Raw genomic sequence first — 57,671 nt, forward strand, 5'->3', positions numbered from 1 at the left:
CGTGCACGGGAGAGACGTGGATGGCCGGGTCAAGCCCGGCCATGACGGAGGAGAGGATTGCGCGAATGCGTCCCCCTATCATTCCGGGGCGTCCGAAGGACGAGCTTCGCGCGCCCCGGAATGACGGAGAGAGCCGACTGCGATCTCAACCTGCCTGCATCGCGTGGGCGGCGGCGGTGTGGCGGCGGATCAGGTCGGTGACATCGAGACCGGGGATGGCGCCGTCGATCACAGCCCAGTTGCCACCGACCATCACGCGGTCGGCGCGGTGCGCGCCGCACAGCACCAGCGCGGCGAGCGGGTCGCCATGGCCGGAGAAGCGGAGTTCGTCGAGCTTGAACAGAGCGAGATCGGCGGCCTTGCCGACGGCGATCTCACCAAGCTCAGGACGGCCGACGCAGGCGGCGGAGCCTTTGGTGGCCCAGCGCAGCGCGTCCTTGTGGCTGACGCGATCGACACCATAGCGCGCCCGCTGCACCAGGAAGGCCGCGCGCACCTCCTGCATCAGATTGGAGCCGTCGTTGGAAGCCGAGCCGTCGACGCCAAGGCCAATTCCGACGCCGGCCTCCTCCATCTCGCAGACCGGGCAGCAGCCTGACGCCAGCACCTGATTGCTGCAGGCGCAATGGCTGATGCTGGTCCCCGCCTTGCTCAGTCGCTTCATTTCGCCGGCGTTGAAGTGGATGCCGTGTGCGAGCCAGGTGCGCCTATTGAGCCAGCCGCATTGCTCGAGATAATCGAGCGGCCGGCAGCGATGCATCTGTTCACAGAACCGGTTCTCGTCCTCGGTCTCGGCGAGATGAGTGTGCAGGCGCACATCGAGCTTGTCGGCGAGCTCTGCGGTCTTCTGCATTAGCGAGGTCGTCACCGAGAACGGCGAGCATGGCGCGAGCGCGATCTGCACCATCGCATCCTCGCCGCGTTCGTGATGCTTTGCGACCACGCGCGCGCTGTCGGCCAGAATAATATCCTCATCCTGCACGACGCTATCGGGCGGCAGGCCGCCGTCGCGCACCGACAGATTCATCGAGCCGCGCGTCAGCAGCACGCGCAAGCCGAGCCGTTTTGCGACGGCCACCTCGATATCGACGGCTTCCTCGAGCCCGGCGGGAAACACATAGTGGTGATCGGTCGTCGTGGTGCAGCCCGACAGCAGCAGTTCCGACATTGCAACGGTAACACCGAGCTGAAGCGATTCCGGCGTCAGCTTCGCCCACACCGGATAAAGCGCCTTGAGCCAGGGGAACAGCTCGCGATCGAGTGCGGCCGGAAGTGCCCTCGTGAGCGTCTGGTAGAAGTGATGATGAGTATTGATCAATCCCGGCAGGACAACGTGTTCGCCTGCGTCGAACACCAGCGGCGAAATGGCGGTCGGCTCCTTGCCGCGGCCGACCAATTCGACGATCTTGCCACCCTGAACCACGACGCCGCGTTCGGCGCCTTCGGCTAAGATGGATAGCGGATCCTTGATCCAGGTCGGCTGCGTTTGGTCCATGATCCCACCATCTATCGAGAAGCACCGGCATTTGGCTTCAATGCAAGGACCGTCCCAATTGTGGCCAACGATTGGCGCCGGTCTTGCAAGGCTTCTTAAGTGAGCAAGACTCTTAAGCTAGGATGCATCCTGTTGAAAGCGTCGGCGTATCGATGGACTTGAACACGATTGCGGAAGTCGCCCATCCGAAATCCCGGGCGCAACTGCCTGTTTGGACAGCAGGCGATGCTTGGCTGGCGGGCGGCACGTGGCTGTTCTCGGAGCCGCAGGCGCACTTAAGGCGGCTGATCGATCTCACCGACCTGAAATGGCCGGCGCTGACGATCGGCAACAGCGACTTCACCATCGCCGCCACCTGCACCGTGGCGCAGCTCGACGGCTTTGCCGGCCCGCCGGACTGGATCGCCGCACCGCTGATCAACCAGTGCTGCCGCTCGTTCCTCGCCTCCTTCAAGATCTGGAAGACCGCGACCGTCGGCGGCAATATCTGCATGTCGCTGCCGGCGGGCCCGATGATCTCGCTGACGTCGGCACTCGACGGCATCGCCACGATCTGGCAGGCCGATGGCGGCGAGCGGAAGACTCCCGTCATGGAGTTCGTCACCGGCAATCAGCAGAACCTGCTGCTGCCCGGCGACCTGCTGCGGCAGATCGATATTCCGCTCGCAGCGCTGCGGCGACGGTCGGCGTTTCGCCAGATCTCACTGACGCCGGTCGGCCGCTCGGCGGCGCTCCTGATCGGAAGCATCGACAGCGAGGATGGCTTTGCGCTGACTGTGACCGCCTCGACGATACGGCCGATCAGGCTTTCCTTTGCCACCATCCCGGAGCAGGAGGAATTGCGCGAGACGATCCTGCAGCGCATCCCGGACAATCTGTATCACACCGACATCCACGGCAAACCGATCTGGCGCAAGCACATGACGCTGCGGCTCGCGGAAGAGATCCGCGCTGAACTCAGGGCGCAGCCATGACCTTCGACATCAACGGCAAGATATTCTCGGAAACGCCGCGGACCGGACAATGCCTGCGCACCTTCCTGCGCGACCTCGGGCACTTCGGCGTCAAGAAAGGCTGCGACGCCGGCGATTGCGGCGCCTGCACCGTGCTGCTCGACGGCGAGCCGGTGCATAGCTGCCTGATCCCGGCGTTCCGCGCCGAAGGGCATGCGGTCACCACCATCGAAGGATTTGCGCCTGACGGCGGCACCCATCCGCTGCAGCAGGCCTTCCTCGACGCGCAGGGATTCCAGTGCGGTTTCTGCACCGCCGGCATGATCCTGACCTGCGCGTCGCTGAACCAGGCGCAGCGGCAGGACCTCGGCGCCTCGCTCAAAGGCAATATCTGCCGCTGCACCGGCTATCGCTCGATCGAGGACGCGCTCGACGGCAAGACAAACATAGAGGACGCGGACGCCGGCACGGCTTTCGGCCGTAGCCTTCCGGCGCCGGCCGGACCGCTCGTGGTGCGCGGAGCGGCGCGCTATACGTTCGATACCAAGTTGGAAGGCCTGCTGCACGTCAAGCTGCTGCGCTCGCCGCATCCGCACGCGAAGATCGTCAGGATCGACAAGAGCGCGGCGCTCGCGGTGCCCGGCGTGCACGCCGTGCTGACCCATGAGGATGCGCCAAAGCTTCTGTTCTCGACCGCGCGGCATGAGAAGGACTGGATGGACCCCGAGGACACCCGCGTCCTCGACGACGTCGTCCGCTTCATCGGCCAGAAGGTCGCCGCCGTCGTGGCGGAGACCGAGGCCGCGGCGGAAGAAGGCTGCCGCTGCCTCAAGGTCGACTACGAGCTGCTGCCCGCGGTGTTCGATCCGGCGCAGGCGATTGCGCCGGGGGCTCCGGTCCTCCATGGCGACAAGACAGTCGAACATCGCATCACCAACCCCACGCGCAACCTCGTCGCGGAGACGCATGGCGAATATGGCGACGTTGCGAAGGGCCTCGCCGAGGCCGCCGTCACCTATGAGGGGACGTTCACGACCCAGCGCGTCCAGCATGCCGCGCTGGAGACCCATGGCGGGCTCGCCTGGATCGACACTGAGGGCATCCTCAATGTCCGCTCCAGCACGCAGGTGCCGTTCCTGACACGGCGCGGGCTGTCGCAGATCTTCGCTCTGCCGCCCGATAAGATCAGGGTGTTCTGCGAACGCGTCGGTGGCGGCTTCGGCGGCAAGCAGGAGATGTTCGTCGAGGACATCCTTGCGCTCGCCGCGCTCAAGACCGGACGCCCGGTCAAGCTGGAATTCACCCGCGAGGAGCAGTTCATCGGCACCTCGACGCGGCATCCGATGCGCGTCACGGTCAGGGCCGGCGCCGACAAGGACGGCAAGCTGACCGCACTGCAGCTCGATGTGCTCTCCAACACCGGCGCCTACGGTAACCATGCAGGGCCGGTGCTGTTCCATGCGGTCGCCGAATGCATCAGCGTCTACAACTGCCCGAACAAGAAGGTCGACGCCGCCGTCGCCTACACCAACACGCTGCCGGCCGGCGCCTTCCGCGGCTACGGCCTGCCGCAAAGCCTGTTCGCCGTGGAAGCGGCGATCGACGAACTGGCAAAACAGCTCGGCATCAACCCGTTCGACTTCCGCCGCCGCAACGTCGTCAAGCCCGGCGATCCCATGCTGTCGCCGCCGCCGTCCGAATATCATGACGTGCTCTATGGCTCGTATGGCCTCGATCAGTGCCTCGACCTGGTCGAGCGCGCGATGGCCGAGGACACGCCGCGATATGGATTGTCGGCGGAGTGGCTGGTCGGCGACGGCATGGCGCTGACGATGATCGACACCGTCCCGCCGGCCGGGCACCTCTCCGATTCCAAAATCGCGCTACGCGAGGATGGTGGCTTCGAGCTGACGGTCGGCACCGCCGAGTTCGGCAACGGCACCAGCACGGTGCATCGCCAGATCGCGGCCAGCGCGCTGGCGACGACGGTCGATCGCATCGTCCTGAAGCAATCCGACACCGCGCATGGCGGCCACGACACCGGCGCCTATGGCAGCGCCGGCATCTTCGTCGCCGGGCGCGCGACGCAGCATGCAGCCGAAAATCTCGCGGCCGCGATCAAGGCGTTCGCGGCCGAGATGACTGAAGGCGACGCTGGCTCATGCCTGCTGGACAATGAAACGGTTGTCTGCGGCAAGCGGCGCCTATCCTTTGCCGACCTCGCAAAAGCCGCGAAAGCGCGTGGCAGCATGCTGGAAGCCAGCGGCAGCGCGCATGGCACGCCGCGCTCGGTCGCCTTCAACGTGCAGGGCTTTCGCGTCGCCGTGAACAAGGGCACCGGCGAAGTCAGGATCTTGAAGAGCGTGCAGGCGGCCGACGCCGGCCGCGTCGCCAACCCGATGCAATGCCGCGGCCAGATCGAAGGCGGCGTCGCGCAAGCGCTGGGCGCCACACTTTACGAAGAGCTCGTGATCGACGACGGCGGACGGGTGATCAATCCGAGGTTCCGTGACTATCATTTGCCCTCTTATGCCGACGTGCCGCGCACGGAAGTATTCTTTGCGGAGACGTCGGATGCGGTTGGGCCGATGGGCGCGAAGTCGATGAGCGAGAGTCCATACAACCCCGTCGCCGCCGCACTCGGCAACGCCATCGCCAACGCCACCGGCATCCGCTTCACCAGCGCGCCCTTCAAGCCGGACCGTTTGTTTCCGGCGCTGCATGAGAAGTATGGCGCCGCGTAGGGTGGGCAAAGCGTAGCGTGCCCACCATCACGCGCACCGCTCGCGATGGTGGGCACGCTTACGCCGACGCTCGTGGACGGGTCGCGGCAAGTGAGTCGCTTTGCCCACCCTACGGGAGAGAGCCCCTACCCCCGCCCCACCGTGCACTCGATCTGGCCGTGCGGCTCGTCAGTCGGCAGGACCACCTGGTTGTTGTTGTCGAGCCCGAACGCGGAGAGATTCATCGGGATGAAATGCATGTTCGGGCAGGCCATGCTGATCTCGGAAATCTCCGGCACCGCCGCGAGCGCCGCCTCGCCCATCCGGTAGAGGCTGTCCTGCACACTCCAGCTATAGGTGGTCGAGAACACCTCCAGCAGCGTGTCGAGGATCTTCGCGTTCGTCGCCGGATAGCTCGCGGGCTTGCCAGACCACTTCCATGACGCGACCATGCTGGTCGCGCAGATGCGGTCGTGGGTCTCGGCAAGCGTGGTGTAGGGGTCCTTGACGTAATTCTCCCAGCCCGACTGGGTCGCCTTCATGAAGGCGAAGCCATCGACGCCTGAGGCGAGCGCCAACGGTCCGCCGCGCGTCGCAGTGAGTTCGACGGTCGGCTTGCCGTTGCCGTCGAGCACGAAACTGTGCGGATGCGGCTTGCCACCGAAGCTCAGCCTGTTCCACCTGGTCTCGTGCGAGGTGATGGATACCGACGACACCTGCGGATAGGTGTCGAAATATTTCTGCGCCAGGACCTGGCAGAATTCTTCCGCCGAGAGCCCGGTATTCTCGCGGGCGACGACGTTGACGACGTTCTTGATGGTGTCGGTCGACACCGTGTTGGAATTGTCCGCGTGCGTATAGGTGCGGGCGAAATCGCCCTCGAGCATCGCCTTGATGTTGAGCTGGCTGACCTCGTGCCTGTCGCCATCGCGATGAATGCGCATCACCCGGACGCGGCCCTTGCCGTAGCGGTTGTTGATCAGCGGCACGTCAAAGCCTCCACCAGTAAGTTTTGCGGGCGCGATCGCCCTGTCAGCGTAATAATGAGCAACGTTTGTGCCACCGGGCAAGCTGCAGGCACGGCAACGTGAGTTGGTGTGACCCGCGATCGTTGCCACAATCTGCGCCGTCCTTGCCGTAGCTTTCAGCAGCGGCGCCACGTGTCCAGGTCCTCATCCTGAGGAGACCGCGCAGCGGTCGTCTCGAAGGATGGCCGCGGGAGAGATCAGGGCCTCATGGTTCGAGACGCGCTGCGCGCTCCTCACCATGAGGGGCGACGTCAACTGCCGCGATACGTCGCATAGCTCCAGGGCGTGACCAGGAGCGGGACGTGGAGATGGCCTTCGGGCTCGCTCACGGCAAAGCGAAGCGGGATGCGGTCGAGGAAGGGTGGATCGGAGAGCGGCACTTGCCGGCCGGCGAAATAATCGGCGACGCTGAACAGGAGCTCGTATTTCCCAATCGGCACCGGACGGCCGCCGATCAGCGGCTGATCGGTGCGGCCGTCGGCGTTGGTCACCGTGCGCGTCACCACGCGGCTTGGGCCGAGATCGGACAGCTCGATCAATTCGACCGCGATGCCGGCTGCGGGCTTGCCGCTGTGGGTATCGAGCACATGCGTGGACAGGCGGCCATGTACGGCGAGCCGATCCTCGGCCGTCACGAGCTGATCGAGCCGGAGCGCGGCGATGCGGCAGATCTCCTCGATCGATCGCTGCATCTCGGCCGGCACGTCGTTCGGCAGCCGCCGCTCGAAATCGCGCAGGATCGAATCCCTGGTATGGCGGCGGACAGAGACGATGTAGGGGAATCCGAACTTCGCGCGATAGGCGTTGTTGACGCGCTCGAACGCGTCATATTCAGCATCCGACAACCGGTCGAGGCCGGCGCTGTTCTGCTCGGCATCGGATTCGGCGGTGAGGCCCGCGGCGCGCTGGGTCTTGTCGGCGAGATCGGGATGCGCCTTGATCAGCCCGAGCCGTAGCTCAGCCGGTGCGCGCTCCACCGCGGCCTTCATCGCCGTGAACAACACGTTGATGCCGGCGAACGGCCGCAGCAACGCCACTTCTTCGGCGATCCACGGCGAATGCTCGAAGATGTTGGCAAGCGCTGCGACAAATTCGTCGCGGCTCTTGTTGTTGAGATCGGCGATTGTGATCGACATCCGCCTATCCGATGCTGAAGGCATGTTCGGCGAACTGCTTGTGATGGGCGTACCAATGCTCAGCGATCTGCAGCCGGGTCGGCACCCAGACGCGGTCGTGCTTTCCGACGTAGTCGAGGAAGCGCATCAAGGCCGCCGCGCGGCCGGGGCGGCCGACCAGGCGGCAATGCAGGCCGATTGACATCATCTTCGGCGACGTCTCACCTTCGGCATAGAGCACATCAAAACTGTCCTTCAGATAGTTGAAGAACTGATCGCCGCCGCCAAAGCCCTGCGGGTTGACGAAGCGCATGTCGTTGGCATCGAGGGTGTACGGGATCACCAGATGCGGCTCCAAGCCCGCCGCCTTGATCCAGTAAGGGAGATCGTCGGCATAGGAATCGCAGAGGTAAGCGAGGCCGCCCGCCTCCATCAAGAGCCGGAGCGTATTGATCGAGGACCGCCCGGTGTACCAGCCGAGCGGCCGCGCGCCCGTCGCCTCGGTGTGCACGCGGATCGCTTCCGCGATCTCGGCGCGCTCCTCGCTCTCCGACATGTCCTTGTGCTCGACCCATCTAAGACTGTGGCTCGCGATGTCCCAGCCCGCCTCCTTCATCGCGGAAACGATCTCGAGATTGCGCTTCAATGCCATCGCGACGCCAAACACGGTGGTCGGCAATTTGCGTTCGCCGAACATACGCCAGAGCCGCCAGAAACCGGCGCGCGAGCCATATTCGAACATCGATTCGATGTTGGCATGGCGCTGGCCCGGCCAGGGCTGCGCGCCGAGCACATCCGACAAAAACGCTTCCGAGGCGCTGTCGCCATGCAGGATGTTGTTCTCGCCGCCCTCTTCGAAATTCACCACGAACTGCACGGCGATGCGGGCATTGCCCGGCCATTTCGGATCGGGCGGGTTGCGGCCATAGCCGCGAAGATCGCGCGGATATGCTTCGGTCACTAAACTTCCTCGAAACGAATCTTCTGCGCGCCCTTCCAGAGCACGGTCTTGCCGAAGGTGACGAGGTTCTCGAGCCCCGACGTCAGCGTGATGAAATGGTTGCCGGCGAGCTGGCCCATCTTGCTTGCGAAATGCACGCCGCCATAGGCCAGCAGGATCTCGGTTTCGCTGATGCCGCCGGGATAGAGGATGATCTGGCCGGGCGCCGGATAGCTGGTGTGGTTCTCATAGGAGACGCCAAAGTCGAGATCGCCGAGCGGCATCCAGACCCCCTCGCCGCTCCAGCGGACATGGATCGCCTGGCTCTCGAACGGCATCGCCTTGCGAAACGCTGCAACCGTCTTCGGCGCCAGCGCCTCCTCAAAGCGCGCGTCGAATTTGAAGTCACCGGCATGGACAATCAGTTTGCTCATTGATCTCTTCTCTTGGATCTCTGCTGTTGTGTAGCTGGGAACCGCCTCTTGCTACCGCATTGCAGCGGGGCATCGGAAGCAAGGACCATTCCAGAGGGAGCGTTGGCCTAGTTTCTCCGATCGTACGACCAGCCGAACAGGCCGCTGCGCTGCGTCTCAGGCTCGGGCGGCGGCGCCTCCTTGGCCTCGGCCTGCGGCGGCGGTGCCGGCGGCGCCGGCAGGTTCTCGCATTTCAAGGAGTAGACCAGTTCGCCTTTCGCAGTGCGGCCGATCGGAGCGCAATCGTCCGCCCGCGCGACCGCGCCTTTTGTCGCACCTTTGGTCTCCTTCGGCGCCAGTTGGGTCTGCGCCACGGCCAGCGAGGAGACTGGCGCGGCGAGCAACAGCAACACTGGTAAAAACTTCTTCATCTACCTCACTCGTTGGGAATCATTTGCCTAATTGAACCGGACCGGCACCGGCAGTCCCATGATAGCGCGAACCGCCTGTAATACCTGCTGAATATTTAGCCGTGACCAAGAAATTTGCTCGCCGCTTCGTGATGGACGCAACCGTACTAACCGTCAGCGCACATCGCTATCTCCCTCTTTAGCGCTGAGGTGCGAGCCGCACAGGCCTCGCAGACGAAGCGTAATAAAGCCGGGAGAACCACATGAAGACATTCCTCACCATCTTTGGGTCAGTTTTGATTATTGCGTCATCCGTACAGTTCGCTGCGGCAGCGCAGCAGCGGCATCACTACAAGAAGTCGGACCGCGTCGTGGTGCGCCAGCAGCCGTGTCCCTGCAATTCCTATGCAGCCTGGTCTGCTCCGTCCCCTGAGATGTACGACTACCCGCCGAGCGTCTTCACTGGCGGCTGGTCGGCACCCGCCGGCCGCTGAGCCGATCGAGGCTGAACGCAACGAAGGCCGGCCGCGGACATCGCGGTCGGCCTTTTCGTGTAACATGACCTCGCAACCTTCAGACGGGAGAGAATGATGACGACAGCGACATTGCGCGGTCATGTGGCGCTCGTGACCGGAGGTTCGCGCGGCATCGGTGCCGCGATCGTGCGCGCGCTGGCCGACCAGGGCGCGGCTGTGGCGATCAATTATCGCGAGCGCGCGGGCGACGCGGATGCGCTGGCGAAAGAGATCACGGCCGCGGGAGGAAAGGCGATCGCGATCGGCGCGGACGTCTCACAGGCCGCAGCGGTTGCGGAGCTCGTGCAGCGCGCCAGGGCCGAGCTCGGCCCGATCGACATCCTCGTCAACAATGCCGGCATCGCAATCACGCGCGGGGTCGACGATCTCACCGAAGCCGATTTCGATTCCACCATCGCGGTGAACCTGAAATCGGTGTTCCTGTGCACGCAGGCGGTGCTGCCGGCGATGCGCGCCAAGCAATGGGGCCGCATCGTCAACATCTCCTCGGGAGCGGCACGCGGCGCCGGCGCGATCGGGCCGCACTACAATGCATCGAAGGCCGGCGTCGAGGGATTGACGCGCGGCTATGCCGCACGCCTCGTCAGGGAAGGCATCACCGTCAACGCGGTCGCGCCCTCGCTGATCGAAACCGACATGATGAAGGGCCAGCCAACTCTGGTCGGCCGGATTCCGCTCGGCCGTTTCGGCACCGCCGACGAAGTCGCGCAGGCCGTGATGATGCTGATCGGCAACGCCTACATGACCGGCCAGACCGTCGCCATGAGCGGCGGTATGGCGTTCAACTAGGTCGTAGACCCATGAGCGGCAGCCAACCAGGTACTGCGACGGCAGGATCGAGATCGTAGCGAAGTCCCTTAGCCTCTACCTGGTACGCGCCTCTTTTGCGTTTTGAATTTCCTCGTTTGTAGGCTTGAGCATCGCTTTGAGCTGTTCTTCGAGCGATCGCGGCGAAATTCCGAGCGCGGCAAATCCTGGCCGGCTGCCCGAAGCTGTCGTGTCGATCTGCATGAGCTCAACCTGATTGCGCGTGAGCGGCGGGTGCGGCAGGATCTCACCGAGGCCGGCGACGGCATGCCAGAAAGCAAAGGGTATGCGCACCAGCGCCGGTCGCAATCCTGCGGTGCGCGCAATGGTCCGCAAGAGCTCCTCGTACGAGTAAATGCGCGGACCGGCCAGTTCGTAGATAGGATACGGTCTTTGTGGTTGCCGCAGGACTTGTGCGATCGCCGCGGCGACGTCGTCCACGTGCACCGGCTGAAGCCTCGTCCTGCCGTCGCCGAATAGCGGATAAGCCGGCAACGTCCGAAGCAGCCCAAGAATTGTGGTGAGAAAGGTGTCGTCCGGTGCGAACATGACCGCCGGGCGGATAACGACTGCGCCAGGGAATGCGGCTTGCACGGCCGCCTCACCCTCACCGCGACTACGAATATAGGGCGAGCGCGAGGCGGTGTCGGCGCCTATTCCCGATAGGTGCACAAACCGTTTGGTTCCGGCCCGCCGTGCCGCATTAGCGATCCTGGCGGCCGCTTCGACGTGCACCGAATGATATGTGTCGCCTCCATGCTCGAGGTACAGGCTGATCGCGTTGATGACGCCGTCGGCACCCGCAATTGCAGCCTCTATGGAGCGCTCGTCATGTGCATCGGCGACGATCTGCTCCACGTTGTCACCTTCGGTCCGCGCAGGATGCCGTGAGGCTATGCGCACTGTAACGGCGGAGTCGCTCAAATGCCGCACGACGCGACGACCAACAAAGCCCGTCCCCCCGAACACGGTCACGCGGTTCATGGCCTGGCCCATCCCACGATCCTGTGCGACGCTCTTCATTGACCCGCCGAGCGCCGCGCGCACCACCTCAGCGGCCTGCGCCGGCGAACTGCCTTTGTTGAGATGATGTGAGATCACCTCAATCAATATTTGCGCTGCAGGGCCGACCGCTTGCCACTCGATCCTGGCTTCATCGATCAGCGGCTGCGCTTCACTATAGAGCGCTTGTGCCTGTTCGATGATCGGATGTGCCTTGTTGAAAAGATCGATCAGCGCCCTGGTCGCTGGCAATGACTGTTCAATTTGCTCAAGCTGCGCATCGCTGAGACCGGAAGCGTGACCAATGACCTCAATGAGCAAGTGTTTCAGCATTGCGCACTCTCCTTCCGGCGGCCGCGCTCGCCACCCAAAGTTCCCATGAAGCCGCCGAGTTCTACAAATCGGGCGCAACAATTCTGAAGGGTCTATGAATGCACCGTTCAGTCAACATTGCAAAAACGGAGCTGATAATCTGCAGGAGCATTTTGCCACGACGGACGAGGCACCAAATGAAGCGGCTTCTGATGATCGGACTTGCCTGCTGTGCCTTTGGGCTCGCGCCAACGATGCCGGGGTCGGCTATGCCCGCGGCAACGCCTTATACGCTGGGCGGCGCCGATGGGGCAGTGATTCAGGTCAGAGGCGGCCATGGGCATGGGCATGGGTGGGGCCATCACGGCGGTCGCGGCCACCACTACGGCTGGTATCGGGGCCGCCACCATGGCTGGCGGCATCATCGCCATTGGTGGTGATTTTGACCCGAAGGCCAAAAAGGGGCTGCAGTCGTTGGTGGCCCGCTTTTCCGCTCAATGTCGCAATCAAGGAGGTTCGCAGTTCGGTCGCATCGCTGATAGAACCAGTTGGGAGCCGATGAGCGAACCTTGGTTGCGTGGGAGGAAGGTCATGACGACTTCCATGTTGAAATTCAGGTCAAAGTTCACCGCATGCGCTGCCGTGCTGGCTTGCGCGATGGTCCTGTCGGTCGCGGCATATGCCAGAGGCGGTGGTGGCCACGGCGGCGGTGGCTTTCACGGCGGTGGTGGCTTTCACGGCGGCGGCGGCTTTCGTGGCGGCGGCTTTCACGGCGGTGGCGGCTTTCGTGGTGGCGGCTTCCACGGCGGTGGCGGCTTTCGTGGCGGCGGCTTCCATGGGGGAGGCTTTCGTGGTGGCGGCTTCCACATCGGCGGAAGACACTTCGGTGGCGGCCGTGGATTCGCCGCAAGACCTCATTTTGCCCCGCGGGTAGGCCGTTCGTTTGCGCGGCCGAGCTTCCATGGCGGCCGTTCGTTCAGCCAGCGATCGTTCGCGCCGCACAACAGAACCGCAGCGGTCGGCGCCTCGGCGCTAAGGGCGAGGCCCGTCAACGTGGCGCGGAACGCCAACGCCGTGCGGCGTTCACTGAACGCGCGCCCGATCAACCGGGCGCTGAACAACACCGGCGCGCTACGCGATCCGCGCACCCGCGCGTTCATCACCGCGAGCGTGGCCACGGCGGCGTGGCATGGTGGCAACTGGTCGTGGTGGCGCCACCGCAATGGCGGTTTTGGGTGGGTCGGCCCCTTGTTCTGGCCGTTCGCTTTCTATGACATTTATGATTACGCTTTCTGGGGCTATCCCTATGATGATGCGTTCTGGGGCTATGGCTACCCGGACCTCTATGCCGGCATCTTCGGCCTTTACGGCTACGACGACCTGATGGGCTATGCGGGCTACCTGCCGGGCCATGCCAACCGGCGCGGAGGCAACCTCGACACCTATGCCTATGCGCCGTCGAACGGCCGGACCAATCTCGCGCAAATGTGCGGCGACGATAGCCGCGTGATCGCTGGGCTGCCGATCGAGGCATTCCAGAATGCAATCCAGCCGAACGAGGCACAGCGCGCCGCGCTCGACGAACTCGCCAACGCTTCGGAAAAGGCCGCTGCAGGCCTCAAGGCCTCCTGCCCCACCGACGTTGCGCTCACGGCCCCAAGCCGGCTTGCTGCGATGCAGCAGCGCATCGAGGCGATGATCGTCGCGGTGCAGACCGTGCAAGGGCCGCTCGATAAGTTCTACGGCCTCCTGAGCGATGAGCAGAAGGCGCAGATCAACGCACTTTCCATTACGCGCCAGCGTCCGGGCCGGACCGCGGCGAGAGCCGGCCCGGCTGGACCAGCCTGCGATGTGACGCAACCGACGCTGAGCGAGTGGCCGACCGCCACAATCGAGCAATCGGTCAGGCCGACCGACCAGCAGCGCCGATATCTTGACGCGCTTCAGGGCGCCGCTGCCCAGGCCGCGGACACGCTGAAGGCATCGTGTCAGATCCGGCCGGAGGACGCGCTGACGCCGCCGGCACGCCTCATAGCCGTCGGCCAGCGGCTCGACACGATGCTGCAGGCGGTGAAGACCGTGCGCAAGGCGATGGATGACTTCTATGGATCGCTAACCGACGAGCAGAAAGCGGCCTTCGACGCGATTGGTCCGCAGCAGGCTGGCGGGCGCCGACACGTCCGCGGGCGGGCGTCGGCGGACGACACGCGGTGGGGTCGCCTAGGATAAGTCTCCGCGCCTCGCGGACGTAGCCTTCGTCCGCGTCACGCCGAGGGTTTATGGGTACGCGACCCAGCGAGACGGATGCGATAGCTCAGCGATCGGCTCGCACCGGGCGCGATCTGCATCAGGCCGGGCTTGCCTGTGAACTCACCGTCAAAATCCACCGGGCTGGCATAGCCGTGCCACGGCTCGATGCACAGGAACGGCACGCCGCCGGGCTTTGACCAGATGCCGAGTTCGCGGAAGCCGTCCCACGCAACTTCGATCGACGGCCCACGATCGGCGGCATAGCGCACCGAGGTGCTGGCGAGCTGGTCGAGGATCACAGCGTCATCGTCGAACAGCCCCTCGGAGAGTGCGAGCGTTCCGCCTTTGACCGGGGATGGCTGCGCGTCCGGCCGCATCAGACCGCCCTCGAGCCGGCGGATCGGCGCGGGCTCGTCATCCGGGAAGGTCAGCGTGTAGGCTTGCTTCGCAAGGCCCGGAAGCAGGGGCCAGCCGAACGCGGGGTGTCCGCCGAGCGACGCCGGCAGCGTCTCGTTGCCGGGGTTGGCGATCTCGAACGTCACCTCCAGATCGGCGCCCCGTGCCGCGTACGTCACCTCCAGGCGGAAGGCGAAGGGATAGCCGGCGCGGGTCGCATCATTGTCCACGAGCACCAGCTTGCAGGACGCGTCCTCACGCGAGACCCATTCAAACCGCTGATCGCGCGCAAAACCGTGCTGCGTCATGGGGTAGGTCTTTCCCCGGTGGCGCAGCTCGTCGTTCTTCAGCCGCCCGACAATGGGAAACAACAGCGGCGCATGTCGCGGCCATTCCGGCCCGGCCTGCCACAACAGCTCGAGCCCGTCCGCACTCTTCAGCGAACAAAGCTCGGCGCCGGCGGCCTTGATCGTCGCGGTAATCGCGTCGCTGCGGATGATGTGGGTGTCCGTGCTCATGTCTGACCTCGCGGGAAAGCGCGCCAATCCCTGTATATTTTTTGGGCTGACGATGTCGAGACTTTCATCTTGCCGCGACAATCGCGGTTATGTGAGCCTCCCCGGAAAGCCGCTGTTCGGAAGCGAATTTGCGGCTGTTCCGATGCGAGCACAGCTCGTTCCAAGAAAGTCAGGTCATGTTCAAACGGCTGTTGTTTGCCTTCCTCCTTACCACCGCTAGCGTCGGTACCGCGATGGCGCAGGAATCGCCAAGGATGGGCGGCGTGATCAACACCGTGATCCAGCCTGAACCGCCCGGCCTGATGCTGGCGATGATCCAGAACGGCCCGACCCAGATGGTGTCAGGCAATATCTTCGAGGGGTTATTGCGCTACAGCCCGAAGCTGGAGCCGCTGCCCGGCCTCGCGGAAAGCTGGACGGTCAGCCCGGACGCCAAGGTCTACACCTTCAAGCTCAAGCCTGATGTGACCTGGCATGACGGCAAGCCGTTCACCTCGGCCGACGTGCTGTTCTCGATCGACATGTTGAAACAGACCCATGCGCGCGCCCGCAACAATCTGTTGCAGGTGGAGAAGGTCGAGGCGCCCGACGACCTCACCGTGGTGTTCACGCTCAAGGAACCGTTCGGACCGTTCCTCGGCATTTTCGAGGTCGGCTCGATGCCGATGATCCCGAAGCATCTTTATGCGGGCACCGACTTCAAGACCAACGCTTACAACAATGCGCCTGTTGGCACCGGTCCTTTCATGTTCAAGGAATGGAAGAAGGGCTCGTACATTCGTCTCGTGAAGAACCCAAACTACCACGAGAAGGGCAAGCCCTATCTCGATGAGATCTATTGGCAAATCATTCCCGACGCCGCGGCGCGTTCGGTGGCGTATGAGACCGGAAAGGTCGACGTATTGCCCGGCGGCTCCGTGGAGAATTTCGACGTGCCGCGCCTGTCGAAGCTCAAGGACACCTGCGTGACCGGCGCCGGCTGGGAGTTCTTCAGCCCGCTCGCCTGGCTGTGGCTCAACAACCGCCAGGGTCCGACCGCGAACAAGAAGGTGCGTCAGGCGATCCTGTATGCGATCGACCGCAACTTCGCCAAGGACGTGATCTGGAACGGGCTCGGCAAGGTCGCGACCGGCCCGTCGTCCTCGGCCGTCAAGTTCTACACCGACGACGTGCCGAAATACGACTTCAACCCGGCCAAGGCCAAGGCGCTGCTCAAGGAAGCCGGCTACAATGGCGAGAAGGTCCGCCTGCTGCCGCTTGCCTATGGCGAGACCTGGCAACGCTGGGGCGAAGCCGTGAAGCAGAACCTGCAGGACGTCGGCATGAACATCGAGATGATCGCGACCGACGTGCCCGGCGGCAACCAGAAGATCAGCGATTGGGACTACGACATCGCCTTCACCTATCTCTATCAGTACGGCGATCCGGCGCTCGGCGTCGGCCGCAACTACGTCTCCAGCGCCATCGCCAAGGGCCAGATGTTCAACAATGTCGAGGGGTACTCGAACCCCGAGATCGACAAGCTGTTCGCCGAAGGCGCGATCGCAACGCCCGACTCCAAGCGCAAGGAGATCTACGAGAAGGCGCAGAAGATCCTGGTCGAGGACGCGCCGGTTGCCTGGATGCTGGAATTGCAGTTTCCGACCATCACGCGCTGCAAGGTGAAAAACCTCATCACGACAGCGATCGGCGTCAATGACGGCTTTCGCGACGCCTGGATCGAAAAATAGCGATCTCGAATGATATCATGTCAAATCGCGTCCGCGATGGATACTGTGCTCCCTCTCCCGCTTGCGGGGGAAGGCTAGCTGGGTCGGGGGCATCTTCGCGTATTCACACTGTCCGATCGTGGGAAAGAGCCAACCCGCAATAGCCTATGGCGACGCCGCTAATGGCCTGAATTTACTTCCGCTTTCGGCGGCACAGCGGACATGGCCGGGCTGGCTGCTATCTCGCGCGAATGACCCGGACCGGACAGCGGGCGCAAGTGAACGGCGTATGTTCATGCCCCTCGGCCTCTTCCCGAAGCTCCAATCGAGGGGCTAAAGTGCCTTTGCTTGGAAGCGGGTATGCGACGGTGTGAGTTTTTGACCCCTGCGGTCGTCAAAGGGTCTGGCGCGTGACCGACGGGCGCGCACCAAGGGCGATGCGAATGGAGGAAACGATTGCTGCGAATGCTCCACCTCGCGAAATGCGCCCCTGCGTTTTTGGCGTGTGGTGCCTTGTTGGTGATTCTGCCTCTGGGGATGACTACCGCTTGCGCGCAGTTGCGCGGCCATGGCGGGCCGGTGCGCGCATTGGCGATTTCGTCTGACGGACAAACCGCGATCTCAGGAAGCTTCGATTCAACCGCAATCCGCTGGTCGCTGACTCGCAACGCGGCCGAACAGGTGCTGCGGTTCCATGCCGACGCCGTCAATGCAGTCGTGCTGCTGGGGGACGGGCGCACCGTGACCGCAGGCGCCGACGGGCGCATTGCAATCTGGAGTCTCGGCAAGGCGGAGCCCGATTCCGTTTTGGAAGGCCATACGGCGCCGATCGCCGCGCTCGCGCTATCGCCCGACGGCACAACACTGGCTTCCGCGTCGTGGGATCATACGGTTCGGTTGTGGCCGCTCGCGGGCGGTGCGGCGCGTGTGCTCGAAGGGCAAACTCAGAACGTCAATGGCGTTGCATTCGCTCCGGACGGTCGCACAGTGGTCAGCGTGAGCTACGATCAGAGCGTGCGCATCTGGCCGTTCGCCGGCGAGACGCCGACCGTTGTTGCAATGCCGAGCCCGCTCAACGCTGTGGCAATCGGCAGCAATGGCGAAATCGCGACCGGCGGCGCTGATGGTAAGCTATATTTTCTGACGGGAGCCGGCGCGGCTGCAGGTGAGATCGCAGCCGGCCCGAGACCGGTGACCTCGATTGCGATCTCGCCGGACGGCGCGCTGATGGCTGCCGCGAGCGTTGGCGGATCGGTCGCAGTGATCGATCGCAAGGCGCGCACTCTGGCGCGCAAACTGGCCGGTCCCGAGCTGCCGGTCTGGTCGGTCGCGTTTATGCCGGACAGCCGCACCCTGCTCACCGGTGGCGCCGACAACATCATCCGCCGCTGGAACGTGGTGACGGGAGATCCCATCGATCCACTTCTCCTGGAGACGACGGGAGATCCGCTGGCCGCCTATGCCGGCGACCATGGTGCGGAGGTGTTTCGTGCCTGTGTCGCCTGCCATACCCTTGGCGGCGAGCAAGCCAACAGGGCGGGCCCAACCCTGTCCGGCATCTTCGGCCGACGGATCGCAACCGTGCCGGGCTATAATTTTTCCGAAGCGCTCAAGCGCCTCGATATTGTCTGGACGCCGGAGACGGTTTCCAGATTGTTCGAGATCGGACCTTCGGCCTACACCCCCGGCACCAAGATGCCCGAGCAGCGCATTGGCTCGGCCCAGGACCGCGCCGCACTGGTGCAATTTCTCGAGCGCGCGACAAAGAGATAGATGCTTGATAGGATATGTGGAGATTACAGTACGATGAACGCCTGCAAATCATCGCTCTGCCGGATTTCCGCTGTTCAGCCCCATCGCGGTCGGCGACGCCATATTCCAATGATGAGTTGGCAGCCTTCGAGAATCATAACCGACATGAGCAAACGCGGCGATGACTAAACACCACCCTGCCATCGCACACACCTGCGAACCGCGTCCTTGCCACGCATACGCCGTTGACTCAGGTCCTGCCCGGTAGGTGTGAAAGAGCTGTTCGAGTGTTGTCTCAGCTTCGGGAGCGCTGGTCGATTCTCGGATGAAAGATCAATGGCGGTTGGTCCGTAGAGAGGCGGCTCCAAATAACCGCCTCTCTCGCTGCGTCTATAAACAGCGCTCAACGCGCACAGCGGCCGCCACACCCTCAACCACCCTTGCCTCACCCCAAGGGGCTGTCATCCCAGCCTGAGGTGAAGGCAAGACGAAGATGGACGACGAGAGACCAGATGCTATTGATTCACGATGTTACCGGTCGCGTTGAAGTCCTTCTTCTTATCATATCCGGAGTCGCGTAGATTTCGGAAATACAGGTCGCGGTCTTGGCTGCTCATACCGCCCTGCCAGCCGACCGGATACGGACCCGCAAATGCGTTCCGGTACATCGGACGCGCAGAGTACGGGGCACCGTAAGCGCCTGAATAGTAGGGGCCACCTCCATAGTAGCCTGCCCCTGTGTAGTAAGGGCCGCCTCCCCATCCCCAGGAGGGTGAGGTGGCACCGACCGCCGCAGCCGTTCCGACTGCCGCAGCCGTTCCGACCGCCGCGGCGCCTGCAATACCAGCACCGTATGCGGCCCGGCGCGTTTGCCGACGCGCAACACCCGCAGCGCTCACGGGCGTCAACGGGCGGCCGACCCGTGCCTGGGCGCTCTCAACCGACAGCGTCACGCCGCGCTGTTCAGACCAGTTGAATGAAAGCAGCGCCGCACAGGCGAAGGCCGGGATCGCAATGGCAACTTTTGTCACAGTGGTCTGCGTCATATTGCTTCCTCCATTTTTTCTGCCCCATTTTTTCGACGTCTTGTGGTTGGCACGCATTGGGCGGGTCAGAGAGATTGCCCGCACAGAGTTGAAGCAATGAAAGTTCAACTGGAAAAGGTTGTACTCGACGGGATGAGCCGGCATCGGCGTAAATCTCTGCATGTTGGTACGGCAACAGCAGACTACTTGCAGGACCGCCATCATATGCTTCTGCGCTTCAGAAATCCGGCGAAAAAACTGACAGTGAGACTGTCATACTTCGAGCCTTGTTGAAGTTTCGAGGTACTTCTTCGGACCGTGAGCCATCTCAGAACTTTGCGGAAAGACATCCTGAAGTTTGAAGATACCCAAAGACACGTCGTCGTTCCGGATGTTTGTGTCGTCTCGCGCCAATGTGATGCAGGCGGCTAACGCACCGCGCGACACTGTTCGCAGGTGCGACGCATTGCTGCTTGATCTGGCGCAATGTCTATTTGACAGCCTGCCGTCAAAAACCATTTGATCGAGGCAGGAACCGCCGGACGAGGATTCGCGGGTCCTCATCCGGGACGTGAGCCACTTATGAAGCGATCGGAAAGGTCCGCGAAGGAGCGTATTTTCCGCCCCAAGAGGACCCGTGCACGGCTGAGCGGAGAGATGCCCTGCGCGACCGTGTTTCATCTCGTGGGTTCCGCCTGCCTCCAAGATGTCAAGGCTCACCATCGCGGCGCCCGCAACGGCGATACCGTCGCCGTGCATCAGACGCGTGTGGCGCTGACCCGTTTTCGCGCGGCGATCGCTTTCTTTGAGCCCATGGTGCAGGATTCCGAATGGCCGCGCCTGAAGTCCGAATTGAAATGGCTTAACGGATATCTTGGCGCCACGCGCGACCTTGATGTCGCGATCGGGAACGCTCCCCGCGAACGGCTGTTCAGGACAGCCCGGGCCGAGAGCCAGCGCCAGTTGAGACGGGCGCTGGCATCAGATCGCTATCGCCGCTGGTTCAAGGATATGGTCGATTGGGTCAACCATGGCCCATGGTCTCATATGAGCGAGCACCGCCTGGTGCGGCTCCGCGCATCGCCGGCCTCCGAGTACCACGCGCGCCGGCTCGCCGGCTGGCATGAAAAGCTCGTCAAGAAGAGCCGCGGCCTGCAGGGAATGAGCGGGCGCAAGCAGCACCGCGTTCGCCTGGCCAGCAAACGGCTGCGCTATGCGATCGAGTTCTCCGAAGACGTGTTGGCGAAGAAGGACTTCGCCCGGTGGCGCGCGATCGTAAAGCAGCTACGCAAGGCGCAGCAGATTCTCGGCGAACTGCACGACGCCGAGGCTGCGCGGGCGCTCGTGGCAGGCCTGCAACAGCGCATCAGGACGAGCCCTGCGGGCCGCCAGCGAAAACCGCTCGAACTGCTGGACAAGAAGCAAAAACAGCGGCTGCTGCGGCGCGCTGCGGTCGCATACCGGAGGATTGCAACCTAAAGTTTCGGTTCTGATTGAATCAAAACCGAAGCTCTAGATTCTAGTTTTGACGCGTGTTCTTCACGCGAACCGGTATCCACGTCGCTCGAAAACGCTCTGGACGGGATTCTGCGGTCAACCCCGTATTTGTCCGGGCAGGATTGTTGATCGAGCGCATTTTCTTGCCCTGCTCGATTCGGCTAGTTTGCATTCAAGAAACTCGCATTTCTCCTGGTTGACACCATGCCCGACGGTTCTTCGACGGCCCATCTCTATCGCCCCAAGCTCATGACCGCCCTGGGCGAGGGCTACAGCCTCGACAAACTCCGCCAGGATGCCGTTGCGGGCCTCACCGTGGCCGTAGTCGCGCTGCCGCTCTCGATGGCGATCGCGGTGGCCTCCGGCGTGACCCCAGAACGGGGGCTTTTCACCGCCATCGTCGGCGGTTTTCTGGTTTCGGCGCTCGGCGGAAGCCGGTTTCAGATCGGCGGACCGGCAGGCGCTTTCATCGTGCTGGTGGCGGCGACCGTCGCTCAGCTGGGCGTCAACGGCCTGTTGCTTACCGTGCTGGTGTCCGGCGTGATGCTGACCCTGGTCGGCGCGACCGGTCTCGGCTCGCTGATCCGTTACATGCCGCATCCCGTGACCGTCGGCTTCACCTGCGGAATCGCGGTGACCATTTTTGCGAGCCAGATCACGGACCTGTTCGGACTGACGCTCGCCGGTCCCGAGCCGGGGCCCCTGCTCGCAAAGCTGATTGTGCTTGGCCGTGCGCTTCCGACCCTGAATTGGGCCGCACTCGGCGTTGGTGCCGGGACGGCGGCGATCATCTTCGCGGTGCGGCAGTGGCGGCCGACCTGGCCGGGAATGCTGATCGCCATTGCGATCGCCTCGGTCGTGGCGCTGGTGCTGCAACTGCCGGTCGAGACCATCGGCACCCGTTTCGGTGAAATCCCCCACAGCCTGCCGGCGCCGCAGGTGCCTGATATCTCCTACGACCTTCTGCTGAAGGTCTTGCCGGCGGCGTTCTCGTTCACGTTGCTCGGCGGCGTCGAGAGCCTGCTGTCGGCAAAAGTCGCCGACAGCATGACCGGTCGCAGGCACCGTTCCAACATGGAGCTAGTCGCACAAGGCATTGCCAACATCGCCTCCGCCTTGTTCGGCGGCATCAGCGTCACCGGCACCATCGCGCGCACGGCAACCAATATCCGCGCCGGCGGCCGCAGCCCGCTCTCCGGGATGCTGCATTCCGTTTATCTGCTGCTGTTCATGCTCGTTGCCGCGCCCCTGGCGCGCTACATCCCGCTCGCGGCCCTTGCCGGCGTGCTGGTCGTGGTGTGCTGGTACATGGCGGAGAAGGAGGAGTTCGTCCGCCTGGTGAAGGACTGGCGCAGCGGCGTGGTGCTGGTGCCGACCTTCGCACTGACGATCTTCAAGGATCTCACCTTCGGCATCGTCGCCGGATGTATCCTCGCCGTCGTCTTCGCGCGGCTCGGAAATCCGCAGAAGCCGGAGGACGCGTAGAGCGCGGTTCCGAACTCCCCGTCATTGCGAGCGAAGCGAAGCAATCCACCTCTCCGCTTGTTGCGGCATGGATTGCTTCGTCGCTTCGCTCCTCGCAATGACGGGCAATCAGCCCAAGCGCATGCCAAAAAGATAATCGGCGGTGGGACTTCGCATCGACCGGACGTCCCCCTATATCAGCCCCTCTTGTATTATGCCCGTCATTCAAAGCCAGGGGAACATATCATGGCCAGCCCATCCATTCTCGAACCGACGGCGCCGCAGGGCAGCGTGCTGATCGCGGGCGTCGGCGCGTCCCAGGGGGTGGGCGCGGCGATCGCTCGCCGGTTCGCGGCGGGCGGGTACCCGGTCGCAATCGCAGGCCGCAATGCCGAGAAGCTCGCGGCGACCGCCGCGGAGCTTGCGGCCGCCGGCGCCAAGGTTGCCCATGTCGTCGGCGATGTCTCCAAGCCCGGCGATGTCGCGCGCTTCGTCGAGGCGGCGCAAAAGCTCGCGCCGCTTGCGATGGCGGTCCACAATGCCGGCTCGAACCGGTGGGCGCCCTTCCTGAAGATAAGCGAAGAGCAGTTCGAGTCGCATTGGCGCGAGCATGCGCTCGGCGGTTTTCACCTGGCGCAGGCGGCAATCCCCGCGCTGCTGTCGCGCGGCGGCGGCACGCTGGTGTTCACGGGAGCGAGCGGCTCGCTGCGCGGCAAGGCCCATTTCGCGCCGTTTGCCGCCGCCAAGGCTGCGCTGCGCGCGATGGCGCAGAGCATCGCGCGGGAATTCGGACCCCAGGGCATCCATGTCGGCCATGTCGTGATCGACGGCGGCATTGAGGGCGATCGGCTCATGAGCCTGCGGCCGCAATTGAAGGAGGAGCGCGGGCCGGACGGCCTGCTCAACATCGCCGCCATCGCCGAGGCCTATTGGGTGCTGCACCATCAGCACCGCAGCGCCTGGACCCTTGAGCTCGACCTCCGCCCCTGGGCGGAGTCGTTTTAGCGGTGTGTAACTCTACGATGCCTATGCAGGCGTCCCGGGTTACGCGTTCGCTCCACCCGGGCTACGGCCGCACAAGACCTCTACGTCATGCTTCCCGGCATGAAGCAGCGGATCGTGATTCCTGTGGTGCCCTTCATCGGCCAGACCATGGTCCGGCCAGCGCGGTTCGGCTCGGTGATCACGGCCTCATCCGGCACCATGATCCATTGTCCCTCCAGACGGACCCGGTAATGCCCATCCTTGGACTCCCAATCCGGATCGGCCACCGCGACGCCGTCGGCGTCCGAGCAGCAAGGGCCGAGTTTGCTCTTCAGGCTATCGAACCAGGGTTTGAGTGGCGAGTTGGAATAGCGCCCGTCATCGCGGGCCATCGAGGCTCCCGCTGGAACGACGAGCAGAATTGTCAGGATTGACGTCCGAACCAAATTTTTGCGAGCCATGTCCGTGCCGTGACAAGATGCCCGTCCCCAACTTTGACAAACTGGGAACTCGGCACAAAGTTCCATTTATGGACCCGATTGGGACAGCTCTCCACAGGACAGGCAGGTCAGCGCTGGACGGCACAGCCTTCGAGGAACAGAGTCGCGCAGGCCTCAGCGCGGCGCTCGAGTTCGGCACGGTCGGGCGGTGCTTCACGGCCGAACAATACGGCGCGCTGCGGCGCGAAGACGATCATGCCAAGCAGCATGCCGGCCGCCGCCTCCGGATCGATCTCCCGAAGCGCGATCAGGCTGCGCTGCTGTTGCGTCCGCAACCAGTTTGCCAGCGTAGTCACCGTTCGCCGCATCGCACTCTTGTAGAAACTCTCCGCTATATCGGGGAATTTGTCGCTGTCGGCGAGGATCAGGCGCTGCAACGCGATCACCTCGCCATCCAGGATCAGTTCGGCGCAGGCAAGACAGGCCTCGCGTAACGCACCTTTGATGTTGCTGCCGTCGCAGGCGCGCAGCCGCACGCCCGAAATGAACCGGTCCATCCGGTCCGCGACCATCCCCTCGAACAGGGCCTGCTTGCCGGAAACGAGCCGGTAGAGCGTCTTCGTCGAAACGCCGGCGCGGCGCGCCACGTCATCCATGCTGGTCGCCGCGAAGCCGCTGGCGGCGAATTCCCGCCGCGCGGCATCAAAGATCACCATCCGCGTCTCGTCATCGGAACGCAGCGGCGGCCTGCCCCGGCTGCGACGCTCGGGTGCCGCAGCGCCTTTGTCCGCTCTGCCCTGTCTTGTCGTGACCGTCATGCCATTGAGCCATGCTTTAAGATGACGCCTGTCATTCCATTGACAGACCCAATATGGCGCCTATTTTGGAAAACATCAAGTTTCCTAATTGTCCCGTGCCCGTGATCTGAAATTATCCAGTCCTGGCAAGGGGATAGAAAGTCAGGAGGGCCGTCATGAACCAGCATTCCCCGACGCTAGAGGTCGAACGCCCGCTCTCGGTCGCCGAAGTGCAGCGGCTCGCGCCGACGCCGGAGCCGGTCGTCCCCGCCCCGGTTGCCTCGGCATCGATCAAGGGCAGGCTGCGGCGGATCGCTTTCGCGGGCATCGCCGTCGCCGCGCTGTCGGGCGCCGCCTGGTACGGCTGGGACTACTGGACCGTCGGCCGCTTCCTCGTCTCCACCGATGACGCCTATGTCAAAGCCGACAACACCACGATCGCGCCGAAGGTGTCGGGCTATCTCAGCGCGGTGCTGGTCGGCGACAATGAGCGCGTGAAGGCCGGCCAGGTGCTGGCGCGGATCGACGAGCGTGATTTCAAGGTGGCGCTGAACCAGGCCAAAGCCGATGTCGAAGCCGCCCGGGCCGCCGTTGCCAGCAAGCATGCGCAGCTCGACGTCCAGCAGGCGGTGATCGAGGCCGCGAAGGCGACGCTCGACGTCGACACCGCGACGCAGACCTTCGCCGCGCAGGAGAACAAGCGCTACACCGACCTCGCCACAACAGGCTATGGCAGCGTGCAGAACGCGCAACAGGCGCAATCGCGCCACGCCAGCGCGCAAGCCGCCGTCCAGCGCGACATCGCCAACCTCGCTTCGGCGCGAAAGCAGGTCGAACTGCTGAAGGCGGAGATCACGCAGGCGGTGGCGGCGACCGCGCGCGCCGAGGCCATCGAACAACAGGCCGAGCTGAACCTCGGCTACACCACGATCACAGCGCCGATCGACGGCGTAGTCGGCAACCGCACGCTGCGCGTCGGTCAGTTCGTGCAGGCCGGCACGCAATTGATGTCGCTGGTGCCGGCGACCGGCGCCTATGTGGTGGCGAACTTCAAGGAGACCCAGCTCACCGACGTCCGCAAGGGACAGAAGGCGGACATTTCCGTCGACATGTTCCCGGGCGAGGTCGTGCACGGCCACGTCGATTCACTCGCGCCGGCCAGCGGCCAGGAGTTCGCATTACTGCCGCCGGACAACGCCACCGGCAATTTCACCAAGGTGGTGCAGCGCATCCCCGTGAAAATCCTGCTCGACTCCACGCCCGTCGAATTGCGCCCCGGCATGTCGGTGATCCCGACGATCGATACACAGTCGCACGGCGACGCCCTGCAGCAGCCGGTCGCAACGCCGAAGCCAACGACTTCGATTGCCCAGAGGTGACGTCATGTCGGACCTCACATTATCGGCCATAGCCCCCCTGCCGCGTGCGGCTGTCGACCCGAACCGGGCCAGCGCCACGGTGTGGATCTCCATACTCGCGGCGATGATCGGCGCCTTCATGGCGATCCTCAACATCCAGATCACCAACGCCTCGCTCCTCAACATCGAGGGCGGCATCGGCACCGGCGTCGACAACGGTTCCTGGATCTCGACGTCATACCTGATCGGCGAGATCGTGGTGATTCCGCTCACCGACTATCTCAGCCGCGTGTTCTCGTTCCGCAACATCATGATCGGCCACGCCACGCTGTTTGCCATCTTCTCCGTCGCCTGCGCCTTCACCCATGACCTGCCATCGATGATCGCGATGCGCGCGCTGCAAGGCTTTTTCGGCGGCGTCCTGATCCCGATGGCGTTCACGCTGGTGTTCACCAAGCTGCCCAAGGCGCAGCAGCCGATCGGCCTTGCGATGTTCTCGATCGCCGTGACCTTTGCGCCGGCAATCGGCCCGACCATCGGCGGCTATCTCACCGAGAACTACGGCTGGCAGACCATCTTCTTCGTCAACGTGGTGCCGACCGCGGTCATGGTGACCATGCTCTATTTGACGCTGGAGCGGCAGCCGATGCAGCTCGGCCTGTTGCGCGAGGGCGACTGGCTCGGGATCGCGACCATGGCGATCGGCCTCTCGGCGCTGCAGACCGTGCTGGAGGAAGGCAACAAGGACGATTGGTTCGGCTCGCCCTTCATCGTGAAGCTTGCCATTGTCGCCGCGGTCAGCCTGTCGCTGTTCGTGATCATCGAACTCGTCGTGGAGAAGCCGCTGATCCGGCTGCGGCTGCTCGCCCAGCGCAGTTTCGGCTTCGGCACGATTTCGGCCGTGTTCGTCGGCTTTGCGCTGTTCGGCTCGGTCTATCTCTTGCCGGCCTATCTCGGCCAGGTGCAACTCTACAACGCCGAGCAAATCGGCCAGGTGCTGGCGTGGACCGGCCTGCCGCAGCTCATCCTGATCCCGCTGGTGCCGAAACTGATGCAGCGCTTCGATGCCCGCTATATCGCGGCCGTAGGGATGGCGCTGTTCGCGGCAAGCTGCTTTATGAACACGCAGATGTCGCTCAACTATGCCGGCGACCAGCTCTTCGTCCCCAACATCATCCGCGCCATCGGCCAGGCCTTGATGCTGGCCCCGCTCAGCGCCGTGAGCCTCGGCAGCGTCGCGCCGCAGGATGCAGCGGCCGCTTCCGGCATCTCCAACATGATGCGCAACCTCGGCGGCGCGATCGGCACCGCACTGCTTGCGACCATCGCCACCAAGCGCGAGCAGTTCCATTCCAACATCATCGGTCAGTCGGTTGACCTCGCGCGCGAGGAGGTGCGTCAGCGCCTCGCCGAGATGACGAACTACTTCATGGCCCACGGCATGGCCGATCCGGCAGCCGCAAGGCACCAGGCGATCATCGCACTCGGCAACGCCGTGAAACGCCAGGCGCTGGTGATGGGATACAGCGATACATTCGCCGTGCTGGGCTTCGTGCTCGTGCTCGCCGCCATCGCGATCCTCTTGACCGGCAAGCCGAAGGGCGGCGGCGCCGCCGGCGGCGCGCATTGAAGATTGCCGTACTCCCTCTCCCGCGAGCGGGAGAGATGACCTCGCGGCCTACACCGCGATCGGCACGAAGTGATTGATCGCGACCAGGATCATCAGCGCCACCACGCCGATGCAAAGGCTCCAGCCGATCAGTTGGTTCTCGACCGGCAGCAGTGGCTCGCCACACATGCTACGAACCCGGCGGCCTTGTCTTGCGGTCATGATCCGTCCTTTCATGTGCGGTCAGAATGCCGTTCGATTGTCGGGGCGTCGACGCCGCTCGATCAGCGCCCGTGCTGCGCGCTCCGCGGCGCGGGCCGAGCCGAAATGGCCGCCCTCGAGACTGTCGAACGCGCGTTCGGAAGAGAAGAAGCGGAAGCCGCGCTCGTCACCCACGACGATGCCGGCGGTCTGGTTGGAAACTTCGATGACATAGGCTTTGGACATGTGTGCTCGTTCGCCGCTGCTGCGGCGCTCCCGTCTGATTCATGGTTGAGGTCGGTAACTAGGCGGGAATCAGCAACAGGCTCCGGTCGCCGCCGAGACACAGCGACGGGTCATGCGCTTGCGCATATCGCCCACCACTTTCCGGTCTCTTGCTCTCATGCGGTAACCCCGAAGCAGCACAATCTGCTGCATCGAATATCCCGGGAAAGCCCGTTTTGGTCAATGAAATGGCTATCCAAATTTTTGAAGCACGGCGCGAGGCGCCTTCTACGCCGATCATCAAAAATGGACGGAATGATCCCGCGCCTATCCAGCGAACACGATATCCGCCACGACGGGGAGATGATCCGAGTAGCGCCTCGCTTCGCGATCGGTCCAGGCTTTGAGGATGTCGCCGTCACGATCGACATAGATGCGGTCGAGACGAAGAAGCGGCAAGCGGGAGGGAAAGGTCCGCAGCCGTGTCCGCACCGGACAAGACCGAACCAGCACGCGCCGCACCGATTTCACCCAAAACCAATCGTTGAAATCGCCGAGCACGATGGTCCGCGGCGCCTTGGCGAGATCGGCCAGCGCCAGCGCCTGGGCGTGCCTTTCATGGATGCTCAATCCAAGATGCGTCGCAACGACCGACACGTGACCGAGGGGTGTATCGACCGTTGCGGAGATCGCGCGGCGCGGCTCGCGTTCCTGATAGGATACGTCGGTGATGATGGGAGAGCCAATGAAAGGATAGCGGCTCAGGAGGACCTGACCATAATCGCCATCCTCGGTGACGATCGAGCGCGCTTCCACGCGATGCACGCCGATGACGCCGACGAGCCGCAGGAACGGATCCTCCGTCGCACCACGCGAATCGATCTCCTGCAGCGCCACGATATCGGGCGACCATTTTCGTAAGATAGAACAGACGCCATCGAGGTCGAACCTGCTGTTCAGGTTGAACGTGCCGTGCACGTTCCACGTCATCACCCGGATCACGTCGGTCATCTGCGCCGCCCGGCCAACCATGTCACGACGAATTGCGCTGCCAGGCAGAGCGGCAGCCAGATCGCGATGATCAATCCAAGCTGCAGCGCGCCCCACCAGGAGGCGTGCCTCGCAAAGTCCGCAATCTGCGCACCAAGCGCGGCCATCGCGATGATCCCGGGCGCCATGCCGAACGCGGTTCCGATCAGGAAATCGGTCAGCCTGAGACGGCTGGCGCCGGCCAGCACATTGACCACGGAGAATGGCGCCACCGGCACCATGCGAATCATCGCAATCGCGAGCACGCCTTTGCCGATGATGCGTTCCTGGACTCGCAGGGCGCGACGTCCGAGCATCGATTGCAGGCGCTCCTGGCCAAGAACGCGCCCGATGAAGAACAGCAATGTGGCGCTCGACAGCACGCCGATGGCAGCCGCGACAAACCCTTTGACGGGCCCAAGCGCGGCGGCGGTCGCGGCGATCAGGACGACGACAGGGAAGATCACGAGGCCGCCGACGAGGAACGCAAGAACGGCAGCCGGCGGACCTAGCGGTGATTGCGCATATTTTCCGATCAAGCCCGCCACGTAACCGACATCCGTATAGCTGCTCAGGAACGAGTAACGCCAGGCCAGCGTCAGCAGCACGAGCGACGCGATGATTCCCAGGACGACCGCCATCGTCCTTGCCGTCCACGTCCGATCCGCCGCGCGCTGCAGATCGAGCGGCTCCTTCGGATCGGCGATCGGCTGCAGGATCTCGGTGAACGGACCAAACCGGGCATCCTCCAGATCCACGGGAAGCAGCACCTTCTCGGCGCGCGATGCGGCATGCGCGTCAAGGAATTCAAGCAGGCATTCCTCATTGGCCGCGATCGCGCTTTCGCTTAACCCGCAGTGATGCGCGAGCAGCCGATGGCGGACATTGCGGATGAACCGGCGATGTCCGTCATCGGTGGCCTCGAAGCACAGGTCGCATTCGGTATCCGCCCCCATCGAGCGGTTGTTGATATTGGACGAGCCGATCCGCAGGAATTCATCGTCGATCGTCATGAGCTTGCTGTGGACCATGACGGGAACAGCATTGTCACCGTCTCTTGTCAGCGGGTAGAGCATGCGAATGCGCGAGGCGACCTCGGCGCGATGGAATGGACCGACAAAGTCGCCGCGACCGCTTTGCATGGTCCGCGACTCCAGCCATGATGCGTGCCGCTTCGGGGTGACGATCAGGACGCGCAGCTCCGGTACCTCGCGCATCCGCCTTGCGAGCGCCTCGGCGATCTCGGCTGAGCTGGTGAACTGGTTCTCGATGTAGATCAGCTTTTTTGCCGTGGCGATCGACGCGTAAAACAGCCGCTCGACCTCGTGCACCGGAGGCTCAAAGCGCGTTCCGAGTTCCGTTCGCGCGATGCCGAGCGGAATGTTTTCGGCTTGCGAAGCGACCGAGTCTGGCCATCGCTCTGCATGGTAGATCGCGATCGGCATCGTGCCGCAGCCCGCCGCGTTCCAGCGCCGGATCGCGAGTTCGCCAAGCGCTCTCGCCGCGGCGCCATCCACCATGCACTGCACGTCGTGGAACGGCGGATAGGCAACACCGGCCGGATCCTTGCGAAATGAGTGATGTAGCGCATGTTCGGATGTGTCCCAGCGCCGGATCGTGAGGTCGAGCCCGCCGACGAAGGCGAGCGAATTGTCGATCACGACGAATTTCTGATGCTGCGCCGAGCCGAGCGGCAGGCTGGAATCCAGGCAGATGTGGACGCGGTTGGTGGGGCTGGCTAATTTCCTGGCCGAATGGCGCTCCCGCTCCCGCGCATAGAGTGCCGCGAAATCCCAGACCAGGATATTGATGTCGAGATTGTCCTTCTGCTCGACCAGGGCCTTGAGGAACGGACCAAGCGTATCTGGCAAGCCGTCGTCGGCCGCGCCGGATGGCCCGACAAGCGGAGTCTCGGAGTGGATGTCCCACCCGATGATGAAGACCTGCCTCTCGGCGAGCAGCAGCGCCTCCCGCAAGACACCAAAATATTCCGCGGCGTCGTTCAGGACGGCGACGCGACCGGCGTCGCATTTTCTCCAGATGGTGGCGCCCGGAACGAGCACGGATGAGCTGCGGGGCAGCAATATTGTCTCGGCCGATTGCACCTTCTCTATCCGAACGTTCATCTGCTCCCACCGCTCTGTTGAAACGCCTCAGCGGAAGTCAGGTTCCTGCCCGGGTGATGACCCATTGGGGTGGCGAGCGCCGATGGTCGGGCATAATGCGGGAAACCAAGCGTTTCGTGGCCTGGCCTTGCCTGTCGCTGGCCAGTCATTATGTCGCGGTTAAGTCTACCAACGCCTGCCCGTCCGGGCCGGCCCTCCCCTTTTCTAAAGATTGGAAGCTCGCGGCGCGCTGTGCCAAGCCGTGCCAAACCGGAATATGACAATGACCACATCGCTGGAATTTGGGCTCGATACCTTTGGCGACGTCACCCGTGATGCCGCCGGCGCACCGCTGCCGCATGCGCAGGTGATCCGCAATGTCGTTGACGAAGCTGTTCTTGCCGACGAGATCGGGATCGATTTCATCGGCCTTGGCGAGCACCATCGCGCTGATTTCGCGATCTCCGCGCCCGAAGTGGTGCTGGCGGCGATCGCAGCACGCACCAGGCGAATCCGGCTCGGCTCCGCCGTGACGGTGCTGAGCTCGGATGATCCGATCCGCGTCTTCCAGCGCTTTTCGACCGTCGATGCGGCCTCGAACGGCCGCGCCGAGGTGATCCTCGGCCGCGGCTCGTTCACCGAATCCTTTCCCCTGTTCGGCTTCGACCTCAACCAGTACGAGGCGCTGTTCGAGGAGAAGCTCGACCTGTTCGTCGAATTGTTGAAGCAGGAGCCGGTGACCTGGCAGGGCAAGCTGCGCGCCCCGCTGAACAACCAGCTCGTATTTCCACAGGTCGAGCACGGCCGGCTGAAAACCTGGATCGGCGTCGGCGGCAGCCCGGAGTCCGTGGTGCGCGCCGCGCGATATGACCTGCCGCTGATGCTCGCGATCATCGGCGGCGACCCCAAGCGTTTCGCGCCCTATGTCGAACTCTACCACCGCGCGTTCAAGCAACTCGGCCGCCCGGTCAAGCCGATCGGGGTGCATTCGCCGGGCTATGTCGCCGACAGCGATGAGCAAGCGCGCGAAGAGCTGTTCGCCGACTACAAGGCCATGCGCGACCGTATCGGCAGGGAGCGCGGCTGGCCGCCAATGGGCCGCGACGAGTTCGTGCGCGAGGCCGACCACGGATCGCTCTATGTCGGCTCGCCCGAGACGGTCGCACGAAAGATTGCCGCCACCGTCAAGGCGCTCGGCATCGCGCGCTTCCAGCTCAAATACTCGGCCGGCCCGTTGCCGCACGAAAAGCTGATGCGCAGCATCGAGCTCTACGGTCGCAAGGTCGTGCCCCTGGTCCGCGATATGGTGGCGTAGGGGCCAGAGCGTTTTCGAGCGAAGTGGACACCGGTTCGCGTGAAGAAAACGCGTCAAACAAGAATCTACCGCTTCGGTTCTGATTCCGTCAGAACCGAAGCGCTAAGACTTGGCAGCTAAGACTTGGCATAAGGCTGCCGCCGCGGGCCGATCGGACGCCGTAGCCGCGACGACAGCGATGGCGAGCCCGCGTCCGCGGGTTCGGGACGCGACGCACGCAATGAGCGGACCTGCGGTTTTGCTTCCGGTTCCCTGCGTGCCGCGCAATTGCTGAGCGCAGCCGCGACTTCCGACGTGACAAGCGGCCAATGCACGACGTCGCTGATGCCGGTGGCCACCAAAGTGTCGGCGCCGATCTCCTCGGTCGATCTCGCCGCCAACACGATCGGAAGCTGTGGCGCCGCCGCATGCAGCGCCGCCGCCGCTTCCAGCGACGCCGCCGTCGATCCGAAATAGCCGACGATCGCCGCATCGAACCGGTCGGGCTTGGCGCTGCATGCGGCGCACGCCGCAGCAGCCGTGCCGAATCCAACCGGCTCGTAGCCGATCGCCGCCAGCGTTTCCTCGTCCCGCAGCAATCGCGCCTGGTCGCTGGTGACCATCATCACGGTCTCGCCTTTTCCCACCGGCAGCATCGCCGGCTTGATGTCCGAGATCGGCGCGGCCATCGCCACGCAAGGCAGCCAAACCTCGAAGCGGCTGCCCTTGCCGGGAACGCTCTGCACGTTCATCGCCCCGCCATGCTCATGTACGATCTCGCGCACCGTCGCCAGTCCCAATCCGTTTCCGGAAGAACGGGTGGTGAAGAACGGCTCGAAGATCCGCGCCAGTGTCGCATCGTCCATGCCGCGGCCGGTATCGGTGACCACGATACAGACATAGCGGCCCGGCTGAAGCGTGTCGTGACTGAGCGAACGGATTTCGGTGATTTCGCGGATGTCCATCGCTATTTCGACACGGCCGTGATCGCCGATCGCCTGCGCGGCATTGTTGCAGAGGTTGAGGATCACCTGCTGCAACTGCGCAGGCTCGCCCGACACGATCGCGGTCGCCAGCGGCTCGCGGATCGCGAGATCGACGTTACCGGGCAGCGAAACGTTCAGCAGCGAAACTGCTTCCGTCACGAGGCTATGCGCACTGAGCGGCCTGCGCCGCGCGTCGCGGTGCCGTCCGAACAGGAGGATCTGCTCGACCAGGTCGCGCGCCCGCTCTGCCCCGCGGCGGATCGCACGGAGATTCTGCGCGAAGCGGTTGTTCTGGCCGAGCTGCTCCTCGATCACTTCGGAGTGGCCGAGGATCCCGCCGAGGATATTGTTGAAGTTATGGGCGATGCCGCTTGTGAACGTGCCGATCCGCTCCATGCGGCGCGCCTGCTGCAGGCGCTCCTCGAGGCGCCATCGTTCCCGTTCCATCGCGTGCCGCCCAACGGCGTACATGATGATATCGAGCGCCATGCGCAAAAGACTGAGTTCGACGGTATCCGTCACCCGGCAGGGGCGGCCAATCCTGTCAAAACCCAGCGCAACGCTGGTGCCCTCCTGGTCGACGCCGGTCACGCAGGCCCACGCACCGAGGCCAACATCCATCAACGCCCTTCTGTCTGCGCCGACCGGCAACGAATTGACGTTCGGGACGTGGACCACGCCGTCCACGGTGGGCGCGAATCGAGCCGCAAGTGCCGGCGCGCCTTCCGGCCAGCCGGGAGGAAAGTCCCTGCCCGCCCTCGACCAGCCGTACAGCCGAGGGGTAGTCCCGGACCACACAACATAGGTACGGTCGCAGCCGGTGCACAGCATCAAGTCGGCAAGGGCGCGTTCGATCTCGCCATCCAGGTTCTCGGGCAGCACGTCGATGAAGCGCATCGAAATGCCCGCAATCACATGCTCAAACGTCGCGCGGCGTTCAAGCGCCCTCGCATGCGAACGCACGCGAAGACCGAGGTGCACCAGGAACGCGACAAGGACCAGCGATGTCACGTAGAGCAGCCAACGAAATTCCCGTGCTGTGGCTCTCGACTCGTTTTGCCGCACGAGGAGCAGGCTGCGGAGCTGTTCCTGCTCGAGCCTCGGCTGGATCGCCCGCATCTCCTTCAGCACGCCATCGACCGCGGGCAGCAGGCCCTGAAGCAGCCGTCCATGCGCCAGCAACGGTCCGATGACATCGCCATCGAACGGGCGCGCCCGATCGGCGAGGCTGTCCAGTCGATCCTTGACCTCGCGTACCGCGCTGTCCGACGTGTCGAGGGTGAGTTGCAGCATCGCCGCCGCGGCGGCGCTGATCGAAGGCCCGAGATCGCCCGTCGTCGCGTGGAGGCTGAAGCGCTCGAAGAACGTCAGCGAATTGTGCAGGAGCGCATTGTCGCTCTTGAATCGGTCGACGAGCTCCTCCTGTCGCGCGAGCGACGCCTCAAGGCGGCCCACCGCTTCGCTCGTTTCGGCGTCGATCGCCGCCGACTGTCGCAAGCGGTCGAGCGATTTGTGCATCGCATTGGTCTCGCGGACCAGCGGATCGTAGTTGCGCAGGGTGCCGGCGCGCGCGGTGAAAACGTCGCGATAGAGCGAGCTGTCCAGCATTGCAAAACGCTCAAGTTCGGCGAGCGCGCGATCGAACTGCTCGGCCTCCGGATTGATCGCGCGCAGCGACAGCCAGGTCAGCAGCAGGACGAGCGCGAATACGATCGCGAGGGCGCGAAGCGGCGTCATGGCGGCGATCCCTTGACGGGTATGCCACGATAGTTTCCGGTCAGCGTCTGCAGGAACGCGACGAGCGCGGTGACCTGGTCATCGGTCAAGGTGCGGTCGAGCTGCGCCGCCGCCATCTTGCGCACCGCCTCCTCGAGCGTGGCCGCACTGCCGTCATGAAAATAGGGCGCCGTCGTCGCCACATTGCGCAGGCTCGGCACGCGGACGACATCAGGCTTCGCGTGGACCAGCGGACGGAATATCCCCTGGCGCTGGAACAGATTGCCACCGATATTCACTCCCTGGTGGCAGGAGATGCAGCCAAACGACTTGAATATTTCGTAACCGCCAAGCTCCGCGGCTGACAATGCGGTCGTATCTCCGGCCAGCCAACGATCAAAGCGGCTTCCTGGCGTAATCAGCGATTTCTCAAAGGTTGCCAATGCGTCGAGGACGCACGCGCGGTCCGGCGCGCGGCCGTAGGCGGCACGAAATTGCCGCACCATTTCGGGATCGGCATTCAGCCTGGCGACGATGTCCTCCATGCTGGTGGCCATATTGGCCGGATTCTCCAGGGACGATTCGGCCTGCGATTCGAGCGTGCGGTAATTGCCTTCCCAGTTCAGGCGGAAGCTGAGCGCCGCGTTGAAGATCGTCAATGTATCAAATGGAGCATCTGAACCGTCATGTCTCACCATCGCGGAATCGCGGCTGGCGCCATTGGTAGTGATGTCATGACAAGAGGAGCACGCCAGCTTCCCATCATTCGACAGGCGGGTGTCCGTAAACAACCGCTCCCCGAGGGCAAGCTTGAGCGGATCGGTCGCGGTAGGCTCTGGAATGGGTGTGATCGGCTCCTGATCGGCGATGGGAATCGGGCGCGAAGCGGGAGCGGTCGGGATGGTTTGCGTAGCTGCACCGGTGGCGATCAAGAGGAGCGCTGCGCAAGCCCATGGCGGCCAGCGGCGCGCACGCAGCATTTCCGGCAGAGCGGAGGCCTGCGCAGCCGCAAGATTCGTTCGGCTTCGCCGATATCCGACCAGCGACCATAACCGCATCATTGCCGACGATTCCCGCGGCTTTCCAGGTATGCGATGTTGCTATTCTCGGCATCGCCGCGGCTTTCGAGGCTTCGCAATTCGATGATGGCAGGCGGATGGTGGCCGCGCAGCTCGTCGGGATCCAGCGCGTAAGGATACATGCCTTGCGCGTAAGCGGCGCACCCCTCCAACACCTGGGCGACCGTCCAGGACATCAGCGAGAGAATGACGCTGTGGAATGCAACGTCGCTGCAGACGGCGAACGTCCCGACGGCTTTCAGCATCAGCCTTGAGGGCCACCACAAGGCACCATTCACGGACGGCCGCTCGCTGGCGGGACTTGCGTGCGTCGTCACCGCTCGCATCGGGTACCGGCGCACGACGCTCGTGCGACGGTCGGTCCGCCATCGGCTGGCGGGCAGTTTCTTCCTGTCCAACTTCATTGACATCTCCCGAGGTTTTTTCACCCTCGAGAGATTGCCGTTTGCATGTTGCGACAGCATTCCAGCCCCGGAATTAAGGGCTACCATTGTAATGGAACCCGCTGCGCCCGCGGCCCCGACTGTGAGATGCGTCGAAGCAGAACTTGCGACCATCCGCCGCATGGCGCGATTGGCCATCGTCAGAGCCGCTCGACCGAAAGCGCGAACACATAGCCGACGCCGCGTTCGGTCAGGATGACCTTCGGCGTGCTCGGATCGCCTTCCAGCTTTCGGCGCAGACGCAAGACCTGCACGTCGATACTGCGGTCGAAGACATCCTCGTGCACGCGGGTGGCCTGCAAAAGCTGCTCGCGCGAGAGCGGCCGTTGCGGCGCGTCGAGGAAGGCAACCAGCAGCGCGTATTCGCCCTTCGTCAGCGCGACCTGCGTGCCGCTCGGATCGGAAAGACGCCGGCTGCGCCGATCGAGTTGCCAGCCGCCGAATCGATAACGGCCTTTCTCCGGATCGCGCGGCGCGGTCTGTCCGGTCTCGCGCCGGCGCAGCACCGCGCGGATCCGTGCCAGCAGCTCCCTCAGGCCAAATGGCTTCGTGATGTAATCGTCGGCGCCGAGCTCCAGGCCGACGACGCGATCGATCTCGTCGCGGCGATGGCCGGTCGTGATGATCACGGGCACGTCGGAGTGTGAACGGATTTCGCGCAATAGATCGAGACCATCTTCCTGGCCAAGCCGCAGGTCGAGGATGACGAGATTAGGTTCGCGCGTAACCAAGAGACCAGTGACCTCGTCCCGCCCCGACGCGGACAGCGCACGAATGTCGTGCTCCTCGAGATAGTTCATCACGAGGTGCCGCATGGTGCGATCGTCCTCGACTACGAGGCAGGTCGGCTGGCCGCGCTCCGCACTCGGGTTCTGATCGGACCGCACGTTCGGATCGGATCCGTTTCCACCGGCTCCGTTTGCTTCACTACGTTCGGGCCGACCATTACGGTTAGCCGCGGCAATTGCGGCATTCAAATTCATTTGCGTCTCTCCCGACGCCCCCTGGCGGCGGGGTATAGAGCACAGCATTGCGCGCTACAGCACACATTTCAGCGAGCGCATCCGGCATCAATTATCGTTGAACCCGTCGGTATCGACGTCGGTCCTTCACAATGCTGTGGCCGCGCTGAACCAGAGCATGATTCGCGCGAGTGAGTGGGCACTCAACGAAACGACGCTCTTCGGCTGTTCTATCTTACATTCTTAGAATCGTTCAAATCAGCCAAGCCCCGCTGGGCTTGGTCTGCTCCGATTGAGCGAAGCATGTTTCTCTGAAGCTCAGCTTTCCGCTGTCCGATAACTCGAACGATGCGCGGGTGATTGCGGCACTCGTCGACGAACGCTTTTGCCAAAATGCTTCCGCACGAAATCACTGCTCGAATTTTCCAATGACTGTATAATTGACTGTTGCGTGCGGGCACCCCTCAGGTCCCGTCAAAACCTCGCCGGCAATCGAGCATTCGTGAGCACCACACGGCTTGCCGTTTGAATCCATTCGTCTCCCTAGATCATGGTCCGGCTCTCTTCATGAGAAAGCCCCGATGGCTTGTATTCGCCGAGACTTCCTACTGACCATGGTGATCGCCGTGCACCGGGCGCTTCCGCCTTCGCACCTCTCAGCGGCCAGCCTCCACTGCCATAATGCGACGTCGGCGCTTCGACCGCATGTGACAGGCATAGGGGACATTGAGTTTGACGGGGATGCTGAGACGTGCCGGCAGCGCAAACGGTGCGATCGATACCAAAACCGGCAGCGACGTCGAGGCCCTGATCGGTACGTACAGCGGAAGGCTGATGCCGCGCGATCACCTGCAGACCTTCCAGAACTTCGGCACCACCTTCGACACCCGCATCATTCGCGCCGGCGCGCCGGTGCGGTCGTTGATCCACGCCCGTCGGACGCTGCCGGAATTCCCCATCATCTCGGGCGGCGCGACCTACGATATCTACGACTATGTCGCGCGCAACCGCATCGCCGGCCTACTGGTGATGCAGAACGATGAGGTGCTGCTCGAGCATTACGATCTCGGCATCGGTGCAGGCACCAAATGGCTGTCGATGTCGGTCGCGAAATCCGTCAGCACCACGCTGGTCGGCACCGCGATCCAGAACGGCTACATCGCCGGCGTTGACGATCCCGTCACCAAATATCTACCCGAGCTCGCCGGCTGCGCCTATGAGGGCGTGACGATCAGGACGCTGATGCAGATGACTTCGGGCCTGCGCTGGGACGACACCCAGACCAATCCAGCCTCCGAGCGGCGTCATATGCTCGAACTGCAGATCGCCCAGCAACCCGGCGCGATCATGCGCTATATGGCGGAGCGCCCGCGCGTCGCCGCGCCCGGCACGGTCTGGGCCTACAGCACCGGCGACACCCATGTGGTCGGCGCGCTGGTGCGTGCCGCCACCGGCAAGTGGCTCAGCGACTATCTGTCCGAAAAGATCTGGTCGAAACTCGGCATGGAAGCCGACGGCGCGTGGTGGCTGGAATCGCCGGATGGCCTCGAAATCGCCGGCAGCGGCCTGTTCGCGACCATGCGCGACTATGCGCGCTTCGGCCGCTTCATCCTCGACGACGGCGTCATCGACGGCGTGCGCGTGCTGCCGGAAGGCTGGGTGCGCGAAGCCGGTGCATCACGGCAGATCGGCGGCCAGCGCGTGGACTACGGATACATGTGGTGGCCGACGCCGGCGATCGATGGCTCGCTCGCAGACGGCGCGTTCAGTGCGCGCGGCATCTTCGGCCAGTTCATCTACATCAATCCGAAGCACCGCATCATCTGCGTGGTGCTGAGCGCGCGACCCAAACCAACCGGCTCCGCCACCGTGCTCGACAACGATTTCTGGAATGCGATGGTCCAGGCCCTGCGTTAGAGCCTGATCGATTCCGATTGGATCAGAAGCGCGCTTTTGCCTTTTGTTTTGACGCGTTTTCTTCACGCGAACCGGCGTCCACTTCGCTCGAAAACGCTATGATCGCCGCACGTCGAAGCACCTTCCTAGCCCACCCTGCTCCGCTGCTTCTGTGCCGCGACGCCGAGTTCCGGCCAGTCGGTCGTAACGGCATTGATCAGCCAATTCCGATAGCGGCGGATCAGCGGCGAATCCCAGCGGTCGGCGCGGGTGATGAAATAATAGATGCCATCGGAATAGGGCTGGAAGCTCGTATCGCCTTTGCCGATCTCCACAAGGCGGCCCGACGCCAGTTCATGGGCAACGACCATGTGATTGGAGAGCGCCACGCCACGGCCGTGGATCGCGGCGTCAAGCGTCATATGGCCCTGCCAGAGCCGCGGCCCCCCAAGATCGAGTTCGTCATAGATGCCGTGAGCGGCGAGCCAATGCGCCCAGCCGTCGAAATCCTCCTCGTGCAGCAGGCGCTGGCCCAACAGATCGCGCGGCGTCTCGATCGGCGGCATCGAGGCGAGATAGGCCGGGCTTGCGACCGCCACGATCGGCACGCGCGCGAGCTCGGTGCAGCGCAACCCGGGCGCAAGCTGCAGCGGATTGCCATAGACCGACTCGAAGCGGATATCGATATCGGTCTCGTGCGACGCGAAATCGGGCCGGCGATCGGTCGGGCGCAATTCGACCTCGACGTCGCGATTTGCCTTCTCGAACAGCCCGATCTTGCTCGACATCCAGTGCAGCGCAAATCCCGGCGCGCACCAGATCAGGAGCCGGCGGTTATCGCCACGGCGCATCACGTCGATAGTGGCGTTGGCGATGGCATCCATCGCTGCGGCGATCTGCTTGTGATAGCGGACGCCCTCCTCGGTGAGCGAAATGCTCGACGACGTTCGATCGATCAGCTTGATCCCGGTCCAGGCTTCGAGCGTGCGCAAGTGACGGCTGATCACGGCATGATCGCGCCCGAGGCTCTGTGCCGCGCGCCGAACGCCCCGCAATCGCGCCACCGCATCGAAGGCGCGCAGCGCTTCGAACGGCGGGATTGATTTGCGGGAGGGCGGGTTGAGCGCCGGCGCGGGCGCCGATCCCTTGTCGTCATCCATGAAGATCGGATTAGTCATCTATTATCTGCATTCGGTTAAGTGATCTCCCGCCGAGCGGACCTGACGGCATAGGAAAAGAAACGTTTCGCGAAGCAAGACCCATGCCGCAGTTGCACGACCTGCAGGATCGCGCGACTGCGGCAAGTTGACAGCCTATCACGGTGCGCGCTGCGCACCACCATGCCCCTCATTGGCATCTTCCAGCACCTCCCGATCACGGTAGGCTCGGCCCTGTCTTACGATGGCACAGCGCCCGCGGCCTGCGCGACGGGAAGCATGTCGCCGCCTTGCGAGGATCATGCCCCTGCCCGATCTGTTCCAACGGCCGAAATACCGCGACCCGCTCAATCCCGGAGCGCCGCTACTGCCGCGCAGCGGCTGGAGCCGGCCGCCGATGCATCGCTGGACCTTCCAGCACATCCGCGAGATGACCCCGACCGCGCAGGTGTGGCGCGGGCCGGGCCCGGTGATGCCCCTGAGCGAAAACAGGCAGGAACTCGGGTCTGTCGCGTTCACCTTCGACGGACGTGCGCTGAGCTTCGACAGCTTCCTCGCTGACAACGCGACCGACGGCATGCTCGTGCTGCATCGCGGCGCAATCGTCTATGAGCGTTATTTCAACGATATGAAGCCGCACAGCCAGCACCTCTCGATGTCGATGGCGAAATCGATGGTCGGCATGGTGGCCGGCATCCTCGTCGAAAGGGGTGTGCTCGATCCGGCCGCGCCGGTTACGCGATATCTCCCGGAACTCGCGCGCACGGCCTATAGCGGCGCCACCCTGCAGCATGTGCTCGACATGACCACCGGCGTCGTGTTCGACGAATCCTACACAACACCCGGCTCGCACATGGTGAAGCTCGGCTATGCCTGCGGCTGGCGCGTGAATGACAATCCCGACTGGCCGCGCACCATATGGGAGCTGATCCTCACGCTGACCGAGCAGGAGCGTCCGCATGGCTCCCTGTTTCAGTATCGCTCGATCGAGACCGATGTGCTCGGCTTCATCCTCGAGCGCGTCACGGAGACATCGCTGTCGGAACTGGTGAGCCGCGAATTGTGGGGCCCGATGGGCGCGCAGGAAGACGGCTACTTCACGGTCGATCACGGCGGCTTTGCGCTCGCCGACGGTGGCTTCTGCGCTAGCTTGCGCGACTATGGCCGCTTCGCGCAGCTCGTCATCAATGGCGGGCGCCATGGCGCGCGTCAGGTGATCCCGTCCTCCTGGATCGAAGAGACCCGCAACAACGGCAATACCGAGCTGTTCCAGGGCTTCTTCCGCGAGACGCTGCCGGTCGGCGCCTATCACAACAAGTGGTGGATCGAGGATCCGAAGGGACGGGCAATGCTGGCACGCGGCATCTTCGGACAGTTGATTTACATCGATCCGGAATCCGAATACGCCTTCGTCAAACTGTCGACCTGGCCCGAAGTCACCAGCGTGCCGCGCGCCCGTGAGGCGATCGCCACCGCGCATGCGATTCGCGGTGCGCTTTGCGGGTAAGCCAGACGTGACACAGGCGCCGCAGATCGGCCGAGGGGCCCTTTCATGATTCGCTTCCTGCTCGGACGACTGCTGCAGGCGGTGCCGACCATGATCATCGTCTCAGTCGCCATCTTCTTCCTGATGCGCCTGATCCCCGGCGATCCTGCCGCGGTGATGCTGGGCGATCTCGCGACACCCGAGCAGGTCGAGGCGCTGCGGCGCGAGATGGGCCTGTCGGGTTCGCTGCCGACACAATACGTCACCTGGCTCAGCCATATCCTGGCCGGCGACTTCGGGAAGTCGATCACCTCGGGCGATCCCGTGCTTCCGCTGATGCTCGACCGCTTCGCGGTCTCTGCCACCATCGTCGTCACCGCAGTGCTGCTCGCCACGTTGATCGCGGTGCCGGCCGGGATGTTCGCTGCCTGGCGGCAAGGCAGCCTCGCCGACTACGGCCTCGTGGCGACATCGACGCTATTGCTGTCGATCCCGAGCTTCTGGCTCGGCCTGATGATCCTCCTGGTGTTCGGCATGTGGCTCGAATGGTTTCCGGTGATCGGCTACGTGTCGCTGCATGACGACTTCCGCCAAGGCCTGATGTTCATCTTCATGCCGGCGCTCACGCTGATCCTGGTGGAGATCGGACCGATCGTTCGCATGGCGCGCGCCAGCACCATCGAGGTTTCGCGGCTGGAATACATCACCCATGCCCGCGCCAAGGGGCTGTCGGAGGCGGAGGTGATGTGGCGCCACGCGTTCCGCAATGCTTTCGCGCCGACCTGGACGCTGATCGGCCTGATCCTCGGCGGCCTGCTCGGCGGCATCGCCGTCACCGAGACGGTCTTCACCATTCCCGGCCTCGGCCGGCTGCTGGTCGAGGCGATCTATGCGCGCGACTATCCTATCGTGCAGGGCTGCATCCTGTTCATCAGCGTGATCTATGTCGTGCTCAATCTGATCGTCGACATGCTGTACCCGCTATTCGATCCCAGGATCGCGCAGTGACACGGTTCCTCCCGCGGCTCGCGCGCGGACGCGCCAACTTGCTGATCGGCGGCGGCATCGTTGCCGTTCTGATGTTGCTGGCGGTGCTCGGTCCGTCGCTTGCGCCTTACGATCCGCTCAAGCTGCATCTGCGCTCGGTGCTGAAGACGCCATCGGCTGCGCATCTGCTCGGCGCCGACGAATTCGGCCGCGACGTGCTGAGCCGGCTGATGTACGGCGCCCGCACCACGGGCTGGATCGCGCTGGCGACGGTCGCGCTCGCGATCTTCTTCGGGCTGTTGTTCGGCATCATCGCCGGCTTCCTGCGCGGCTGGATCGATCGCGTTCTCATGGTTCTCAACGACGCGCTGCTGGCCTTCCCCGGCCTGCTGCTGGCGCTGTTCATCATGGCGATTGCCGGCGCGAGCCGCGAGGCGCTGATCGCCGCGCTGAGCATCGCCTATATGCCCGCCGTGGTGCGTGTTGCCCGCGGCACCGTGCTGTCGGTGCGCGAGCGCGAATATATCGAGGCGTCGCGGGTGATGGGCAACTCGGAATTGGTGACGATGGTCCGTCACGTGCTGCCGAACTGCATGGCGCCGATCACTGTGCTCGCCACCACGATGTTCGGCTGGGTGATCCTGTCGGAGAGCGCGCTCAGCTTCCTCGGCCTCGGTGTCCCGCCGCCGGCGCCGAGTTGGGGCAACATGCTGGCCTCCGGCCGTCCGTTCATCACGCAGGCGCCGTACCTGATCGTGCTGCCGGGCCTGTGCATCTCGCTGACGCTGCTCGGCATCAACATGCTGGGTGATGCGCTGCGCGACTGGCTCGATCCGAAGATGCAGGCTTGAAGTCGATGGCGTCGCAATCGAATCCAGGGCAAGCCGTCGTCGCTGCCGACCATCTGACGGTCACCGTCGGGCCCGGCGGCACCAGGATCGTCGACGATGCGACCTTTGCGATCATGCCGGGCAGCATGCTGGCGTTGGTCGGCGAATCCGGGTCCGGCAAGACCATGGCCGCGCGCGCCGTGCTCGGGCTATTGCCGACACCGCTGATCGCAGCCCCCGGCAGCAGCATCAGGTTCCGTCACACCGAGCTGGTCGGCATTTCGCCTCCTGCATTGCGCAAGATCCGCGGCGAACATATCGGCATGGTGTTTCAGGAACCGATGGTTTCGCTCAATCCGTCGATGACGATCGGGCGGCAGATGGCCGAAGGGCTCGCACTGCACCACCGTCGCCTCGGCCGCAACGAGATTCGCGAGCGCTGCCTGGAGATGCTGAAACGCGTCAGCATCCCGAATCCCGTGCATTGCCTCAGCGCCTATCCGCACGAATTCTCCGGCGGCATGCGCCAGCGCATCATGCTGGCGTCGGTGATGCTGCTGAAGCCGGATCTTTTGATCGCCGACGAGCCAACGACCGCCCTGGATACGCTGGTTCAGCGCGACGTGCTCGACCTCATGGTGGAGCTGACGCAGGAGAACGGCACCGCGGTGCTTCTGATCAGCCATGATCTCGGCATGGTCTCGCATTACGTGCGCGACGTGGCTGTCATGCTCAAGGGCAGGATTGTCGAACAGGGCCGCAGCGCGGACGTGCTGTCCACGCCGAAGCATGAATATACGCAGCGACTGGTCGACGCGCTGCCGCGGCGGAGCGCCGGCGGCATCCGCCTCGCACGCGACACCAAACCGTTGGTGGAGCTGCGCGACGTGGTGATCGACTATCCCGGCCGCGCGCGACTGTTCGGCCGCAGTGAGGCCAAGCGCGCGGTTGACGGCGTCAGTCTCACAATTGGACATGGCGAGACGCTGGCACTGGTCGGCGGTTCCGGCTCGGGCAAGACCACGCTCGGCCGCGCCACCGTTGGCCTGATCGACCCGTCGGCCGGCAGCATCTCGTTCCGCGGCGGCCAGATCGTGACCTGGCGCGGACGCGCCGCGCGGCTGCAGCGCGAGGAGATGCAGATCATCTTCCAGGATCCGTATTCCTCGCTCGATCCGCGGCAGCGTGTCGGCGATATCGTGGCCGAACCGCTGCGGCTCGACACCACGATGGAGCGCAAGGCCCGCGACATCAGGGTGCGCGACGTGCTCGACGAGGTCGGCCTGTCCGCAGACTTCCTGCGGCGCCTGCCGCACCAGCTCTCGGGCGGCCAGCGTCAACGCGTTGCCATCGCCCGCGCCGTTGCCAGACGTCCCGCCTTCGTCGTCGCCGACGAGCCGGTGTCGGCGCTCGACATGACTGTGCAGAAGCAAATCCTGACGCTCATCCGCAATCTTCAGGACCGCTATGGCTTCGCCTGCCTGTTTGTCTCGCACGATCTTGGCGCAGTCGAGCAGGTCGCGGATCGCGTCGCGGTGATGCAGAACGGCAAGATCGTCGAAGTCGGCAGCCGGGACGACATCTTCGATCGCCCTCAGCACGACTACACCAAGCGCCTGCTCAATGCGGCCATGCTGCTGGACCGCAGGTTCGACGGCGTGGCTGCGGCAACGGTCGTCTGATCGACGCCCCATGCAAAAGAAAAAGCCCGGCGCCGCCGTTTCAGGGCACCGGGCTTCCGGTCCGCCGTATCGGGGAGACGTTACGGCTTCTTCCACACGCCCCAGGCGCGCGGCTTCTCGAGCGGCCAGGACTCGTAGTTGACGAGCTTGGGCGAGACGGCCTCGATCACGGGGTAGTAGTAGAGTCCGAGAATCGGCACGTCCTCCGCCATCTTGCCATGGAGTTGCTTCAACAGGCTCTTGCGCTCATCGAAGTCTGCCGTCGCCAACGCCTTGAAGTAAAGCGTCTGTGCGTCCGGACTGTCCCATTGCGACGTGGCGGCGACCGATTTCCTGCCGATCAGCGAGCCATAGATAATCATCGGGTCGGCGCGCGAGGAATAGCCGAACGACTGCAACTGGAACTTGCCGCTCATGTAATTGTCGAGCTGGGCCGCCCAGTCGATGACGTCGAGCTGCACGTTGAAGCCCGCGGCCACCAGCATCGCCTGCACCATGACGGCGTTGTCATACATGCCGATATAGCGCTTGTTGGCCTGCAGCTTGATCGGCTCGCCCTTATAGCCGGCCTCGGCCAGCAGCTTCTTGGCCTTGGCGGGATCGTGGGTAGGCCAGGACTGGAAGGACTTGTCGAAATAGGCGCTCGACTCCGGCACGCCGGAAGGATTGAACTCAGTGAGACCTGCGAGCTTGGTCTCGGCCATCTCCTTGAAATCGATCGCGTGGGCCAGAGCGCGCCGGATCTTCACATTGGAGAGCAGCGGATCGCTGGTCTGGACCAGGATGGCCGAGAGCGAAAGTCCGGGCGCTGTCTTGACGACCGCGCCGCGCTTCTTCATGTCCTCCATGTGCGAGACCTGCAGATAGGTCACAACATCGACCTGCCCCGCGATCAGCGCGGTTTCGGCAGCCGTCTTGTCCGGGATGACCACGAAGCGCACCTCATCGAGGTAGGTGGTGCGGTCGCCGCTATAGCCGTCGCGCTTTGCCTTGAGCGGCACGTAATTGGCGAAGCGTTCGAGCGAGACATACTGCTCCTTGCGCCACTCCTTGAGCTGGAACGGGCCGCCGCCGATCGCCGAACCGGAGATCCAGTTGCCGTCGGCATCGACATTCTTCGGGCTCGCGATCCAGAAGTTGCAGACGATGTCGGCGAGACGGATCAGGAACAGCGTGTTCGGCTTGTCAAGATTGAACACCACGGTGCGGTCATCCGGCGCCTCGACCGACTCCACCTTCAGCCCGCGCGAACCGTCGAAACTGGCATTGCAGAGCCATGGCGCGCCGGTCTTGGCCGCGCCCATGCGGCGTTCCCACAGCCATTTGACGTCGGAGGCCAGCACCTTGTCACCGTTGTGATAGGTCGCGCCTTCCTTCAGCTTGAACGTGTAGGACTTGCCGTCCGGCGACACCTGCCAGCTTTCGGCAGCCGCAGGTCCGATCGTCATGTCGTCCTTGTGCGCGACCAGTTGCTCATAGATGTGGTTCAGGACCAGATCCGTGATGTTGTCGCTGCGGCTGGCGTCGAGGCTGCGGATATCGGCCGTCAGGACAACGCGCATGGTGCCGCCGCGGATCGGTTCCTCCGCAGCGGCCGCACCGCCAAAAGCGAAGGCTGCAAGCAGGACGGCAAGGGCGGTTCTCTTCCTCATGCGGTTCTCCAAATCAGTTTGCAACAATCATCATAGGCGGAAATGGCGCGCCGTCTCCTCGAGTGCGCCAGCCAGCTTCTCGGCGAGCTCGTCGATTTCGGCATGGGTAATGACCAGCGATGGGCTCAGCACGATGGACTGGCCAACGGCGCGAACGATGAGGCCGCGGGCATAGCAAGCCTCCCGGCAAAAGATGCCGGCGCCTTCTTCGACCGTGAATGGTTCCCGTGTTGCCTTGTTCTTGACCAGTTGCAAGGCCGCCAGCGCGCCGATGCCGCGTTTCTCGCCGACGATCGGGCTGTCGGTCAGCTTCGCCAAGGTGTTGTGAAGATAAGGGCCGATGTCCTCGCGGACCCGATCGACCAGGCCTTCGCGGGCGATGATGTCGATATTCGCGAGCGCCACCGCGCTGGCGACGGGATGGCCGGAATAGGTGTAGCCGTGCGCGAGATGCCCGCCGCCGCTGATGGTCGCAAACACGCGATGGTTCATCGCGACCGCAGCGATCGGCAGATAGCCCGACGACAGCCCCTTTGCCATCGTCATCACGTCCGGCGTGATGCCGAAGGTCTGCGCTCCGAACCAGGAGCCGGTGCGCCCGAAGCCACAGATCACCTCATCGGCGACCAGCAGCACATCGTATTTGCGGCAGATCCGCTGGATCTCCGGCCAGTAGGTCGATGGCGGATCGATCACGCCACCTGCACCCTGCACCGGCTCTCCGATGAAGGCGGCGACATTCTCCGGACCGAGCTCGAGGATGCGCTGCTCCAGGGCCTGCGCGGCCTGCAAACCGAATTCGTCCTTTCCCAGGGTGCCGCCGACGCCGTACCAGTGCGGATGCACGATATGCGCGAAATCCGGCAGCGTGCCACCGTCCAGGGCATGCATATGCGGCAGTCCGCAAAGGCTGGCGGCGGCCAACGTGCTGCCATGATAGGCCATCGTCCGGCTGATGAAGATGCGCTTGCGGGGTGCGCCCTGCAGCTTCCAGAAATAGCGCACCATGCGAACGACGGTATCGTTGGCTTCGGAGCCCGAGCTGGTGAAGAGAAAATGGTCGAGCCCTTGAGGGGTCAGCGTCGACAGCCGATGCGCGAGCGCCGTCATGGTCGGCGTCGTGCTCTGGAAATGGTTGCTGTAGAATGGCAGCTGCGCCATCTGCCGGTTTGCGGCATCGATCAGTTCCTGCCGGCCGTAGCCGACATTCACGCACCACAAACCGGCCATGCCGTCCAGGAAGCGGCGGCCGTCGCTGTCCCAGATCTGGCAGCCTTCGCCGCGCACCACGATGCGGGTCTTGCCGCTGGCGATCAGCGCGGGATCGGTGAAGGAATGGATGTGATGCGCCCCGTCGAGCGCCTGCCAATCGTCGGTCGTTCTTGTATCCAGCATTTTTCTCTCCGACGCCGCCGGCGGAGCCAAACTGGCCGGCACCATCGGTCCCGATCATTCAACCGCCGATACAAATGCGGGAGATGCCAAAATGAGTGGCGTTGGTGACCAACAGGCACCAGACCGCAAAGCCGCAGGGTGCACCGTCGCGATCGATGCTGCGACGATCGCGGCATTTGCGATAGCTCGAGCGGTGCGCTGACGATTGCGGCGTTCGTCGTCGAGCGTTTTGCTAAAATACTTCCGTATGACATCGTCGATCGAATTTTCGAATGGCCGTACTGCAATCGATGGCCGGGGCGACGACTTCCGTCAGATCTTCGTGAAGACCCTGACGATTACGTACTCGTTACTTCTGACGATCCATACCAATGTATGACACCATGAGCGGGAAAAGCGGTCCATATTGTTAGCCATCCGATAGTCGACGCCAGTCGAGCTTGAGATTTCAGGAGGCCAGATATGTCGTGCCATCCCGCCCAGCTTCTTAGAGAGCGATCCGTATCGATATCCGCTGCCGAACTTTTGGATAACCGTTCTGCAGTCCAGCAATCGCCAGAGCACGCAGCACGGCCGGATACCCCGGTCATTGGCATCGATCTCAAGCATCTCGGCGTTTCTGTACGCGTCGTGCCGAATGCAGGTGCGCCTGAGACCGAGCGCGCCCTTCAAATCGCAGGCGTGGGAAGGGATGTCGAGGCGTCACTGAGCTTCGATAGTCTCGTGAGCAAGGCAATCCGGGAGATGCCGAAAGCGCGAATGGACCAGGATCCGGTGGTGCGCCGGCTCTCCGAGGCGCTTGCCGCCGCGGAGCGAGATCAGTCGGAGTTCGGCAGGATCTACGCGGACGCGATCAGGCTCGTCACGGTGGCGAGGATGATCAGCGCCGATGCGAAACCGGCCTCCCCTGTGCAGGCCAACCGAGACGACGGACTATCAAAGTGGCGCCTCAAGCGCGTCGTGGAGTACGTGGCCACGCATCTCGATGAGAAAGTGACGTTGGCAGACATGGCCGGAGCAGCCCGGCTGAGCCGGATGCATTTTGCCGCGCTGTTCTTCCGCGCAACCGGCCTGACGCCGCATCAATATCTGCTGAAGCAGCGTGTCTCCGCTGCGCAGGACATGCTGCGAACGACCGACAAATCGATCGTCGACATCGCACTAAGTGTCGGGTTCAGCACCCAAGCGCACTTCACCACCGTCTTCAAGCGTATCGTAGGACAAACGCCCTTGAAGTGGAGGGAAGGCAGGCCGACCGAGCCGCTGCCGTCATACAGGCGAATTGGCGCTGAGGAGCGAACCGTCGAGGGACCACGGCCGCTCTGACGAGCCGGCGCCTCGACATAAACCTTGGTGTTAACCGCGCACGCCACGAGAACTGCGCGACTTAACCAACCAGTATAATCGACGATATCCCGCACCCTTCGTAAAACACAACATCGAAGCATTGCAGTGACCCGGCGATCGGGATTGTGGAAGCCATGAACCGTCGACTGAAAAATTTCATTCTCAGACGCCTCACGGTTCTCCTGGTGTCGTGGCTGCCCGCGTCGTCTCATTCGTTTGGAATCGAAAGCAGGGACGTCGCTGCGCTACGCCACGTTCACCAAGCTCCCCTGAATTCGCTGGTAAAACAAAGCATGTCGCTTTCTCTGGATAGAGAGTGCTGCTCGAAGGCGGTCTTGCAACGGCAATACGATCGCATCGTAAGACTGGACGCAAATCCGGTCCGCATCACTGTGTAGAGCCGTGAAAGACGGCCCGCGGACCGAAGGCCGCTGACGCTGCGCTGCCCTCAGTTGTCCCGGGCGGGCTGCTGACTGGCCAACGCCTGCCGAACGCCAAGCACATCGGCCATTCGCACGAGCTCGGCGAACGATTTGGCCTGCATCTTGCGCATCATGTTGCCGCGGTGAATCTTCACCGTGATCTCGCTCAGCGACAGGCGCCAAGCGACTTGCTTGTTCATCAGTCCTGCCGTGACAAGGCCCATGACTTCCCGTTCCCGGGGCGTCAGCGAATCGTAGCGCAGCCGGATGTCTTCGTCCCGCCGCGCTTCCGCGCGCCGCCGCTGATCGCGGGAAACGGCCTCTTCGACGGCCGCAAGAAGTGCTTCCTCTTCGAACGGCTTGGGAAGGAAATTGACCGCGCCGGCCTTCATGGCGCGGACCGTCATCGGTATGTCCCCGTAGCCGCTGATCAGGATCACCGGAATCGAGGCGTCGCTCTCAACCAGCTCCTCCTGGAATTCGAGCCCGTCGGCTTCCCCCAAGCGGATATCCAGGATCAGGCAGGACGCGGAGTTGATGGCATCGGATGCCAGGAACTCGCCGGGCCCCGCGAACGTCTCGACGGAGTAGCCGACGGCACGCAGCAGGCTGCTGAGCGAATTGCGCACGTCGGTGTCGTCGTCGACGATGCAGATGAGGGCGGTGCTGATCGCGCTCTGTGATGCACTCATGCTGTCCAGGGCCAGGTCATTGGAGTGTCGGGGGAGGTCCTTGCGAAGAGTCGCCCAGGATTGCCTCCACGTCGTGGAGCAGAATCTCGGGATCGACGGGCTTGTCAACAAAAGCCGCGGCTCCAAGACTTTTTGCCTCGGCGCGCGCTTCCGGCGTCGAATAGGCCGTCATGACGATCACGGGGACGCCGACACCCCGGCGCCGCAGTTCCCTGTGCAGGCCGAGGCCATCCATGCCCGGCATGTGCAAATCAGTAATGACGCAGTCGACATTCGCGACGGAGGCCGACGCCAGGAAGTTCTCGGCCGCGCCAAAACTCTCCACGCGCAGGCCTACCGAGCGAAAAAAGCTCGATATGCTTTCCCGCACGTCGTCGTCATCGTCAACGATGCAGATGGTGGATCCTTGTGGCACTAGACAGCTCCTCCCGGGCAATTTGCCCGGTGTTTCCGTCGGTATGGCCGGATTCTGTCCATTTTCCCATCATATCAAGATATTAGGTTTCGACCACCGCGCCTCCGCCGGGATGTTCAATGGCAGCGTGAACCCCACCGTTGCCCCCCATCCGTCATTGTTGGACGCCGAAACGCGGCCTCCCTGCCCTTCGATGATCGTCCTGCAAATCGACAGCCCAAGGCCCATTCCATCGGATTTGGTGGTGAAAAACGGCTCAAAGATGCGCTCGGGGTTGCCCTCGATCCCGGTGCCGCTGTCCTCGACAGCCACTTTGATGAAATTCTCGGCGGTGCCGTCGATCCTGACGCGGATCTCGTGCGGTCGGTCGGCGATTCCCCTGGTCGCATGGAGCGCGTTCATCAACAGGTTGACGATCACCTGCTGCACCTGCACCCGGTCACAGATAATCGGGCCTCGGATATTGGCTTCCTCAACCCGGATAGTCGCCGCCGCAGCGCGCGCTTCCCGCGCCAGCAGGGAAACCGCATCCTGCACCAGGGCGCCCATATCGACGGAGCTGACCTGCGGCGCGGTCTTCTTGGCGAGCGCGCGCACCCTTCCGACCACCTCTGCGGCCCGGTTGCCGTTCGAGACGATCTTCTCCAGGCAGTCGGCCACCTCCGTGAGGTCGGGATCTGGCCGGGTAAGCCAACGCTTGCCCGATTTGCCGTAGTTGATGATGGCCGCGAGGGGTTGGTTGACCTCATGCACGATCGAACCGGCAAGCTGGCCCAGCAGAGCCACGCGCCCGGCGTGAGCGAGTTCGAGGGAGGTCTGCTCGATCTTCGCCCGCGCCTCGTTTCGCTCGGTGACATCGACGGCCATGAGCAGCACCCTTGACCAATCCTGTCCGTCCGGCAGGACGGACACCCGCAGCACCGCATCGATGATGCGCCCATGCAAAGTCGCGCAGCGCGTCTCGATCTCCGCGAGCGAAGAACCGGCCACTAACGAGGCAAAGATGTGCGCCAGGGCCGGTTCGGAATCCGGCAATTGTCCGAGCAGTGCATTGCCGTCGGTCAGATCGGCGACCGTATCGGCTTCGAACATTGCAAGCGCGGCGCTGTTGGCGTTGTAGATCCCGATCTCGTTGGCGGCCGCGCGCAAGATCTGCGGATTCGACAATAGCCATGCTTCGCAGTCCTGGCTTGGTCCTCTGCTGTCCAGAATCAGCCGCATGGCCTTGCTCAGGTCGCATTCCAGGGCGGCAAACCCCGCCGAGTTGAAGATGGTGCTGTAGCGCTGCTCGGAGCTCCGTCTTTCCGCCAGGGCACGGCGGCTCTCGGTCAGATCGGCACTGGTTTCGATGATGCCGACAGGCCGGCCGTCCGGATCTCGTCGCTCGAGCCAGCGGCTCGCCAGAATGAGCCGCGTGCCATCTCGCCGCGTTCGGATGATTTCGCCCGACCAGGTTCCATTCTGCTCGAGAGAGGCGCTTATTTCCTCTGCCGAAACGATCGATTCGAGCAGATCGCTGCAACGCCTGCCCAGCGCCTCGCCGCGCGTCCAGCCATAGAGCCTCTCGGCGCCTTCATTCCAGTAGCGGATGATGTCCGATCGGTCGCGGACGACGACGGTGTCGTGCGAGAGTTCGAGGATTCTCGCTTGCTCAGCGAGAGTGGTTCTTGCGGACCTGTCCCTGAGTGACAGCAATACTGTGATCGCGATCGCGACAAGACTTACGATGTAGCGCAGCAGGGCGCCTCCCAGGGGATCGTCCGCGTGTCCGATCAGGAACGCGGTCGTCGTGAGCACAGCCGTGATACAGCCGCTGCCAATCACGAACCTGCGGCCGAGCGGCGCCAGCGTCAGCACCACGCCCGTGTACAGGACCGCGACGGCGCCATCGATCGGGCTTAACGCATCCGCCAGGAAAATCAGCGCCGACGCAACGATGGCCGCCGCGAGCGCGAATTGACCTCTCCGGCGGCTGATCGCCTTGAAACTACCCTGCTTTGGACCAGTGTTGGCCGCCATGTCATCCCCATCAAACCCGGTTCCAGGGCCGACTTTTATCGTGTCTGCTCGCAAGAATGATCATACCTAGGTTTGAATTCTCGTTCCCCTTTTTTGTCTGTAGCTGGGAGGTTGAGCCGCATCCGCGGGCACCGTGCGAATTTGAAACGCTTATGCGAACCTCGGAAGACAGGATTTCAATTGGCCGCGCAACCTTCGGTGCACGCTTCGCCCGAAGCCGCACCATGCCGCGAACGAGTTTCTGCCAAAGATCAATCCAGCATTGACGCGTAGTTCGAGACCGAGGGCGATACGCGCGTTGGGAAAGCCGATTCATCATGTTGAAATCAGCAATCGTTGGAGTCGTGGATTTCTGTGCGCAGCGGCGCTGGTGGGTTCTCATTATCGGAATCCTGCTCGCGGTCGCAGCGCTCGCCTATGACGTCACGCGGTTCTCGATCACGACGGACACCGACAAGCTGATCTCGAACAACCTTGCATGGCGTCAGCGCCAGGCGGCGTTTTCCGAGGCATTTCCGGACAAGGGAATCCTGGTCGTGGTCTCCGCACCAACGCCGGAAAATGCCGAAGCGGCGACAAGCGCGCTGACGCAGGAACTCGCCAAACACCCGGATCTGTTCCGCGCGGTTGTCCAGCCGGACGGAGGCGAGTTCTTCCAGCGCAACGGCCTCCTGTTCGAACCGCTGCCCAGCGTCAAGAAGTCCATCACGGGATTGTCGAGCGCCGATTTTCTGATCGGCTCGCTGGCGGCCGATCCGACCCTGCGCGGCGTGGCGAAGGCGCTCGGCTATGCGCTCGATGGTGTCGAGGGCGGAGACATCAAGCTCGACCAGCTCGTGTGGCCGCTCTCGCTTGCCGACAAGACCCTGAATGACGTGCTTGCCGGCAAGCCGGCGACATTTTCATGGCAGGCGCTGGTGCAGGGCTCGCAGCCGCAGACGAACCGATTGCGCCACTTCATAGAAGTCGAGCCGGTCCTGGATTTCTCCGCGTTGCAGCCGGGCCGCAACGCGACGGACGGCATCCGTCGAGCCGCCACCGATCTGAAATTGGGCGAGACGTTCGGCGCCACCGTACAGCTCACCGGCACAGTGCCCATGAACGACGACCAGTTCTCGGTGATCCGGCAAAGCGCGCTGCGCGACACGTTGACGGCCTTGTTCGGAACGCTGATCATATTGTGGCTGGCGCTGCGTTCGTGGAAGATCGTCACGGCGGTGTTTTTCAGCGTGATCGTCGGCCTCACTGTGACCGCTGCCCTTGGCATCGTCATGGTCGGGGCCTTCAACCTGATCTCGATTGCATTCTTCGTTCTGTTTATCGGGCTGGGCGTTGACTTCGGCATCCAGTTCAGCGTCCGTTACCGCTCCGAACGGCATGAGTGCAGCGATTTGCGGGAAGCGCTGCGACGGGCCGCGCGCAAGGTGGGAGCCCCGCTTTCGCTAGCTGCCGGCGCCACCGCGGTGGCCTTCTTCTCATTCCTGCCGACCAGCTATCGGGGCCTTTTCGAACTGGGGCTCATTGCCGGATGCGGCATGTTGATTGCCTTCTTCTGCAGCATCACCCTTGTCCCGGCGATGTTGACGCTGCTGAAACCGCCCGGAGAACTGGCGCCGGTCGGTTTCAGCAGCCTCGCCCCACTGGATAATTTCCTGCAGCGGCATCGCATCGCGGTGATCGCCGGCACCATCCTCGTCGTCCTCGCCGGAATGCCGCTGCTCTCTCGCCTTCCGTTCGACTTCAACCCGATCAACCTGCAAAATCCGCACGCCGCGTCCGTCGTGACCTATCGCGAATTGCAGGGCAATCCGCTGACCAGCGGCGACGATGCCGAAGTGCTGGCATCATCGCTGAGCGAAGCCGGCAGCATCGCAAAGCGGCTGGCGGCCCTGCCCGAGGTCTCGCGCACACTCACGCTCAACAGCTTTGTTCCCGATGACCAGGACCAGAAGATCGCCGTCATCAAGGCCGCTGCGCCGCGCCTCCATGGCGCGCTCAATCCGCCGCGCGATCCGGCGCCGACGGACAAGGACACCGTGGATGCCATTCGCGCGACCGCGCAGCACCTTACGAAAGTTGCGGGCACCGCGACCGGCCCGGGCGCTGAGGCCGCGCGACGCGTTTCCGATTTGCTGACGCGCCTGGCGCAAGCCGACGCCGCGACGCGCGCACGCGCCGAAGCCGCCTTCGTTCAGCCGCTGAACCACGATCTCAACCAGTTACGGAACAGCCTCGATCCGCAACCGGTGACCATCGAGAATCTTCCCGCCGATCTTGTTCGCGACTGGCTGTTGCCGGACGGCAGGGCCCGCGTTGAGGCGCTGCCAAAGGGCAACGCCCAGGATAGCAGCGTCATGCGGCGGTTCGCGACTGCGGTCATGGCCGCCGAGCCGTCGGCCACCGGCCCCGCCATCAGCCTCTATCAATCGGGCCGAACGGTGATCGACGCCTTCATCGAAGCGGGTGCGCTCGCGCTTGGCGCCATCGCGATCCTGCTCCTGATCGCGTTGCGCCGCGTCACGGACATGCTGTTGACACTGATACCTTTGCTGCTGGCCGGCGCGGTCACGCTGGAGATATGCACGCTGACCGGCACAGCGATGAACTTTGCAAACATCATCGCCCTGCCGTTGCTGCTGGGCGTCGGCGTCGCGTTCAAGATCTACTACATCATGGCCTGGCGCGAAGGGCAGACGGGCTTGCTGCAATCCAGCCTGACCCGCGCGGTTATCTTCAGCGCCATGACCACCGGGGTGGCGTTCGGAAGCATGTGGGCATCGAGCTATCCGGGCATGTCGAGCATGGGCAAGATGATGGCGCTCGCGCTGCTCTGCACAATGGCCGCTGCCGTGCTGTTCCAGCCGGTCCTGATGGGACCGCCGCGCCAGGTCAGAGCGGCTTCGGCGCAGCGGTCGGCCGATCCATTGCCTCGCCCGGCGGAATAAATCTTCCCCTGGTCTGATCCAGGCATCAGTTGCGACGGTTTTTCTGAAAGCTCGGCTGCATGATAGCGAACCGGTTCACATTCAACGTCGGCTCTGTCATGCTATGTTCACATATCGCAGCCGGACGGAGGACCGGGCGACTGCTGCTTGAAGGGGCGAAGCCGCATCTGGCCATCGTGACCGAGCGAAAATGGTGACGTGCTCGCTTGCAACATTGCTGGAGGTTGACCATGCATTCCGTTTCAGCCGAATGGCAATCCGCTTCGACAGTTCCCTCTGACGAGGATCTGGAAATCTGTACATTGAATTATGATGGCATGGTCCATGCGATTCCCTTTCCTTGCCGCAGGCACGGAACCAACTGGGTCGATCGCTCGGGCGGAACGCACGCCGACATTCATCCGACCCAATGGCGCAAGTGGACCGAGCCGAACTAGCCCATCATCCGGGCGAGCGCGGCCTGGTCTTGGGCCGCGCTACCGGGATTGCGTCCTGACGCAGCCTGGTCTGCAGCCGAGCGAAGTCGGTCTGGGAACATCGACCACAAGTTTGTCTCGCATGTTCCCGCTACCTCAGACATAGTGAGCCTCCCGTACGCCGCGGAAGTGAGGGCTCATGAACCGAAGCCCGGTGCTCATAGACCTGGCCCTCCAAGGCGGAGGCTCGCATGGTGCATTCACCTGGGGCGTCCTCGACCGGCTGCTTGAAGAGCCATGGTTTCAGATTGCGGGCATATCCGGGACATCTGCCGGGGCGATGAACGCTGCCGTGCTGGCGGACGGCTGGACGGAGGGCGGCGCTGCCGGGGCACGTGAGGCCCTGGACAAATATTGGCGGAGCGTCTCGCGCGCCGCTGCATTCAGCCCGCTGCAACGCTCGCCGCTCGACCATCTCATGGGACGATGGTCGCTCGACACCTCTCCCGCCTATCTCTTCACCGATTTGATGTCGCGGATGCTGTCGCCCTACGACCTCAATCCGCTCGGCTTCAATCCATTGCGAGAAATACTGGCCGGCGCCATCGATTTCGATCGTCTTGCCCGCGCGCCGATCAAGCTCTTCGTCACCGCCACGCGGGTGCGGACCGGTCGCGGACGGATCTTCCGCAACGCGGAGATCGACGCGGATGTCCTGCTGGCGTCGGCCTGCCTGCCAACGATGTTCCGCGCCATC

At 63.5% G+C, this 57,671-nt stretch carries 47 protein-coding genes (1 of these 47 running past the window's edge); 22 read left to right on the top strand and 25 right to left on the bottom strand.

All coding sequences use genetic code 11. The features are described from left to right. Positions 1-145: 145 nt before the first annotated feature. Entirely contained in the window at positions 146-1,495 is a 1,350-nt protein-coding gene (locus ACZXDY_RS25035; protein WP_028164382.1) for an 8-oxoguanine deaminase, read from the bottom strand. A 152-nt stretch (positions 1,496-1,647) separates the two neighbouring features. On the opposite strand from ACZXDY_RS25035, the gene ACZXDY_RS25040 reads away from it, so the two are divergent. Next, a complete protein-coding gene (locus ACZXDY_RS25040; protein ID WP_464347317.1) occupies positions 1,648-2,469 on the top strand; it encodes an FAD binding domain-containing protein in 822 nt (273 codons plus the stop codon). After that, positions 2,466-5,192: a molybdopterin-dependent oxidoreductase gene (locus ACZXDY_RS25045; protein WP_464347318.1), complete on the top strand. Its 2,727-nt coding sequence runs from the start codon at positions 2,466-2,468 to the stop codon at positions 5,190-5,192. Before ACZXDY_RS25040 ends, ACZXDY_RS25045 begins: the two co-directional genes overlap by 4 nt. A 125-nt stretch (positions 5,193-5,317) precedes the next feature. Here the strand turns inward: ACZXDY_RS25045 and pucL are convergent, their stop codons facing one another. The 5 genes from pucL to ACZXDY_RS25070 all read right to left on the bottom strand — a co-directional run bounded on the left by pucL (position 5,318) and on the right by ACZXDY_RS25070 (position 9,098). Continuing rightward, a complete protein-coding gene (gene pucL, locus ACZXDY_RS25050) occupies positions 5,318-6,160 on the bottom strand; it encodes a factor-independent urate hydroxylase (RefSeq protein WP_464347319.1) in 843 nt (280 codons plus the stop codon). Positions 6,161-6,450: 290 nt separating this feature from the next. Further along, positions 6,451-7,335, bottom strand: a complete 885-nt coding sequence (uraD, locus tag ACZXDY_RS25055; protein WP_464347320.1) for a 2-oxo-4-hydroxy-4-carboxy-5-ureidoimidazoline decarboxylase — start codon at positions 7,333-7,335, stop codon at positions 6,451-6,453. A 4-nt stretch (positions 7,336-7,339) separates the two neighbouring features. Continuing rightward, the gene (gene puuE, locus ACZXDY_RS25060) at positions 7,340-8,275 is read right to left on the bottom strand and encodes an allantoinase PuuE (RefSeq protein WP_464347321.1); all 936 of its coding nucleotides are present in this window, start codon (positions 8,273-8,275) and stop codon (positions 7,340-7,342) included. Continuing rightward, entirely contained in the window at positions 8,275-8,688 is a 414-nt protein-coding gene (locus tag ACZXDY_RS25065) for a DUF3830 family protein (RefSeq protein WP_027579045.1), read from the bottom strand. Before ACZXDY_RS25065 ends, puuE begins: the two co-directional genes overlap by 1 nt. Before the next feature lie 107 nt (positions 8,689-8,795). Further along, a complete protein-coding gene (locus ACZXDY_RS25070; RefSeq protein ID WP_464347322.1) occupies positions 8,796-9,098 on the bottom strand; it encodes a hypothetical protein in 303 nt (100 codons plus the stop codon). Positions 9,099-9,340: 242 nt separating this feature from the next. Here ACZXDY_RS25070 and ACZXDY_RS25075 point away from each other — a divergent pair, with 242 nt between their 5' ends. Continuing rightward, complete coding sequence (locus ACZXDY_RS25075) at positions 9,341-9,571, top strand: hypothetical protein (protein ID WP_155255220.1); 231 nt, start codon at positions 9,341-9,343, stop codon at positions 9,569-9,571. 96 nt (positions 9,572-9,667) lie between these two features. Next, positions 9,668-10,402 carry an SDR family NAD(P)-dependent oxidoreductase gene (locus ACZXDY_RS25080; protein ID WP_464347323.1) on the top strand — a complete coding sequence of 245 codons (735 nt, stop codon included), beginning with the start codon at positions 9,668-9,670 and terminating at the stop codon, positions 10,400-10,402. Between the two features lie 75 nt (positions 10,403-10,477). Here the strand turns inward: ACZXDY_RS25080 and ACZXDY_RS25085 are convergent, their stop codons facing one another. Next, positions 10,478-11,755 (bottom strand): complex I NDUFA9 subunit family protein, encoded by a 1,278-nt coding sequence (locus tag ACZXDY_RS25085; RefSeq protein ID WP_464347324.1) that lies wholly within the window; start codon positions 11,753-11,755, stop codon positions 10,478-10,480. 570 nt (positions 11,756-12,325) lie between these two features. Here ACZXDY_RS25085 and ACZXDY_RS25090 point away from each other — a divergent pair. Beyond that, positions 12,326-13,963, top strand: a complete 1,638-nt coding sequence (locus ACZXDY_RS25090) for a Spy/CpxP family protein refolding chaperone (RefSeq protein ID WP_464347325.1) — start codon at positions 12,326-12,328, stop codon at positions 13,961-13,963. Positions 13,964-13,998: 35 nt separating this feature from the next. Here ACZXDY_RS25090 and ACZXDY_RS25095 read toward each other — a convergent pair whose 3' ends face one another. Beyond that, a complete protein-coding gene (locus ACZXDY_RS25095; RefSeq protein ID WP_464347326.1) occupies positions 13,999-14,898 on the bottom strand; it encodes an aldose 1-epimerase family protein in 900 nt (299 codons plus the stop codon). 176 nt (positions 14,899-15,074) lie between these two features. On the opposite strand from ACZXDY_RS25095, the gene ACZXDY_RS25100 reads away from it, so the two are divergent. Both ACZXDY_RS25100 and ACZXDY_RS25105 read left to right on the top strand, forming a co-directional pair. Then, positions 15,075-16,628, top strand: coding sequence for an ABC transporter substrate-binding protein (locus ACZXDY_RS25100; protein WP_464347327.1), 1,554 nt, complete (start codon positions 15,075-15,077; stop codon positions 16,626-16,628). A 516-nt stretch (positions 16,629-17,144) separates the two neighbouring features. Further along, positions 17,145-18,380, top strand: coding sequence for a c-type cytochrome (locus tag ACZXDY_RS25105; protein ID WP_464347328.1), 1,236 nt, complete (start codon positions 17,145-17,147; stop codon positions 18,378-18,380). A 494-nt stretch (positions 18,381-18,874) separates the two neighbouring features. Here the strand turns inward: ACZXDY_RS25105 and ACZXDY_RS25110 are convergent, their stop codons facing one another. Continuing rightward, the gene (locus ACZXDY_RS25110; RefSeq protein WP_464347329.1) at positions 18,875-19,609 is read right to left on the bottom strand and encodes a hypothetical protein; all 735 of its coding nucleotides are present in this window, start codon (positions 19,607-19,609) and stop codon (positions 18,875-18,877) included. 432 nt (positions 19,610-20,041) lie between these two features. On the opposite strand from ACZXDY_RS25110, the gene ACZXDY_RS25115 reads away from it, so the two are divergent. From ACZXDY_RS25115 to ACZXDY_RS25125, 3 genes are all read left to right on the top strand, one after another. Further along, positions 20,042-20,863: a CHAD domain-containing protein gene (locus tag ACZXDY_RS25115; protein ID WP_464347330.1), complete on the top strand. Its 822-nt coding sequence runs from the start codon at positions 20,042-20,044 to the stop codon at positions 20,861-20,863. Between the two features lie 222 nt (positions 20,864-21,085). Continuing rightward, positions 21,086-22,366: a SulP family inorganic anion transporter gene (locus ACZXDY_RS25120; protein ID WP_028165687.1), complete on the top strand. Its 1,281-nt coding sequence runs from the start codon at positions 21,086-21,088 to the stop codon at positions 22,364-22,366. Positions 22,367-22,591: 225 nt separating this feature from the next. Further along, positions 22,592-23,350 (top strand): SDR family NAD(P)-dependent oxidoreductase, encoded by a 759-nt coding sequence (locus ACZXDY_RS25125; RefSeq protein WP_464347331.1) that lies wholly within the window; start codon positions 22,592-22,594, stop codon positions 23,348-23,350. An 80-nt stretch (positions 23,351-23,430) separates the two neighbouring features. Here the strand turns inward: ACZXDY_RS25125 and ACZXDY_RS25130 are convergent, their stop codons facing one another. Continuing rightward, entirely contained in the window at positions 23,431-23,790 is a 360-nt protein-coding gene (locus ACZXDY_RS25130; protein ID WP_028165689.1) for a hypothetical protein, read from the bottom strand. 107 nt (positions 23,791-23,897) lie between these two features. Next, positions 23,898-24,485: a TetR/AcrR family transcriptional regulator gene (locus ACZXDY_RS25135; RefSeq protein WP_464347332.1), complete on the bottom strand. Its 588-nt coding sequence runs from the start codon at positions 24,483-24,485 to the stop codon at positions 23,898-23,900. Between the two features lie 257 nt (positions 24,486-24,742). Here ACZXDY_RS25135 and ACZXDY_RS25140 point away from each other — a divergent pair, with 257 nt between their 5' ends. Then, positions 24,743-25,945: an HlyD family secretion protein gene (locus ACZXDY_RS25140; RefSeq protein WP_464347333.1), complete on the top strand. Its 1,203-nt coding sequence runs from the start codon at positions 24,743-24,745 to the stop codon at positions 25,943-25,945. A 4-nt stretch (positions 25,946-25,949) separates the two neighbouring features. After that, a complete protein-coding gene (locus ACZXDY_RS25145; RefSeq protein ID WP_028165691.1) occupies positions 25,950-27,554 on the top strand; it encodes a DHA2 family efflux MFS transporter permease subunit in 1,605 nt (534 codons plus the stop codon). Positions 27,555-27,602: 48 nt separating this feature from the next. Here the strand turns inward: ACZXDY_RS25145 and ACZXDY_RS25150 are convergent, their stop codons facing one another. The 4 genes from ACZXDY_RS25150 to ACZXDY_RS25165 all read right to left on the bottom strand — a co-directional run bounded on the left by ACZXDY_RS25150 (position 27,603) and on the right by ACZXDY_RS25165 (position 31,114). Then, a complete protein-coding gene (locus ACZXDY_RS25150) occupies positions 27,603-27,755 on the bottom strand; it encodes a hypothetical protein (RefSeq protein ID WP_196237320.1) in 153 nt (50 codons plus the stop codon). 21 nt (positions 27,756-27,776) lie between these two features. Beyond that, the gene (locus ACZXDY_RS25155; RefSeq protein WP_130225046.1) at positions 27,777-27,980 is read right to left on the bottom strand and encodes a hypothetical protein; all 204 of its coding nucleotides are present in this window, start codon (positions 27,978-27,980) and stop codon (positions 27,777-27,779) included. Between the two features lie 306 nt (positions 27,981-28,286). Continuing rightward, complete coding sequence (locus ACZXDY_RS25160) at positions 28,287-28,970, bottom strand: endonuclease/exonuclease/phosphatase family protein (RefSeq protein WP_028165693.1); 684 nt, start codon at positions 28,968-28,970, stop codon at positions 28,287-28,289. Then, entirely contained in the window at positions 28,967-31,114 is a 2,148-nt protein-coding gene (locus ACZXDY_RS25165; RefSeq protein WP_464347334.1) for a VTT domain-containing protein, read from the bottom strand. The genes ACZXDY_RS25160 and ACZXDY_RS25165 overlap by 4 nt, the downstream gene beginning before the upstream one ends. A 262-nt stretch (positions 31,115-31,376) precedes the next feature. Here ACZXDY_RS25165 and ACZXDY_RS25170 point away from each other — a divergent pair, with 262 nt between their 5' ends. Then, positions 31,377-32,408 carry an LLM class flavin-dependent oxidoreductase gene (locus ACZXDY_RS25170; protein WP_028165695.1) on the top strand — a complete coding sequence of 344 codons (1,032 nt, stop codon included), beginning with the start codon at positions 31,377-31,379 and terminating at the stop codon, positions 32,406-32,408. A gap of 116 nt (positions 32,409-32,524) precedes the next feature. Here the strand turns inward: ACZXDY_RS25170 and ACZXDY_RS25175 are convergent, their stop codons facing one another. From ACZXDY_RS25175 to ACZXDY_RS25190, 4 genes are all read right to left on the bottom strand, one after another. After that, the gene (locus tag ACZXDY_RS25175; RefSeq protein WP_464347335.1) at positions 32,525-35,110 is read right to left on the bottom strand and encodes a two-component system VirA-like sensor kinase; all 2,586 of its coding nucleotides are present in this window, start codon (positions 35,108-35,110) and stop codon (positions 32,525-32,527) included. Continuing rightward, positions 35,107-36,021 carry a cytochrome-c peroxidase gene (locus tag ACZXDY_RS25180; RefSeq protein ID WP_464347336.1) on the bottom strand — a complete coding sequence of 305 codons (915 nt, stop codon included), beginning with the start codon at positions 36,019-36,021 and terminating at the stop codon, positions 35,107-35,109. Before ACZXDY_RS25180 ends, ACZXDY_RS25175 begins: the two co-directional genes overlap by 4 nt. A 125-nt stretch (positions 36,022-36,146) precedes the next feature. Next, positions 36,147-36,413 (bottom strand): hypothetical protein, encoded by a 267-nt coding sequence (locus ACZXDY_RS25185; protein ID WP_464347337.1) that lies wholly within the window; start codon positions 36,411-36,413, stop codon positions 36,147-36,149. A 338-nt stretch (positions 36,414-36,751) separates the two neighbouring features. Beyond that, entirely contained in the window at positions 36,752-37,498 is a 747-nt protein-coding gene (locus tag ACZXDY_RS25190) for a response regulator (RefSeq protein WP_282531312.1), read from the bottom strand. A gap of 816 nt (positions 37,499-38,314) precedes the next feature. Between ACZXDY_RS25190 and ACZXDY_RS25195 the strand changes: the two genes are divergently transcribed. Then, positions 38,315-39,490, top strand: a complete 1,176-nt coding sequence (locus tag ACZXDY_RS25195; protein WP_464347338.1) for a serine hydrolase domain-containing protein — start codon at positions 38,315-38,317, stop codon at positions 39,488-39,490. A 125-nt stretch (positions 39,491-39,615) separates the two neighbouring features. On the opposite strand, the gene ACZXDY_RS25200 is transcribed toward ACZXDY_RS25195, so the two are convergent. Continuing rightward, complete coding sequence (locus ACZXDY_RS25200; RefSeq protein WP_464347339.1) at positions 39,616-40,647, bottom strand: LysR substrate-binding domain-containing protein; 1,032 nt, start codon at positions 40,645-40,647, stop codon at positions 39,616-39,618. Between the two features lie 280 nt (positions 40,648-40,927). Here ACZXDY_RS25200 and ACZXDY_RS25205 point away from each other — a divergent pair, with 280 nt between their 5' ends. From ACZXDY_RS25205 to ACZXDY_RS25220, 4 genes are all read left to right on the top strand, one after another. Further along, a complete protein-coding gene (locus tag ACZXDY_RS25205; RefSeq protein WP_464347340.1) occupies positions 40,928-42,133 on the top strand; it encodes a serine hydrolase domain-containing protein in 1,206 nt (401 codons plus the stop codon). Positions 42,134-42,178: 45 nt separating this feature from the next. Continuing rightward, positions 42,179-43,120 (top strand): ABC transporter permease, encoded by a 942-nt coding sequence (locus ACZXDY_RS25210; protein WP_464347341.1) that lies wholly within the window; start codon positions 42,179-42,181, stop codon positions 43,118-43,120. Positions 43,121-43,191: 71 nt separating this feature from the next. After that, positions 43,192-43,950: an ABC transporter permease gene (locus ACZXDY_RS25215; RefSeq protein WP_464347364.1), complete on the top strand. Its 759-nt coding sequence runs from the start codon at positions 43,192-43,194 to the stop codon at positions 43,948-43,950. Between the two features lie 5 nt (positions 43,951-43,955). Next, positions 43,956-45,611 (top strand): dipeptide ABC transporter ATP-binding protein, encoded by a 1,656-nt coding sequence (locus ACZXDY_RS25220; protein ID WP_464347342.1) that lies wholly within the window; start codon positions 43,956-43,958, stop codon positions 45,609-45,611. A gap of 80 nt (positions 45,612-45,691) precedes the next feature. On the opposite strand, the gene ACZXDY_RS25225 is transcribed toward ACZXDY_RS25220, so the two are convergent. Further along, complete coding sequence (locus tag ACZXDY_RS25225; protein WP_464347343.1) at positions 45,692-47,263, bottom strand: ABC transporter substrate-binding protein; 1,572 nt, start codon at positions 47,261-47,263, stop codon at positions 45,692-45,694. A gap of 30 nt (positions 47,264-47,293) precedes the next feature. Next, complete coding sequence (locus tag ACZXDY_RS25230) at positions 47,294-48,658, bottom strand: aminotransferase (protein ID WP_464347344.1); 1,365 nt, start codon at positions 48,656-48,658, stop codon at positions 47,294-47,296. Between the two features lie 462 nt (positions 48,659-49,120). On the opposite strand from ACZXDY_RS25230, the gene ACZXDY_RS25235 reads away from it, so the two are divergent. Then, positions 49,121-49,984: a helix-turn-helix domain-containing protein gene (locus ACZXDY_RS25235; RefSeq protein ID WP_464347345.1), complete on the top strand. Its 864-nt coding sequence runs from the start codon at positions 49,121-49,123 to the stop codon at positions 49,982-49,984. A gap of 469 nt (positions 49,985-50,453) precedes the next feature. Here ACZXDY_RS25235 and ACZXDY_RS25240 read toward each other — a convergent pair whose 3' ends face one another. The 3 genes from ACZXDY_RS25240 to ACZXDY_RS25250 all read right to left on the bottom strand — a co-directional run bounded on the left by ACZXDY_RS25240 (position 50,454) and on the right by ACZXDY_RS25250 (position 53,553). Continuing rightward, the gene (locus tag ACZXDY_RS25240; protein WP_464347365.1) at positions 50,454-51,119 is read right to left on the bottom strand and encodes a response regulator transcription factor; all 666 of its coding nucleotides are present in this window, start codon (positions 51,117-51,119) and stop codon (positions 50,454-50,456) included. A 16-nt stretch (positions 51,120-51,135) separates the two neighbouring features. Further along, complete coding sequence (locus ACZXDY_RS25245; RefSeq protein WP_464347346.1) at positions 51,136-51,534, bottom strand: response regulator transcription factor; 399 nt, start codon at positions 51,532-51,534, stop codon at positions 51,136-51,138. A gap of 69 nt (positions 51,535-51,603) precedes the next feature. Continuing rightward, a complete protein-coding gene (locus ACZXDY_RS25250) occupies positions 51,604-53,553 on the bottom strand; it encodes a PAS domain-containing sensor histidine kinase (protein ID WP_464347347.1) in 1,950 nt (649 codons plus the stop codon). A 317-nt stretch (positions 53,554-53,870) separates the two neighbouring features. Here ACZXDY_RS25250 and hpnN point away from each other — a divergent pair, with 317 nt between their 5' ends. The 3 genes from hpnN to ACZXDY_RS25265 form a co-directional block, all read left to right on the top strand. Further along, the gene (gene hpnN / locus ACZXDY_RS25255; protein ID WP_464347348.1) at positions 53,871-56,498 is read left to right on the top strand and encodes a hopanoid transporter HpnN; all 2,628 of its coding nucleotides are present in this window, start codon (positions 53,871-53,873) and stop codon (positions 56,496-56,498) included. A gap of 230 nt (positions 56,499-56,728) precedes the next feature. Continuing rightward, positions 56,729-56,935: a hypothetical protein gene (locus ACZXDY_RS25260; RefSeq protein WP_464347349.1), complete on the top strand. Its 207-nt coding sequence runs from the start codon at positions 56,729-56,731 to the stop codon at positions 56,933-56,935. A 178-nt stretch (positions 56,936-57,113) separates the two neighbouring features. Then, positions 57,114-57,671: the 5' portion of a patatin-like phospholipase family protein gene (locus ACZXDY_RS25265; RefSeq protein ID WP_464347350.1), read on the top strand. 462 nt of this gene lie beyond the right edge of the window; only the first 558 of its 1,020 coding nucleotides appear in the window; it begins with the start codon at positions 57,114-57,116; its stop codon lies off the right edge, out of view.

The organism is Bradyrhizobium sp. LeoB3 (genome assembly GCF_055456055.1).

What these genes read in the sequence shown, in the direction of transcription:
- ACZXDY_RS25210 (WP_464347341.1), top strand. Translation starts at nt 42,179, where the DNA reads ATGATTCGCTTCCTGCTCGGACGACTGCTGCAGGCGGTGCCGACCATG.
- ACZXDY_RS25120 (WP_028165687.1), top strand. Translation starts at nt 21,086, where the DNA reads ATGCCCGACGGTTCTTCGACGGCCCATCTCTATCGCCCCAAGCTCATG.
- ACZXDY_RS25080 (WP_464347323.1), top strand. Translation starts at nt 9,668, where the DNA reads ATGACGACAGCGACATTGCGCGGTCATGTGGCGCTCGTGACCGGAGGT.
- ACZXDY_RS25155 (WP_130225046.1), bottom strand. Translation starts at nt 27,980, where the DNA reads ATGTCCAAAGCCTATGTCATCGAAGTTTCCAACCAGACCGCCGGCATC.
- ACZXDY_RS25240 (WP_464347365.1), bottom strand. Translation starts at nt 51,119, where the DNA reads ATGAGTGCATCACAGAGCGCGATCAGCACCGCCCTCATCTGCATCGTC.
- ACZXDY_RS25220 (WP_464347342.1), top strand. Translation starts at nt 43,956, where the DNA reads ATGGCGTCGCAATCGAATCCAGGGCAAGCCGTCGTCGCTGCCGACCAT.
- ACZXDY_RS25125 (WP_464347331.1), top strand. Translation starts at nt 22,592, where the DNA reads ATGGCCAGCCCATCCATTCTCGAACCGACGGCGCCGCAGGGCAGCGTG.
- ACZXDY_RS25045 (WP_464347318.1), top strand. Translation starts at nt 2,466, where the DNA reads ATGACCTTCGACATCAACGGCAAGATATTCTCGGAAACGCCGCGGACC.
- ACZXDY_RS25185 (WP_464347337.1), bottom strand. Translation starts at nt 36,413, where the DNA reads ATGCTGAAAGCCGTCGGGACGTTCGCCGTCTGCAGCGACGTTGCATTC.
- hpnN (WP_464347348.1), top strand. Translation starts at nt 53,871, where the DNA reads ATGTTGAAATCAGCAATCGTTGGAGTCGTGGATTTCTGTGCGCAGCGG.
- ACZXDY_RS25165 (WP_464347334.1), bottom strand. Translation starts at nt 31,114, where the DNA reads ATGAACGTTCGGATAGAGAAGGTGCAATCGGCCGAGACAATATTGCTG.
- ACZXDY_RS25075 (WP_155255220.1), top strand. Translation starts at nt 9,341, where the DNA reads ATGAAGACATTCCTCACCATCTTTGGGTCAGTTTTGATTATTGCGTCA.
- ACZXDY_RS25150 (WP_196237320.1), bottom strand. Translation starts at nt 27,755, where the DNA reads ATGACCGCAAGACAAGGCCGCCGGGTTCGTAGCATGTGTGGCGAGCCA.
- ACZXDY_RS25205 (WP_464347340.1), top strand. Translation starts at nt 40,928, where the DNA reads ATGCCCCTGCCCGATCTGTTCCAACGGCCGAAATACCGCGACCCGCTC.
- ACZXDY_RS25175 (WP_464347335.1), bottom strand. Translation starts at nt 35,110, where the DNA reads ATGACGCCGCTTCGCGCCCTCGCGATCGTATTCGCGCTCGTCCTGCTG.
- ACZXDY_RS25140 (WP_464347333.1), top strand. Translation starts at nt 24,743, where the DNA reads ATGAACCAGCATTCCCCGACGCTAGAGGTCGAACGCCCGCTCTCGGTC.
- ACZXDY_RS25065 (WP_027579045.1), bottom strand. Translation starts at nt 8,688, where the DNA reads ATGAGCAAACTGATTGTCCATGCCGGTGACTTCAAATTCGACGCGCGC.
- uraD (WP_464347320.1), bottom strand. Translation starts at nt 7,335, where the DNA reads ATGTCGATCACAATCGCCGATCTCAACAACAAGAGCCGCGACGAATTT.
- ACZXDY_RS25100 (WP_464347327.1), top strand. Translation starts at nt 15,075, where the DNA reads ATGTTCAAACGGCTGTTGTTTGCCTTCCTCCTTACCACCGCTAGCGTC.
- ACZXDY_RS25215 (WP_464347364.1), top strand. Translation starts at nt 43,192, where the DNA reads ATGTTGCTGGCGGTGCTCGGTCCGTCGCTTGCGCCTTACGATCCGCTC.
- ACZXDY_RS25235 (WP_464347345.1), top strand. Translation starts at nt 49,121, where the DNA reads ATGTCGTGCCATCCCGCCCAGCTTCTTAGAGAGCGATCCGTATCGATA.
- ACZXDY_RS25095 (WP_464347326.1), bottom strand. Translation starts at nt 14,898, where the DNA reads ATGAGCACGGACACCCACATCATCCGCAGCGACGCGATTACCGCGACG.
- ACZXDY_RS25225 (WP_464347343.1), bottom strand. Translation starts at nt 47,263, where the DNA reads ATGAGGAAGAGAACCGCCCTTGCCGTCCTGCTTGCAGCCTTCGCTTTT.
- ACZXDY_RS25070 (WP_464347322.1), bottom strand. Translation starts at nt 9,098, where the DNA reads ATGAAGAAGTTTTTACCAGTGTTGCTGTTGCTCGCCGCGCCAGTCTCC.
- ACZXDY_RS25090 (WP_464347325.1), top strand. Translation starts at nt 12,326, where the DNA reads ATGACGACTTCCATGTTGAAATTCAGGTCAAAGTTCACCGCATGCGCT.
- ACZXDY_RS25035 (WP_028164382.1), bottom strand. Translation starts at nt 1,495, where the DNA reads ATGGACCAAACGCAGCCGACCTGGATCAAGGATCCGCTATCCATCTTA.
- ACZXDY_RS25170 (WP_028165695.1), top strand. Translation starts at nt 31,377, where the DNA reads ATGACCACATCGCTGGAATTTGGGCTCGATACCTTTGGCGACGTCACC.
- ACZXDY_RS25105 (WP_464347328.1), top strand. Translation starts at nt 17,145, where the DNA reads ATGACTACCGCTTGCGCGCAGTTGCGCGGCCATGGCGGGCCGGTGCGC.
- ACZXDY_RS25260 (WP_464347349.1), top strand. Translation starts at nt 56,729, where the DNA reads ATGCATTCCGTTTCAGCCGAATGGCAATCCGCTTCGACAGTTCCCTCT.
- ACZXDY_RS25145 (WP_028165691.1), top strand. Translation starts at nt 25,950, where the DNA reads ATGTCGGACCTCACATTATCGGCCATAGCCCCCCTGCCGCGTGCGGCT.
- ACZXDY_RS25250 (WP_464347347.1), bottom strand. Translation starts at nt 53,553, where the DNA reads ATGGCGGCCAACACTGGTCCAAAGCAGGGTAGTTTCAAGGCGATCAGC.
- ACZXDY_RS25085 (WP_464347324.1), bottom strand. Translation starts at nt 11,755, where the DNA reads ATGCTGAAACACTTGCTCATTGAGGTCATTGGTCACGCTTCCGGTCTC.
- ACZXDY_RS25160 (WP_028165693.1), bottom strand. Translation starts at nt 28,970, where the DNA reads ATGACCGACGTGATCCGGGTGATGACGTGGAACGTGCACGGCACGTTC.
- ACZXDY_RS25200 (WP_464347339.1), bottom strand. Translation starts at nt 40,647, where the DNA reads ATGACTAATCCGATCTTCATGGATGACGACAAGGGATCGGCGCCCGCG.
- ACZXDY_RS25135 (WP_464347332.1), bottom strand. Translation starts at nt 24,485, where the DNA reads ATGGTGATCTTTGATGCCGCGCGGCGGGAATTCGCCGCCAGCGGCTTC.
- ACZXDY_RS25040 (WP_464347317.1), top strand. Translation starts at nt 1,648, where the DNA reads ATGGACTTGAACACGATTGCGGAAGTCGCCCATCCGAAATCCCGGGCG.
- ACZXDY_RS25195 (WP_464347338.1), top strand. Translation starts at nt 38,315, where the DNA reads ATGCTGAGACGTGCCGGCAGCGCAAACGGTGCGATCGATACCAAAACC.
- ACZXDY_RS25230 (WP_464347344.1), bottom strand. Translation starts at nt 48,658, where the DNA reads ATGCTGGATACAAGAACGACCGACGATTGGCAGGCGCTCGACGGGGCG.
- ACZXDY_RS25130 (WP_028165689.1), bottom strand. Translation starts at nt 23,790, where the DNA reads ATGGCTCGCAAAAATTTGGTTCGGACGTCAATCCTGACAATTCTGCTC.
- ACZXDY_RS25110 (WP_464347329.1), bottom strand. Translation starts at nt 19,609, where the DNA reads ATGATGGCGGTCCTGCAAGTAGTCTGCTGTTGCCGTACCAACATGCAG.
- ACZXDY_RS25115 (WP_464347330.1), top strand. Translation starts at nt 20,042, where the DNA reads ATGCCCTGCGCGACCGTGTTTCATCTCGTGGGTTCCGCCTGCCTCCAA.